A 57,671-nucleotide genomic window follows, 5' to 3' on the forward strand; every position below is an offset into this window, starting at 1 on the left:
TTTCTAAAATTCTACTTGTATTTTAGAAAGTAAAATGGGAAAATAAAATAGTCTATCAAAAGACTCTTTAAAAGGAGGTGAAGCGACGTGGAAAACTTCGATAAAGTAAAAGACATCATCGTTGATCGTTTAGGCGTAGATGCTGACAAGGTAACTGAAGACGCATCATTCAAAGATGATTTAGGCGCTGACTCACTTGATATCGCTGAATTAGTAATGGAATTAGAAGACGAATTTGGTACTGAAATTCCTGATGAAGAAGCAGAAAAAATCAACACTGTTGGTGATGCTGTTAAATACATCAATAGCCTTGAAAAATAAAATGATTAATATCTGAGTCGTCTTCTCGTCGGCTCAGATTTTTTCTTTAGTTTTAGTCTGTTTTCACGTAAAATTAAATTAAGCTTTTAAACTTTATAGTTAGGAGGTTAGGTTGTGGCTAACCAGAAAAAGAAAGAAATGGTACATGATTTTCAACAAAAATTTACTGATAAAATGAAGTCGTTAGGATTACATTTTAAAAATATTGATTTATATCAACAAGCTTTCTCTCATTCAAGTTTTATTAATGACTTTAATATGAATCGTTTAGAACATAACGAACGTTTAGAATTTTTAGGTGATGCGGTATTAGAATTGACGGTTTCACGCTATCTTTTTGACAGACATCCTCATTTACCAGAAGGTAATTTGACAAAGATGCGCGCAACAATTGTTTGTGAACCTTCACTTGTGATATTTGCGAATAAAATTAAATTAAACGAACTGATTTTATTAGGTAAAGGTGAAGAGAAGACAGGAGGCAGAACAAGACCTTCCCTTATTTCAGATGCTTTTGAAGCTTTTGTAGGTGCACTATATTTAGATCAAGGTTTAGACACAGTATGGACATTTGCTGAAAAAGTTATCTTTCCGTATGTAGAAGATGACGAGCTCGTTGGTGTCGTAGACTTTAAAACACAATTTCAAGAATATGTGCATAGCCAAAATAAAGGAGATGTGACATACCAATTAATTAAAGAAGAGGGTCCCGCACATCATAGACTATTTACATCGGAAGTGATTTTAGAAAATAAAGCAGTTGCAGAGGGTAAAGGAAAGACAAAGAAGGAATCCGAACAAAAGGCAGCAGAACAAGCGTATAAACTAATGAAAAATAAAAAATCATTATAATTATAAAAATATGATAATCTATGATTGATCATCATATAAAGCTTCAATCTATATTGATAATTTTGAATAATTGTTAATATAGCCCCAAGCTTATCAACTCAACACGACTGTGATAAGGAGAATACAATGGTTTATTTAAAATCAATTGATGCCATAGGATTTAAATCTTTTGCCGACCATACCAATGTTCAATTTGATAAAGGTGTGACAGCTATTGTTGGTCCTAATGGAAGTGGTAAAAGTAATATTACTGATGCAATTAAATGGGTACTAGGTGAACAATCTGCCAAATCACTACGTGGTGCTAAAATGGAAGATATCATTTTTTCAGGTGCTGAACATAGAAAAGCTCAAAATTTTGCTGAAGTAAAACTTAAATTAGATAATCATTCACAAAAATTACAAATTGATTCTGAGGAATTAGTTGTCACACGCCGTCTCTATCGAAGTGGTGAGAGTGAATATTATTTAAATAATGATCGTGCACGGTTAAAGGATATTATAGATTTATTTCTCGATTCAGGACTTGGAAAGGAAGCATTTAGTATTATTTCTCAAGGACGAGTAGATGAAATATTGAATGCAAAACCAATCAATCGTCGACAAATTATTGAAGAATCTGCTGGAGTACTTAAATATAAAAAGCGTAAAGCTGAATCGATTCAAAAACTTGACCATACTGAAGATAATCTTAATCGGGTCGAAGATATCTTATATGATTTAGAGGGACGAGTGGAACCGTTAAAAGAAGAGGCGGCCATTGCTAAAGAATATAAGCAATTATCTAAAGAAATGGAGCAAAGTGATGTCATCGTTACAGTATCTGACATTGATCATTATACCGAAGATAATCAACGATTAGATGAGCGTTTAAATCACCTAAAGAGTCAACAGGCTGAGAAAGAAGGTCAACAAGCTCAAATCAATCAGTTACTACAACGATATAAAGGTAAACGCCAACAAAACGATTATGACATTGAAAAGTTAAATTATGAATTAGTTAAAGCAACTGAGAATTATGAGCAATTATCAGGTAAGCTAAATGTATTAGAAGAACGAAAGAAAAACCAATCAGAAACAAATGCAAGATATGAGGAAGAATTAGATAATTTAGAATCACAAATTGATTCTATTAAAAATGAAAAAGCTCAAAATGAAAAATTATTAGCCGATTTGAAAAATAAGCAAAAGCAATTAAACAAGGAAGTTCAAGAATTAGAGTCACTTCTTTATGTATCTGATGAACAACACGACGAAAAACTGGAAGAAATTAAAAATAGTTATTATACATTGATGTCAGAACAATCAGATGTTAATAATGATATAAGATTTTTAGAACATACAATCAATGAAAATGAAGCAAAAAAATCACGATTAGATTCGCGTTTAGTAGAGGCTTTCAATCAACTTAAGGACATTCAACAAAATATTACTCAAACAAACAAGGCATATCAAAGTTCTAAGAAATCTATGCAAAAAGTAGAACAAAATATTCAACAATTAGAACGACAGTTGACAGATTCTAAAAGACTTCTTTCTGAATATGAAAATAAACTATATCAAGCCTATCGTTATAATGAAAAGTTAAAATCAAGAATTGATAGTTTAGCTACTCAAGAGGAAGATTACACGTATTTCTTTAATGGTGTAAAGCACATTTTGAAAGCAAAAGATAAAGAACTAAGAGGGATTCATGGTGCGGTTGCAGAAGTAATTAACGTTCCTTCAGAAATGACGCAAGCAATTGAAACAGCCTTAGGTGCATCGTTACAGCACGTTATTGTTGATAATGAAAAAGACGGTCGTCAAGCAATCCAGTACTTGAAGCAAAGAGGTCTAGGTCGTGCTACTTTTTTACCATTAAACGTGATTCAACCAAGACATGTAGCTGCTGAGATTAAAGATGTAGCTCGTAGTTCACAAGGATTTATTAATATTGCATCTGATGCTATAAATGTATCTGCTAAATATCAAAACATCATTGAAAATTTATTAGGTAATACCATCATTGTAGAAAATTTAAAACATGCAAATGAACTTGCACGTGCCATTCGATATCGGACAAGAATAGTAACTTTAGAAGGTGATGTTGTAAATCCGGGTGGTTCCATGACAGGAGGAGGAGCACGTAAAACAAAAAGTATATTGTCACAAAAAGATGAATTATCAACAATGCGAAATCAACTTGAAGATTATCAACGACAAACAGCAGAATTTGAACGTCAGTTTAAAGAACAAAAAACACAAGCTGAACAATTAAGTGAACAATATTTTAGTGCAAGTCAGCAGTACAACAATTTAAAAGAACAAGTACATCATCACGAATTAGAACTAGATAGACTAAAAACACAAGAAGCACATCTTAAAAATGAACATGAAGAGTTCGAATTTGAAAAAAATGATGGATATCAAAGTGATAAAAGTAAAGAAACTTTAAAAGAAAAGCAAAATCATTTAACTGAGATACAACAACAATTGAAGCAACTAGAAAATGATATTGAAAGATATACACAATTATCAAAAGAGGGAAAAGCTTCGACACATCAAACACAACAGCAACTACATCAAAAACAATCTGATTTAGCTGTTGTTAAAGAGAGAATTAAATCGCAAAAGCAAGTACACGAACGTTTAGATAAACAACTTAGCGATTCAGAACGTCAAAAACTTGAAGTAAATGAAAAAATCAAATTGTTTAATTCAGATGAAATGATGGGTGAAGATGCTTTTGAAAAGTTGAAAGAGCAAATTCAGCAACAAGAAAATGTAAGACAAAATTTAAATCAACAACTTAGTGAGATTAAACAGCAACGTAAAGATTTTAATGAGAAAATCGAAATGAATGAAGGTCAGCTTCAAAAATGTCATCAAGATATACTTTCTATAGAAAATCATTATCAAGATATTAAAGCAAAACAATCAAAGCTAGATGTATTAATTAATCATGCAATAGATCATTTAAATGACACGTATCAACTCACAGTAGAACGTGCAAGAATGGAATATGATTCTGATGAAACTATTGACAATTTGCGTAAAAAAGTAAAATTAACGAAGATGTCGATCGATGAATTAGGTCCTGTAAATTTAAATGCAATAGAACAATTTGAAGAGTTGAATGAGCGATACACATTTTTAAATGAGCAACGAACAGATTTAAGAGAAGCAAAAGAAACCTTAGAACAAATCATTCATGAAATGGATAAAGAAGTAGAAGGACGTTTTAAAACAACATTTCATGCAGTTCAAGATCATTTTACGACAGTGTTTAAGCAATTATTTGGTGGTGGACAAGCAGAACTTCGTTTAACTGAAGATGACTATTTGTCTGCTGGCGTTGATATCATCGTGCAACCGCCAGGAAAGAAATTACAACATCTTTCATTATTAAGCGGTGGTGAACGTGCTTTAAGTGCTATAGCGCTATTGTTCGCCATTCTCAAAGTTCGATCAGCACCTTTTGTTATACTAGATGAAGTAGAAGCGGCATTAGATGAAGCTAATGTGATACGATATGCTCAATATTTAAATGAATTATCTACGGAAACACAATTCATTGTAATTACACACCGGAAGGGAACGATGGAGTTTTCTGATCGTTTATATGGTGTAACAATGCAAGAGTCTGGTGTTTCTAAGTTAGTTAGCGTCAACCTAAATACAATAGATGAGGTTATGAAGGAGGAACAAGCATGAGTTTTTTTAAACGTCTGAAAGATAAATTTTCTAGTAAAAATGAAGATGATATTCAAAAAGACCTGGATGAATCTGTAGATTCAAATGTTAACAGTGATTCAGATTCAATGGATCCGAATGATTCTGATGAACAAGTTAAACCCAAAAAGAAACCTAAAAAATTAAGTGAAGCTGATTTTGACGAAGATGGCTTGATATCGATTGAAGATTTTGAAGAAATAGAAGCTCAAAAAATTGGAGCAAAATTCAAGGCCGGTTTGGAAAAATCACGTCAAAACTTCCAAGAACAGTTAAATAATTTAATTGCTCGATATAGAAAAGTTGACGAAGATTTCTTCGAAGCTCTGGAAGAAATGCTTATTACTGCGGACGTTGGTTTTAATACTGTTATGAAATTAACTGATGAGCTACGTACAGAAGCACAAAGACGTAATATACAAGAAACAGAAGACTTAAGAGAGGTTATAGTTGAGAAGATTGTAGAAATCTATCATCAAGAGGACGATCATTCTGAAGCAATGAATATTGAAGATGGACGTTTAAATGTCATACTGATGGTTGGTGTGAATGGTGTCGGCAAAACAACAACAATTGGTAAATTAGCTTATCGTTATCAACAAGAAGGTAAAAAAGTAATGTTAGCTGCTGGTGATACTTTTAGAGCTGGAGCAATTCAACAATTAAACGTCTGGGGAGAACGTGTTGGCGTTGAAGTTGTGAGTCAAAACGAAGGTTCTGACCCTGCAGCAGTAGTATATGATGCGATTAATGCAGCAAAAAATAAAGACGTAGATATTTTAATTTGTGACACTGCAGGACGCTTGCAAAATAAATCTAATTTAATGCAAGAGTTAGATAAAATGAAACGTGTGATTAATCGAGCAATACCTGATGCCCCCCATGAAGCTTTATTATGCTTAGATGCAACAACTGGTCAAAATGCACTTTCACAAGCACGTTCATTTAAGGAAGTTACAAATGTCTCAGGTATAGTTTTAACTAAATTAGACGGTACTGCTAAAGGGGGTATTGTATTAGCAATTCGAAATGAGTTACACATTCCAGTTAAATATGTTGGTTTAGGTGAAAAAATGGATGACTTACAACCGTTTAATCCTGAAAGCTATGTATATGGATTATTTGCTGATATGATAGAACAAAATGAAGATATTCCTGAAGAAATCTCTAGAAATTCATCCGTTGAATCTGAAGAAGGTAACTAAAATGGGACAAAATGATTTAGTTAAAACATTGCGTATGAATTATCTATTTGATTTTTATCAAAGTTTGCTTACAAATAAACAGAAAAATTATCTCGAATTATTTTATTTACAAGATTATTCTTTAAGTGAAATTGCTGATACATTTGAAGTGAGTAGACAAGCAGTTTATGATAATATAAGAAGAACTGGCGATTTAGTAGAAGATTATGAATCAAAATTACGACTATACCAAAGATTCGAGAAACGTCGTGAATTATATAACTTAATGAAACAATCACTTAATCAACCTGAGTTGCTTAAACAATATATCACTCAATTAGAAGAATTAGAGTAGTGATCATTATAATAAAGGAGGGCAAACGTTATGGCATTTGAAGGATTATCCGATCGCTTACAAGCCACGATGCAAAAAATGCGTGGTAAAGGGAAAGTAACAGAAGCAGACATTAAAACGATGATGCGTGAAGTGAGATTAGCGTTATTGGAAGCCGATGTTAACTTCAAAGTTGTTAAGGAATTTGTTAAGACTGTTTCAGAACGTGCGCTAGGTTCTGATGTCATGCAATCTTTAACACCTGGCCAACAGGTTATTAAAATCGTACAAGAAGAACTTACTAGCTTAATGGGTGGAGAAAATACATCCATTAAGATGGCAAACAAACCACCAACTGTTGTTATGATGGTAGGCTTACAAGGTGCAGGTAAAACGACGACAGCAGGTAAGTTGGCATTATTAATGCGTAAAAAATATAACAAGAAACCTTTACTTGTGGCAGGAGATATTTATCGTCCAGCTGCTATTGATCAATTACAAACAGTAGGTAAACAAATTGATATCCCTGTGTATAGTGAAGGTGATCAAGTATCACCACAACAAATTGTTGAAAATGCTTTAAAACATGCTAAAGAAGAACATCTAGATTTCGTTATCATTGATACAGCTGGTCGTTTGCATATTGATGAAACACTTATGAATGAGCTTCAAGAAGTTAAAGAAATTTCTAAACCAGATGAAATTATGCTTGTTGTTGATGCAATGACAGGTCAAGATGCTGTGAATGTGGCACAATCATTTGATGAACAATTAGATGTTTCAGGTGTAACATTGACTAAATTAGATGGTGATACACGTGGTGGTGCAGCACTTTCAATCCGTTCCGTTACCCAAAAACCTATTAAATTTGTAGGTATGAGTGAGAAATTGGATGGTTTAGAATTATTCCACCCTGAACGAATGGCTTCGCGTATTTTAGGTATGGGTGATGTTTTAAGTCTCATTGAAAAAGCGCAACAAGATGTAGATCAAGAAAAGGCTAAAGATCTAGAGAAGAAGATGCGAGAGTCATCATTTACATTAGATGATTTCTTAGAACAGTTAGATCAAGTTAAGAATTTAGGTCCTTTAGATGATATAATGAAAATGATTCCTGGTATGAATAAAATGAAAGGTTTAGATAAGCTTAATATGAGTGATAAACAAATTGATCATATTAAAGCGATTATACAATCTATGACACCTAAAGAGCGTTCAAACCCTGAAACATTAAATGTATCGCGTAAAAAACGTATTGCAAAAGGATCCGGCCGATCTTTACAAGAAGTTAATCGACTAATGAAACAATTTAATGATATGAAGAAAATGATGAAACAATTTACTGGTGGCGGTAAAGGTAAAAAAGCTAAACGAAACCAAATGCAAAATATGTTAAAGGGTATGAACTTACCGTTTTAATTTATGAAATCAAGCATCGAAACTTGAGAGTGTCTTCGATGCTTGATTTTTTTGAACCTTAATAAGGATTGTTAACAAAATTAACAGAAACGCTTGATCTAAAGCACATGCATAACCAAAAGTACGATTTACTTCGTAAAAGAGCAGTGGAACGCTTGAGCTAAAGCTCATGCATAACCAAAAGTACGATTTACTTCGTAAATCTACTTTTGGTAAAGAAAAAAGTCTTTACAAAAATTTGTGTAACTGTTATTATTTATTCTTGTAGAAAATAAAATAATAAACACATAAAGGAGAGTAATTTAAATGGCAGTTAAAATTCGTTTAACTCGTTTAGGTTCTAAAAGAAACCCATTCTATCGTATCGTAGTTGCAGATGCACGTTCACCGCGTGATGGTCGTATCATTGAGCAATTAGGTACTTACAATCCAGCACACGTTAATGCACCAGAAGTTAAAATCGACGAAGAATTAGCTTTAAAATGGTTACACGACGGTGCTAAACCAACTGATACAGTTCACAATATCTTATCTAGAGAAGGTATTTTGAAAAAATTTGATGAACAAAAGAATGCTAAATAATTAGCTCATGTTTTTGTGGGACGCCAATATGGCGTCCTTTTTTAATCATATTTATTTGTTACATACATACGTGTTAATATATATTTGATTCAGTTTAATAAACTTTATTTAGAAGGAGGGTCATATATGGAAGTAGAGGTTGGACAAATAGTCAATACCCATGGTATTAAAGGGGAAGTAAAGGTGAAATCCAACTCTGATTTTACTGAAACACGATTTCAACCTGGTGAACAATTACTTGTAAAACATAATAATACTGAAATTGTTTATACGGTCGATTCTTATCGTATACATAAAGGGTTTCACATGTTAAGGTTTGAAGGAATCAACAACATAAATGATATTGAACATTTGAAAGGTGATTATATTTATCAAGAACGTGATCACCAAGATATAGAATTAGGAGAGCATGAATATTATTATTCGGATATAATTGGTTGTACAGTTTTTAAAGATGATGATACGCCAATTGGCCGGGTGATTAATATTTTTGAAACAGGTGCTAATGACGTTTGGATTGTGAAAGGTGAAAAAGAGTATCTCATTCCTTATATTGAAGATGTTGTGAAGGATATTGATATAGAAAATAAAACGATTAAAATTACACCGATGGAAGGATTGTTAGATTAATGAAGATAGATTATTTAACGCTATTTCCTGAAATGTTTGAAGGTGTTTTAAACCACTCAATACTAAAACGTGCGCAAGATAAGGGAATCATCAATGTTAATACTATCAATTTCCGAGATTATTCTATTAATAAGCATAATCAAGTTGATGATTACCCATTTGGTGGTGGCCAAGGTATGGTATTAAAGCCTGAACCTGTTTTTAATGCTATGGAAGACATAAATCGTAATGAACATACTCGAGTGATACTTATGTGTCCACAAGGCCGTCCCTTTACTCAAGAGATTGCACAAGAATTAAGTGAAGCAAAACATATTGTCTTTATTTGCGGACACTATGAAGGATATGATGAGCGCATACGTAAGCATCTTGTAACTGACGAAATATCAATGGGTGATTATGTCCTAACTGGTGGAGAGTTACCAGCAATGACGATGACGGATGCAATAGTGAGGCTTATTCCAGGCGTCTTAGGTAATCAAGCATCACATCAAGATGATTCATTTTCAGATGGATTGTTAGAATTTCCTCAATATACACGTCCTCGTGAATATAAAAATATGAGCGTACCTGAAGTATTATTATCTGGCAATCATGCGCACATTGATCAGTGGAGACATGAGCAAAAGCTCATTCGTACTTATGAAAAGCGACCAGATTTATTAGAACAATATCCATTAACTGAAAAAGATAGAGAAATTTTAGAAACCTATAAAAAGAAATTGAAAAATGATTAACGTTATGCTATTATAATTCAAGTGTGAAAAACCACTAATAATCACTATGATCCGCTGCTATACTTTTGTCTAGGCAAGAACATAGGTTGAAGGAGAGAATTTATAATGAGTAATCATAAGTTAATCGAAGCAGTAACTAAATCACAATTACGTACTGATTTACCTACTTTCCGTTCAGGAGACACTTTACGTGTACACGTAAGAATCGTTGAAGGTTCTCGCGAACGTATCCAAGTTTTCGAAGGTGTTGTAATTAAACGCCGTGGTGGAGGAATTTCAGAAACTTTCACAGTTCGTAAAATTTCTTCTGGTGTAGGTGTGGAAAGAACTTTCCCATTACACACGCCTAAAATCGAAAAAATTGAAGTTAAACGTCGTGGTAAAGTACGTCGTGCTAAATTATATTACCTACGTAGTTTACGTGGTAAAGCTGCTAGAATTCAAGAAATTCGCTAATCAGTATATTCGACAATTTATAAAAGGCCAGTCTATAAGCACTATAGTTGGCAATTTCAACATATTGCTTAAGATGTGCCACAATGAAAAAGCTTTCAAACTTCTGTTTTATCAGAGTTTGAAAGCTTTTTTATTTTATTAAAACTATTTAGTTATGAAAATCATTAATAATTAATTTATTTTCTTTTTACGTAATGAGTGAAAAGAATGCTCAAAATGATTCCAATACAACTGACAGTGATTAATAAATAAAAATAAGGAGGGGTATAACTTAATTTTATCTTTGTTTGTCCCTCTTTTACAGGAATAGTAGTCATAATACCGTTTCCTTGTTGAACCTTTAGAGGCTTTCCATTTGCCATTGCATGCATTCCTTTAGCATATACCATTGGCAAGACGAGATAACCGTGTTCCTTTTTCTTTTTAATAATTGTGAAACCATTTCTTTCTTTTTTTACTTTAACTGGCTGGAGCTGTTGAGAAGCTTTTTTTAATGTTTGATAGTTTTCACCATAAATTCCTTTTACTTTAAAACGATAAACTCCTTTTGACATCTTGATGTTAAGTTGATTTGAAGCTTTAACACGCATCGTCACTGGCGAAACAAAACGACGATATTTGTATGATAAACGGTTTCTTTCTTGTGAATATTCATTAACTCCTACTTTATGTTCTTTGTCAGGAGATAGTAATTCAACATCCATTTCAATATACATATCTTTATAATTTTTAACTATATTGCGTGGTAAATTGAGAGTGACGCCACCATTATTCTGTTTAACTTTTAAATGTTTACTATCAATCCAATTCGCATGATTTAAGTTTTGTTTTGCATTAGAAAGTAAATTAGTATTAGGTTTAAAATCAGTATTGGCTTGGGATTTATGATTCATTACGACACCTTTAAGCATAGCTTGCTCTCTATCAAGGGGAGATTTTAGTGTTTTTGGATCATAAATTTTATTAGTAACGTGTGCACTAGGATAATTTATTGTATTAACAGAATGAATCCATTGATCTTTTTTATCAGTTATAAGTTCTTTCTTTTTAAAACCATAAGGCATATTTAAATCATCAGGATGTCGTAATCGATCTTGAACATCCCAAAGAGACATTAAGTTTGCACGATTATTTAAATATCGATAAGTACTATTTTTATCTACAGGCATATTAATTTGTAACGTCTTGTCATAGTATTTCAATATATCTCCATCGAAAATACTAGAATACAATGATGTTCCGTTGTAGTGATATATCATAGGTGAGTTTAATGCATAGTATGAAAAATAATCTAATCTTTTCAATGGATTTGTAGAGCTTTGATGCATATACTTAATTTTTTTATTTAGGACAGGACTTCTATAGCTTGAATCATTAATTGTTTTGATAGTCGTTTGATAAGGTTCGATAGTAATTTTTCTAGAATCATTAGTCATTAAGACTTGTTGAGCTAAAAATAAGACAACGAGTAATACCATCATTGAAGTACGGGTTAACAACGATTTATATTTAATAAATATAAACAACACTATGATTAAAATCAATGCAACAAACATCCACTTTACTGATCTTTCAGACAGTGTGATAAATACGAAACCGTATATGAATACTGGTATAGCAACAAAGGTATATTCTTTAATTGATATTTCACTTAAATGTTGTATAAACAATGCAATTAATACACTTGTTGATAATGCTAAGAAGTAAACCCAACGTCTTTGGGGCAATGAAAAGCCGTTAAATGCACTATCAAACCATTGAAAAAAAGAACCGATGAGTAAGATCCAAGTTGCAATTGCGAACAATTTATAATAATAGTGTTGATATAATTTAAAACAAAATAATGCAATGATAGCAATAAAAGAAATTGTAATGTAAAAGCCATTAGCAAAAATATTATAATTGGTTTCAAATAAATTTGTGAAAAAAGTAATTTTGAAATTAGGATTTTGCGCTCGGTCATTATCTAAAAAAGAAGATACACCAGTATATAGTCCGTAAATACTTACTAATACACTTAACAAAGTGGCACATACGAGTATGTAAAATTTCTGCCAACGATTCACGATATCTGTCTCATGAGGAATAGCGACTCGATAAATAAAATAGAAACCAATGACAATTGCTTCATAGTAACTAAAATAAAAGTTTGAGAATAACGTATAAGCAATCGCGAAAATAAACCATCCTATTTTACGTTCTTTAAAGAATCTTTCTATAGCCCAAATTGACATAGGTAACATAATTAAAAGATTTCCGTAAAATGACCAAGTAAAATTATAATATGTAACAACAGTAGACATACCATATAATATAGTTGCTATAAACATTGGTGCAGGTTTAAGTCGCAAATAATTAAATAAATAAAATGAAAAAATAAATGTGATTACAGTGCGCACATATGCCATGATTAATTGGTTTATTGGCCAAAAGCTGATGTCATGAGGATTCACATTGATAGTTTGTTCCAATATCCATATCATGGAGAAGTTAATCCACATCAATGGAGAGAGTGAATAATAATATGCCAGTGATTTTACATAGTCGCCTCCCAACCCAAATGAAGCATCATAAAACCCTTTTAATGATGTAAAGTGTTCATAAAGATACATTTGAAAAGGCATCATTTGTCTGAAGCCATCTCCACTACCACTAAATACAATACCTTTAGTTATAAATTGATAGAGAAAAGGGCCATATAGAATAAATGACAATATGCAACTAAGTAAAACGATTAGTGTAAAACGTTTCATAGGTTTATTCCATATATTTTTAATCATGGCGAGTCCTCATCTTTCTTTTCCTTATATCCTTTAATCTAATGAATACAATACTCAACACTATACTAAATATTGAGATAGAAAACATCGTTTTTAGAAAAGGTGGTCGATATTGAATCACAATTGTTTTATCATTTTTGTTAACTGGGACACCTGTCATCATATAATTTACCTTTTTGATATTGACTTGTCGGTCATCCACGTATGCACGCATACCTTTACGATACGGAATATTAATAACTGCAAGTCCCTTAGAATGATGATCTAAGTTAACTTTTACCCCGTTTTTTATATCTTTATAACACATATTAAAGTTAGCATGATGGTGTGCTTGTTTTAGCGTATCATAATTTTCACCGTTTAATTCTAACAGTTCCAAATTGAACTTACCATTTGGTGATAATTGAATCGTAATGTCACCATTTTTGTCTGGTAAACATCGATAAAGCACCTTGCTTATTCCCGTGCGATATATAGAATCGTTGTATAGACGATGATTATGATATTGATTGATGCTCACTGTGTAATTACTGTCAGGTTCACCTCGTTCAATATTCATAGTGAGATAAAAATCTTTGTATTTGTCTCTTATATTTTTAGGTAAATGTAATTTGATTATTCCGCTCTCTTTATTAACGATTAGTTCATTGTTTGAATATCGTGTTATATTTTGTGTTGACACACGTGTTTGGTCTAATAAATTTTTAACTTTTGAGTGGTATGATTCACCTTTGGATGTCACAATAGCACCATTAATCATTGCATGCTCCCTATCTATAGGCTTTTTTAAACTTTTATGATTATAAATGTTTTGTGTTACTTTTACACTTGGTAGTAGAAGTTGATTTTTATAAATAATATATTGTCCGCGTGACTTAACTTTTTTAAAATAAGATGGAATAAAATTTTGATAGTCTTTCATCATTAAATATTTTACTGAAAACAGACTCTCGATATTTTGGCGAGCATTCGTAGACTGGTATCGACTGACAGATTCTTCAGCTAAATTAATTTTTAACGCATCGTAATAGAAATCGAGAATATTGTGATGAAATATACTAGAGTAAATACTAAGTCCTTTAAAATTTTGATACATAGGGGTATTATCTTGTTCATCGACACGCCAATTTATTCGTTGATCGTCATTCTTAGTTTGTTTCATTTCTTTTACTAAAGATCTTTGCATAGCCGAGCTATATAAACTTGAATTAATGTATCGCTTGTTCGCACGATTAATATGATCTTGAAAGAAAATTTGATTTTTTATGAATACGAAAGTAATCATAAGGCTGAGAGCAGCGATCGAAATACTATAAATGTGAGTAAGATAATAACGTACTTTTTTCTCTTTTATTAATAAAATTAATAGCCCAATCACTGACACAACTGGAACTAAAGAGATCCAAGGTAAAAAAGTATGGTAACTAATTGAACTTATGTAGATGACACTTTGAGCTATCAGATTAGTATATATATAGGTCTTTGGACGAATTGTTTTAAAATACTTTACAAATAACCCAATTAAAATTGAACTATTAAAGGCTAAGATAAAATGCCATCGTTTTTGAGGTGCTGAAAACCCATTAAATAGTTGGTCAACAAATGGGAGAAATGCAAAAATAATTGTTGCCAATAATAACAATGCAAATAATTTATAATAAAAATGTTTATATAATTTGATTGTCAAAAGAGCTTGAATAGATAAAAATAACACAACAATCAAGTAATTATCGAAAAATATATTAGTGTCTTTACTTAAATGTTCAATCCATTTTACTTGTCCTGTAAATGATTGTCGACGATTATTAAGAAAACTTTGAACACCATGAAAGAACACAAACATACTATTTCCTAAAGCGAGTAGCGCACTACATATAATTGTAAGAGAAGCTTGCCAACGAGTTAAACTATCTTTAGGATGTCTGTAAATAATTCTAATCAAGGTATAACCTATACCAATAATGAGGAAATAATATGCAAAATAAAAGTTATTAATTAGAATTAGACTTACAGTTAGTATAAATAAACCTACTTTAAAATCCCTTAATAAACGTTCAATCCCTAATAATAAGAGTGGTAACCAAATGAAAGTATCACTAAAGAATGGCCAGTAAATTGTAAATCTAAAGTACAAAGGTGACATAACAAAAATAAATGAAATCAATAAACTGATTATTTTATTTTTAGAAATATAATAACTAAATAAATAAGTGCAAAACAGAGCAATAGTTGCCTTAATAATTGAAACAATTAGCGCATTGTACATCCAAAGAAGAATTTGATTAGTGTTCAATGAAAAGAATATTTCACATAATTTGATGATAGGGACATTTAAAATAAATATTAAATTTGTTGAAAAATAATAACTTAAGTCAGTGAAAAAATCTCCACCAAGACCCAAATGTGTTGAATAAAATAAGTTTCCTTGAGTCCATTGATGATAAAGATACATTTGAATAGGAATCATCTGTTCCATACCATCATTTGGGCCAGTTGAAAGAATACCATCATGATGGAAACGAAAAATAATATAACTATGACCAATTAATGATAATGTAATTAATAATATAATGAAACATGCTTTTCTTCTCATTTATTTCTCCTAAAACGCATCATATTGAGCTGAAAATTTTTTAGTTTAGTCAAATTGTAGGTTATTGTGGCAATGAATGAAAGTATTAGTGGCATTATTTAAATCTATTTACATTAAATTTAATGTAATTTAATAAAGTTAATTGATTTTAATAGTTTTGAATAAGTTTACAAATGGTCATCGTAGATTTGTTATGAATTGAAGAATGGTTTTTATCCCAAATGATGCACATGTTAAACTTAAAGTGGTTGGGTTAGCTATTATAAAGTATAATTATGAAGTTATAGATAAAAGTTTAAGAAAATAATAAGAATAGGATGATGACTCATGGCGATACAATGGTATCCAGGTCATATGGCTAAAGCCAAAAGACAAGTTAGTGAACAACTGAAAAAGGTAGATGTAGTTTTTGAACTCGTCGATGCACGTATTCCATACAGTTCGAGAAACCCTATGATTGATGATGTCATTAAACAAAAACCTCGAGTAGTAATTTTAAATAAAAAAGATATGACGAATTTAAAAGAATTAGAAAAGTGGGAAACTTATTTTAAAGATGAAGGTTTTTATCCGGTGGCTGTAGATGCAAAACATGGCAAGAATCTTAAAAATGTTGAAGTTGAAGCTATAAAAGCAACTCAAGAAAAATTTGATCGTGAAAAAGCTAAAGGTTTAAAACCTAGAGCGATAAGAGCTATGATTCTAGGCATTCCTAATGTTGGAAAATCAACACTAATAAATAAGTTAGCAAAACGTAGTATCGCCGAAACTGGAAATAAACCAGGAGTAACAAAACAGCAACAATGGATTAAAGTTGGGAAGTCTCTTCAATTACTTGATACACCAGGTATTTTATGGCCTAAATTCGAAGATGAAGAGGTCGGTAAAAAATTAAGTTTAACTGGTGCAATTAAGGATAGTATTGTGCATTTAGATGAGGTAGCTATTTATGGTTTGAATTTTATGATTAAGCATGATGTTTCCGCTTTAAAGAAACATTATAATATTGATACACATGAAGACGCTGAGATACTCGATTGGTTTGATGCGATTGGAAGAAGAAGAGGATTGTTACAAAAAGGAAATGAAGTAGATTATGAATCTGTCATTGAGTTGATTATCAATGATATGAGAAATGCCAAAATTGGAACTTATTGTTTTGATATTTTAAAAGAAATGAAGAGTGAATGATAGTATGTCTCTAACAATTAAAGAAATTAAAGAAAAACTATCTCAAATTGAAACGTTGGAAGAGTTACATAAACATGAAGCAAATAATGATTCACGTAAAGGTGTTATAAATGCGATTAAGTCTAGGGAAAAAAATATTCTTAAGCAACAAGCATTAGAAGAGCACTATTTATCCATGAATCAATACGAAAACAATATTATGTCATCTAATAGGGATGCATTAATTTGTGGAATTGATGAGGTAGGGCGTGGGCCCTTGGCTGGACCAGTTGTGGCTTGTGCAGTCATCTTAGAGAAGAATCATCATTATATTGGTTTAGATGACTCTAAAAAAGTATCTCCCAAAAATAGAGCACGACTTAATCAAAATTTAAAAGAAAATGTCTATCAATATGCATATGGCATAGCGTCCTCAGTTGAAATAGATGAATTGAACATTTATCGGGCAACTCAATTAGCAATGCTACGTGCTATAAATCACTTAGATGTTACACCTACGCATTTATTAATAGACGCAATGACACTAGATATTGATATCCCACAAACTTCAATTATTAAAGGTGATGCTAAAAGTGTATCTATCGCAGCAGCAAGTATCATGGCTAAAGAATATCGTGATCAATATATGAGACAACTATCTAAACAGTTTCCAGACTATGGTTTTGATAAAAATGCTGGCTATGGAACTAAGCAACATTTAGAGGCTATTGATCGAGTGGGCTTTATCAATGAACATCGTCAATCATTTGAACCGATTAAATCAATGATGAAATAATTTGAATTTTGCTTAAATTGCAATAAATACTGTCAATCAGTTTACAATAGCGCTTACATTTTTTATAATTAAAGGGCAACTTAACCTAAGAAACAGGAGGATGGAAGATGAATATCCACGAGTATCAAGGGAAAGAAATATTTCGTTCAATGGGCGTTGCAGTTCCAGAGGGACGAGTAGCATTTACTGCTGAAGAAGCAGTGGAAAAAGCGAAAGAATTAAATTCAGACGTATATGTGGTTAAAGCGCAAATTCACGCTGGGGGTAGAGGTAAAGCAGGCGGCGTGAAAATTGCTAAATCATTATCTGAAGTCGAAACATACGCAAATGAACTGCTAGGTAAACAATTGGTCACACATCAAACTGGGCCAGAGGGCAAAGAGGTTAAACGTTTATATATTGAAGAAGGATGCGATATCCAAAAAGAATATTATGTTGGTTTTGTTATTGATCGTGCTACTGATAAAGTGACTTTGATGGCATCAGAAGAAGGTGGAACTGAAATTGAAGAGGTTGCAGCTCAAACACCTGAAAAGATTTTCAAAGAAACAATTGATCCAGTAGTAGGATTATCACCTTACCAAGCGCGACGTATCGCTTTTAATATTAACATTCCAAAAGAATCAGTTGGAAAAGCAACTAAATTTTTACTCGCACTATATAATGTCTTTATCGAAAAAGATTGTTCTATTGTTGAAATCAACCCACTTGTTACAACTGGAGACGGTCAAGTATTGGCTTTAGATGCTAAATTAAATTTTGATGATAATGCATTATTTAGACATAAAGATATTTTAGAATTACGAGATTTAGAAGAAGAAGATCCTAAGGAAATAGAAGCTTCTAAATATGATTTATCATACATCGCTTTAGATGGAGATATTGGTTGTATGGTTAATGGCGCAGGTTTAGCCATGGCAACAATGGATACAATTAATCATTTTGGTGGAAATCCAGCTAACTTCTTAGATGTAGGTGGCGGTGCTACAAAAGAAAAGGTAACTGAAGCATTTAAAATTATTTTAGGTGATGACAATGTTAAAGGTATCTTTGTAAATATTTTTGGTGGAATTATGAAATGTGATGTTATTGCCGAAGGTATTGTAGCAGCGGTTAAAGAAGTTGAACTAACATTACCATTAGTTGTTCGTTTAGAAGGAACTAATGTAGAACGTGGTAAAGCAATATTAAACGAATCAGGTTTAGCTATTGAGCCAGCGGCAACTATGGCTGAAGGTGCTCAAAAAATTGTTAAACTTGTTAAAGAAGCATAAGGAAAGGATGGGAGCACTAAGATGAGTGTATTTATTGATAAAAATACGAAAGTAATGGTACAAGGTATCACAGGGTCTACTGCCCTTTTCCATACAAAACAAATGCTTGATTATGGGACACAAATTGTCGCAGGGGTAACGCCTGGTAAAGGTGGACAAGTTGTAGAAGGTGTTCCAGTATATAACACTGTTGAAGAAGCTAAAAATGAAACAGGAGCTAATGTATCTGTTGTATACGTACCAGCACCATTCGCTGCTGATTCAATTATTGAAGCAGCTGATGCCGATTTAGACATGGTTATTTGTATTACTGAACATATACCTGTTGTTGATATGGTTAAAGTAAAAAGATATTTACAAGGTCGTAAAACACGTTTAGTCGGACCAAACTGTCCTGGTGTGATAACTGCCGATGAGTGTAAAATTGGTATTATGCCGGGATATATCCATAAAAAAGGTCATGTCGGTGTCGTGTCTCGTTCTGGTACATTAACGTATGAGGCAGTGCATCAATTAACTGAAGAAGGTATCGGTCAAACAACTGCTGTAGGTATCGGCGGTGATCCAGTAAATGGGACTAACTTTATTGATGTTTTAAAGGCATTCAATGAAGATTCTGAAACTAAAGCCGTAGTAATGATTGGAGAAATTGGTGGTACTGCAGAAGAAGAAGCGGCACAATGGATTAAAGAAAATATGAACAAACCTGTAGTAGGTTTTATCGGCGGTCAGACAGCGCCTCCAGGTAAACGTATGGGTCATGCTGGAGCTATTATTTCAGGAGGTAAGGGTACAGCATCTGAAAAGATTAAAACATTAAACGATTGTGGTGTTGAAACTGCAGATACACCTTCTGAAATAGGAACAACCCTTATTGATGCAGCTAAAAAAGCAGGCATTTATGAAGAGTTATTAACTATTAAAAAATAATATATATTAGTATTGATTTCAACGAACCTTGAACATTAAACCTTGTTCAGGTTCGTTGTTTTTTTGTATAAAGAACACCATACGTTATGCGTATGATTCACAAAAGTTTTACCTTTATCTAAAAAAAGCATCTCTACATGCTAGAATATACATCGGTCAGCCAACCAAAATATTCAACACGAAGAGGTGCTTTTTAATGTCATCCGACACAAACAGTTTAGCACATACATAATGAAATTGTAAGTAGCACATTGTTTTTGAGCCCAGATATAGTAGGCTAGTGATATATGGAAAAGAAATAAGGGATAGGAAATCCCTTGTGTCAATGATGTGAGTGGAAAATTGTAAAATAATTGAAGCAAAGATATATACATATGTTGGTAAGTATTCCATCCCATATAGGTGTATCATCATTTGTTGAATACTTAAATAGAAGAATAGTTTAATTTTTGATAGATATTTCAATTGAAAATATAAATATGGGAACAGAAAATTCTAGTGCAGAGAATTTGGTGAGGAACCAGGTAGGTTGATTTAAATAAAAATCAAAATAACGGATTAAGTATCAGTATGGTTTTATTTTAAAAATTAGTTATCTTTTTTGATACATTGATACATATAATAGTAGAAACATGAAATTCGACAATTTTACATTATACTATGACACGTTAAACCCTTATCATTAAATTACTCCTTACAAATACATGATATTTAAAAATTAAATGTCTTTAAACAGTAAACTAAAAAATTTGGATTTGAAGGTATAATATAAACAAAGGAGTAATGATAATTGATACAACATACGATGTTAAAACTATATTGGGCAAATTTCACTACAGCACAACTTCATCATCTTACACGTAAATATCCCGGCTTTCTATCAGAAAACGTATTTCATCAACATGACATGATAAAAAGGTGGCTTACAGAGCGTAATTCTGAAAGACTATGGAACAAATATGAACGTTTCAAAAAATTAAAGCTGATGGACATTATTAAAGAAATGAAAAAAGCAAATGTTAGTTTTACGACATACTTCGATGATAACTACCCTTCTCTTTGCAAAGAAATGTATGATTATCCTTATGTGATATTCTACAAAGGAAATCCACAGTTCTTTAATCATTCTCACTCTCTAGCTGTAATTGGCTCACGTAATGCCACACAATATACAAGTCAATCTTTAAACTATCTTTTTCCTTCATTTAGACAATTAAATATGGCGATTGTTTCTGGATTAGCGCGTGGCGCAGATAGTGTAGCACATCAAACCGCACTTAAATACTTTTTACCAACTATTGGCGTACTTGGATTTGGACATTGTTATCATTATCCTAAAGCAACCTTAAATTTAAGAACTAAAGTTGAAAGAAATGGCTTAGTGATAAGTGAATATCCACCATTTTCTCCCATAAATAAGTATAAATTTCCTGAAAGAAACAGACTTATAAGTGGTCTGTCTAGAGGGGTTCTTATAACTGAGGCTGAAGAAAGAAGTGGTAGTCAAATTACTATTGATTGTGCTTTAGAGCAAAATAGAAATGTTTATGTTCTACCTGGTTCAATGTTCAACAAAATGACTAAAGGTAATTTACGAAGGATAAATGAAGGTGCTCAAGTTGTTATAGATGAAAGTAGTATCTTAATTGATTATCTATTTTAGTAAATGATAGATTTACTTTCTGAATTAATTATTTATATCCTTTAATTTAGTTAAAGTTTAATGAATCAAAAATAATAACAATTCTTACAAAATTGGAAATTAAAAATTAAAACGTTGACAAATACAAAAATAACCGTTTATCATTTATCTTTAGTAATTAAATTTGCAAGGGGGAATAAACTTTGGCAGATAATTTAGTCATTGTTGAATCGCCTGCAAAAGCTAAAACCATTGAAAAATATTTAGGCAAAAGATATAAAGTTATTGCTTCAATGGGACATGTTCGTGACTTACCAAGAAGTCAAATGGGTGTCGACACTGAAGATAACTATGAACCAAAATATATTACAATTCGTGGCAAAGGTCCTGTAGTTAAAGATTTAAAAAAACATGCGAAAAAAGCCAAAAAGATATTTTTAGCTAGTGACCCTGACCGTGAAGGTGAAGCGATTGCTTGGCATTTATCAAAAATTTTAGAATTAGAAGATAGCAAAGAAAATAGAGTAGTATTTAATGAAATTACAAAAGATGCTGTTAAAGATAGTTTTAAGCATCCTCGTGGTATTGAAATGGATTTAGTTGACGCGCAACAAGCACGTCGTATTTTAGATAGACTCGTTGGTTATAATATTTCTCCAGTATTATGGAAGAAAGTTAAAAAAGGGCTGTCTGCTGGGAGAGTTCAGTCAGTTGCTTTACGTTTAGTCATTGACCGTGAAAATGAAATTCGTAATTTTAAACCTGAAGAGTATTGGTCTATTGAAGGTGAATTTAGATACAAGAAATCTAAGTTTACAGCTAAATTTCTACACTATAAAAATAAACCTTATAAGCTAAATAACAAAGACGATGTTCAAAAGATTACTGAAGCATTAAATGGTGATCAATTTGAAATCACCAATGTGAATCGTAAAGAAAAAACGCGTTATCCTGCTCATCCATTTACTACATCAACCTTACAACAAGAAGCTGCACGTAAATTAAATTTTAAAGCACGTAAGACAATGATGCTAGCGCAACAATTATATGAAGGTATTGACTTAAAGCGTCAAGGTACAGTAGGTTTAATCACGTATATGCGTACTGATTCTACTCGTATCTCAACTTCTGCAAAATCAGAAGCGCAGCAATATATTACTGATAAATATGGTGAACAGTACGTGTCTCAGCGTAAATCATCGGGTAAACAAGGTGATCAAGATGCTCACGAAGCTATTAGACCTACTAGTACAATGCGAACGCCTGATGATATGAAAGCTTTTCTTACTAGAGATCAACACCGTCTATACAAATTAATTTGGGAGAGATTTGTAGCAAGTCAGATGGCTCCAGCTATTTTGGATACGGTAGCTTTAGATGTAACTCAAAACGACATTAAATTTAGAGCTAATGGTCAAACTATTAAATTTAAAGGTTTTATGACACTATATGTAGAGGCAAAAGATGATAAAGAGAATGATAAAGAAAATAAGCTTCCTCAACTTGATAAAGGAGATAAGGTGACTGCGACAAAGATTGAACCGGCACAACACTTTACACAACCTCCTCCTCGTTATACCGAGGCACGTTTAGTTAAAACACTCGAGGAACTTAAAATTGGAAGACCTTCAACATATGCTCCTACTATTGATACGATTCAAAAGCGGAACTACGTCAAGTTAGAAAGTAAACGCTTCATTCCAACTGAATTAGGAGAAATTGTTTATGAGCAAGTTAAAGAATACTTCCCAGAAATTATTGATGTAGAATTCACTGTAAACATGGAAACATTACTTGATAAAATTGCTGAAGGTGACATGAATTGGCGTAAAGTAATAGGAGATTTCTACAACAGTTTTAAACAAGATGTTGAGCGCGCCGAATCTGAAATGGAAAAGATTGAGATTAAAGACGAGCCAGCAGGTGAAGATTGTGAAGTCTGTGGTTCTCCAATGGTAATTAAAATGGGAAGATATGGTAAGTTTATGGCATGTTCAAACTTTCCAGACTGTCGTAACACAAAAGCAATTGTCAAAACGATTGGTGTCACGTGTCCAAAATGTAATGAAGGAGATGTCGTAGAACGTAAATCAAAGAAAAATAGAATTTTCTATGGTTGTTCTAGATATCCGGAATGTGATTTTATTTCTTGGGATAAGCCTGTTGGAAGAGATTGTCCTAAGTGTCATCATTACCTTGTGAATAAGAAAAAAGGTAAAAGTAGTCAAGTTGTGTGCTCCAACTGTGATTATGAAGAAGAAGTTCAAAAATAGATGAGTAATTTTAGGAGGGGCAAAATGACTCAAAAAGTAAATGTTGTAGGAGCTGGTTTAGCTGGCTCTGAAGCTGCATATCAATTAGCTCAACGTGGAATTAAAGTGAATTTAATTGAGATGCGTCCAGTTAAACAGACTCCAGCGCACCATACAGATAAATTTGCTGAATTGGTTTGTTCAAATTCATTGAGAGGTAATGCACTTACAAATGCTGTCGGTGTACTTAAAGAGGAAATGAGACATTTAGACTCGTTAATTATCACATCAGCAGATAAAGCACGTGTGCCAGCTGGTGGTGCTTTAGCAGTGGACAGACATGATTTTGCTGGCTATATTACAGATACCTTAAGAAACCACCCAAACATCACTGTATTAAATGAAGAAGTTAATCATATACCAGAAGGTTATACGATTATAGCAACTGGTCCTTTAACTACTGAGCATTTAGCACAAGAAATTGTTGATATTACTGGTAAAGATCAATTGTATTTTTACGATGCTGCCGCACCAATAATAGAAAAAGATTCAATTAATATGGATAAAGTATATTTAAAATCACGTTATGATAAAGGTGAAGCAGCGTATCTTAATTGCCCTATGACTGAAGAAGAATTTAATCGTTTTTATGATGCAGTATTAGAAGCTGAAGTTGCACCAGTCAATGAATTTGAAAAAGAAAAATATTTTGAAGGTTGTATGCCTTTTGAAGTCATGGCTGAAAGAGGACGAAAAACTTTGTTATTTGGTCCGATGAAACCTGTTGGACTTGAAGATCCTAAGACTGGGAAACGCCCTTATGCAGTTGTTCAATTAAGACAAGATGATGCAGCTGGAACATTATATAATATTGTTGGCTTTCAAACACATTTAAAATGGGGTGCGCAAAAAGAAGTCATTCGTTTAATACCAGGATTAGAAAATGTTGATATTGTAAGATATGGTGTGATGCACCGAAATACCTTTATTAATTCACCTGATGTTTTAAACGAAAAATATGAATTAAAAGGACATGATAATTTATATTTTGCTGGACAAATGACTGGCGTTGAAGGTTATGTTGAAAGTGCTGCTAGTGGATTAGTTGCAGGTATTAATCTTGCGCATAAAATTTTAGGTAAAGGGGAAGTTATTTTCCCTAGGGAGACAATGATAGGTAGTATGGCTTACTACATATCGCATGCAAAAAATGAGAAGAACTTTCAACCTATGAATGCCAATTTTGGTCTTTTACCATCTCTTGAAAAACGTATTAAAGATAAAAAAGAAAGATATGAAACACAAGCCAAAAGAGCGTTAGAGTATTTAGATAATTACAAACAAACGCTGTAATTTACAAATAGGTTAACTAGGTAGTTGATAACTACCTGGTTTTTTTGTGATGAATATTGTTTAAAACTAACGTAAATTAAGTAAAACAAGTGAGTTAGAGAAAATTATGACTAATTTATATAAAGTATGGAATTAATTCTCTAAAGATTTTGAATTGATTATCAAATTACTGTATGCGTTTTTACACATATGCTACAATGCAATATGATGGAGGGGATTGATTTTGGATAAAATCCAAGAAACATTTTTATACATGTTAAAGGTTGAAAGAAACTTTTCAGAGTATACGTTAAAATCTTATCATGATGACTTAGTTCAATTTAACAACTTTTTAGAAAGAGAACATTTACAACTTGAGACTTTTGAATATAAAGATGCTAGAAACTATTTGGCTTTTTTATATTCTAATCAACTAAAAAGAACTACGGTATCAAGAAAGATATCAACGTTACGTACCTTCTATGAATTTTGGATGACTCAAGATAATTCAATTATTAATCCCTTTGTTCAACTAGTGCATCCTAAAAAAGAGAAGTATTTACCTCAATTCTTTTATGAAGAAGAAATGGAAGCACTTTTTCAAACTGTAGAGCATGATAATAAAAAGGGCATACGGGACAAAGTTATTATTGAATTGTTATATGCAACAGGAATACGTGTGTCTGAATTAATAAATATTAAATTAAAAGATATAGATATGAACTTACCTGGTGTAAAAGTCTTAGGTAAAGGAAATAAGGAAAGGTTTATACCTTTTGGAGAGTTCTGTAGACAGAGTATAGAAAGATACTTAGAAGAATTTCAACCTAAACAATTAGCTAATCATGATTATTTAATTGTAAATATGAAAGGTGATCCTATCACCGAAAGAGGAGTAAGGTATGTACTTAATGATGTCGTTAAAAGAACCGCTGGGGTCAATGACATACATCCTCATAAATTAAGACATACTTTTGCTACACATTTATTAAATCAAGGTGCTGATTTAAGGACTGTACAGTCTTTACTTGGTCACGTCAATTTATCGACCACTGGACGTTATACACATGTTTCGAATCAACAATTGAGAAAGGTGTATTTAAACGCACATCCTCGAGCAAAAAAAGGAGAGTAATTTATGGATAATTCTTTACACGCTACAACAATTTACGCTGTACGCCATAATGGTGAAGCAGCTATGGCTGGTGATGGTCAAGTCACATTAGGCCAACAAGTTATTATGAAACAAACTGCGAGAAAAGTGAGACGTTTATACGAAGGAAAAGTATTGGCTGGTTTTGCTGGTAGTGTTGCTGATGCCTTCACACTTTTCGAAAAATTTGAAACAAAACTTCAGCAATTTAGTGGTAATTTAGAGCGCGCAGCTGTTGAACTAGCACAAGAATGGCGTGGAGATAAACAATTACGACAACTAGAGGCGATGCTTATCGTAATGGATAAAGATGCCATACTTATTGTTAGTGGTACAGGTGAAGTTATTGCACCTGATGATGATTTAATTGCCATTGGGTCAGGTGGTAACTACGCACTTAGCGCAGGTCGAGCTTTAAAAAGACATGCAACACAACTTTCTGCTAGTGAAATGGCATACGAAAGTTTAAAAGTTGCAGCTGATATTTGTGTGTTTACAAATGACAATATAATTGTAGAAACGCTTTAAAAACAGCATTGCTCAAATTAAGGAAATGAATCTCATAAAACAAAGTAGCAATATGGAGGAATGTTAAATATGGATACAAATGGAATTAAATTAACCCCAAAAGACATCGTATCTAAATTGAATGAGTATATTGTAGGACAAAATGATGCAAAACGTAAGGTGGCTATTGCATTAAGAAATCGTTATCGTAGAAGTCTTTTAAAAGAAGAAGAGAAACAAGAGATTGCGCCTAAAAATATTTTAATGATTGGTCCAACGGGAGTTGGTAAAACTGAAATAGCTCGACGCATAGCAAAAATTGTTGGAGCACCGTTTATTAAAGTCGAGGCAACTAAATTTACAGAAGTCGGTTACGTTGGTAGAGATGTTGAAAGCATGGTTAGAGATTTAGTTGATGTTGCTGTACGTTTAGTAAAAGACGAGAAAAAGTCATTAGTTAAAGATGAGGCAACTAAGAAAGCAAACGACAAATTAGTTAAATTACTTGTTCCGAGTTTAAAAAAGAAGGCAGCACAAGGTAACAATCCTTTGGAAAATTTATTCGGTGGAGCAATTCCAAACTTCGGTCAAAATCAAGATGAAGAGGAAGAACCGCCAACTGAGGAAATTAAAACGAAACGTTCTGAAATAAAAAAACAACTTGAACAGGGCAAACTTGAAAATGAAAAAGTAAGAATAAAAGTAGAACAAGATCCTGCATCAATGGGAATGTTAGGGACTAATCAAAATCAACAGATTCAAGATATGATGAATCAATTGATGCCCAAGAAAAAAGTCGAAAGAGAAGTTTCGGTTGAGACAGCTAGAAAAATCTTAGCTGATGATTTTGCTGACGAATTAATCGACCAAGAAACTGCGAATCAACAAGCCTTAGAGCTTGCAGAACAAATGGGTATCATATTTATTGATGAAATAGACAAGGTTGCTACTAACAATCAAAATAGCGGTCAAGATGTGTCAAGACAAGGCGTACAACGAGATATTCTTCCTATACTTGAAGGTAGCATGATTCAGACAAAATATGGTACTGTAAATACTGAACATATGCTATTTATAGGTGCTGGTGCATTCCACGTATCAAAACCTAGTGATTTAATTCCTGAATTACAAGGTCGATTTCCAATTAGAGTGGAATTAGAAAGCCTTTCAGTAGAAGATTTCGTGAGAATTCTGACAGAACCAAAATTATCGCTTGTCAAACAATATGAAGCATTGCTTCAAACTGAAGAAGTTACAGTTAACTTCTCAGAAGATGCCATTCAAAGATTAGCTGAAATTGCATATCAAGTTAATCAAGATACTGATAATATTGGTGCTCGTAGATTACACACTATTCTAGAAAAAATGCTTGAAGATTTATCATTTGAAGCACCAAGCATGCCGAATGCTGTTGTGGATATTACCCCACAATATGTAGATGACAAATTAAAATCAATCTCAACAAATAAAGATTTAAGTGCATTTATTTTATAAATATATATAGAAGGAGAAAAAATATGAGCTTATTATCTAAAACAAGAGAATTAAACACTTTATTACAAAAACATAAAGGCATTGCAGTAGATTTTAAAGATGTTGCTCAAACAATTAGTAATGTTACAGTTACTAATGTATTTATTGTGTCGAGAAGAGGTAAAATCTTAGGATCTTGTTTGAATGAATTATTAAAAAGTGAACGTATTAAAGATATGTTAGAAGATCGACATATACCGCGCGAATATACTGAAGAGTTGATGAATGTTAAACAAACAGAATCAAATATCGATATTGATAATGAATTAACTGTATTTCCACCAGAGAATAGAGAGGTATTTTTAAATAGTAGAACAACTATTTTTCCAATTTTAGGTGGTGGCGAAAGACTTGGTACGCTAGTCTTAGGTCGAGTTCAAGACGACTTCAATGAAAATGACTTAGTATTAGGAGAATATGCAGCCACTGTAATAGGAATGGAAATATTACGAGAAAAACATAATGAAGTCGAAAAAGAAGCTAGAGATAAAGCTGCTATAACAATGGCAATCAACTCACTTTCATACTCAGAAAAAGAAGCAATCGAACATATATTTGAAGAACTTGGTGGTACAGAAGGTTTACTTATAGCTTCAAAAGTAGCTGACAGAGTGGGCATTACACGATCAGTCATAGTGAATGCTTTACGCAAACTTGAAAGTGCGGGTGTCATAGAATCACGTTCTCTTGGAATGAAAGGGACATTTATTAAAGTGAAAAAAGATAAATTCCTTGATGAGCTTGAAAAAAATAAGTAAAAGTTGAATATGAAATGTTTTTTTGAAATATTAGTAAATTAAGATTAATCTGTGAATAATGAATGGACTGATTTTTACTTTTTCAGAAACCTATTATTTTATATGTTAATTATCGACTATAAAATGTTTAGAGAAATTAAGAATGTTATTAAATAATCTCCATCTTTATTGTTATTCAAACAGAAATTCAATAATACAAATCATGTTATTGCTTTTATGTATTAAATATGATATATTAATTGACGGCTATAAAGCCAATACGCACATAATCAATTTAAATATAAAGGGTGCAAATTAAATATTTGTCTTTATATCAGTTGATTATGGAGGTAAATAACCACTAGGAGGAATTTAAAATGGCAGTAATTTCTATGAAACAATTACTTGAAGCCGGTGTTCACTTCGGTCACCAAACACGCCGTTGGAACCCAAAAATGAAAAAATATATCTTCACTGAAAGAAATGGTATTTATATCATTGATTTACAAAAAACAGTGAAAAAAGTTGAAGAAGCATACAACTTTGTTAAACAAATCTCTGAAGAAGGCGGAAAAGTCTTATTCGTAGGTACAAAAAAACAAGCGCAAGAATCAGTTAAAGCTGAGGCAGAGCGTGCTGGTCAATTCTACGTTAACCAAAGATGGTTAGGTGGGATTTTAACTAACTACAAAACAATCTCAAAACGAATTAAACGTATTTCTGAAATTGAAAAAATGGAAGAAGACGGATTATTTGAAGTATTACCTAAAAAAGAAGTTGTTGAACTTAAAAAAGAATACGACCGTTTAATTAAGTTCTTAGGTGGTATTCGCGATATGAAATCAATGCCTCAAGCATTATTCGTTGTTGATCCTCGTAAAGAGCGCAACGCTATTGCTGAAGCTCGCAAACTAAATATTCCTATCGTAGGTATTGTTGACACTAACTGTGATCCTGATGAAATTGATTACGTTATCCCAGCAAACGATGATGCTATTCGTGCCGTTAAATTATTAACTGGTAAAATGGCAGACGCTATCTTAGAAGGTCAACAAGGTGTATCTAATGAAGAAGTAGCTGCAGAACAAAACATCAATTTAGATGACAAAGAAGAATCTGAACAAGCAGAAACAACTGAAGAAAACACTTCTGTTGAATCAAACTAAGAGATAGTTTAAATGGGTGATAAGATACTAATGCTTATCACCTTTTTTTAAAAATAAAATTAAATCATAATACTGTAATGGAAATATAACCTAAAATAATGCTAAAATCTAGGTATATCAATAATTACTATTTATATTGGAGGAATAATGAATGGCAATTTCAGCAAAACTTGTTAAAGAATTACGTGAAAAAACTGGCGCAGGAATGATGGATTGTAAAAAAGCGCTAACTGAAACTGATGGTGACATCGATAAAGCGATTGACTACTTACGTGAAAAAGGTATTGCAAAAGCAGCTAAAAAAGCTGACCGTATCGCAGCAGAAGGTCTTGTACACGTTGAAGTAAAAGGTAATGAAGCTGCAATCGTTGAAATTAATTCAGAAACAGACTTCGTAGCACGTAACGAAGGTTTCCAAGAATTAGTTAAAGAAATTGCTAACCATATTTTAGATAGCAAGGTAGAAACAGTAGACGCTTTGATGGAATCTAAATTATCTAGCGGTAAAACTGTTGATGAAAGAATGAAAGAAGCTATCTCAACAATTGGTGAAAAATTAAGCATCCGTCGTTTCTCTATCAGAACAAAAACTGATAATGATGCATTTGGTGCATATTTACACATGGGTGGACGTATTGGTGTGTTAACCGTAGTTGAAGGTACTACTGATGAAGAAGCTGCTAAAGACGTAGCAATGCACATTGCGGCAATCAACCCTAAATATGTTTCTTCTGAACAAGTAAGCGAAGAAGAAATCAATCATGAAAGAGAAGTATTAAAACAACAAGCATTAAACGAAGGTAAACCAGAAAAAATCGTTGAAAAAATGGTTGAAGGTCGTTTACGTAAATATTTACAAGAAATTTGTGCTGTAGATCAAAACTTCGTTAAAAATCCAGACGAAACTGTTGAAGCTTTCTTAAAAGCTAAAGGTGGTAAACTTACTGATTTCGTTCGTTATGAAGTTGGAGAAGGTATGGAAAAACGTGAAGAAAACTTTGCTGAAGAAGTTAAAGGACAAATGAAATAATCTGTCATAAAGTTTAACAAGGAAGAAGACACCTCACACGTTTCCTTTTTATAAGCCTATTGTTAAGATAGCTAAAAGGAGACATTCGTGTCTTCTTTACTTATATATTTACATATTTTTACGATAGAGAGGATAAGAAAATGGCACAAACTTCTAAATATAAACGTGTAGTATTAAAATTGAGTGGTGAAGCTTTAGCAGGTGATAAAGGATTCGGCATAAATCCTATCATTATCAAAAGCGTTGCACAGCAAGTTGCTGAAGTTGCCAAAATGGATTGTGAAATTGCTGTCATTGTCGGCGGTGGAAATATTTGGAGAGGCAAAACTGGTAGCGACCTGGGCATGGATCGTGGTACGGCTGATTACATGGGGATGCTTGCTACTGTAATGAATGCTTTAGCATTACAAGACAGTTTAGAACAATTAGATTGTGATACACGTGTTTTAACTTCTATTGAAATGAAACAAGTTGCTGAACCATATATTCGTCGACGTGCAATTAGACATTTGGAGAAAAAACGTGTTGTTATATTTGCCGCTGGAATTGGTAATCCTTACTTCTCAACTGACACAACTGCTGCTTTACGTGCGGCTGAAGTAGAAGCAGATGTAATTTTAATGGGTAAAAATAATGTAGATGGTGTTTATTCAGCTGATCCAAAAGTTGATGCAAATGCAATTAAATATGAACATTTGACACATATTCAAATGCTTCAAGAAGGTTTACAAGTGATGGATTCAACAGCTTCATCGTTCTGCATGGATAATAACATTCCATTAAATGTTTTCTCTATTATGGAAGAAGGTAATATTAAGCGTGCTGTAATGGGTGAAAAAATCGGAACATTAATTACAAAATAATTTTGAGGTGTAAAAAATGAGTGACATAATCAAAGATACAAAGTCTAGAATGCAAAAATCAATTGATAACTTATCTCGTGAACTTGCTAACATTAGTGCTGGTAGAGCAAACTCCAATTTACTTAATGGTGTTACAGTTGACTACTATGGTGCACCTACACCAGTGCAACAATTAGCAAGTATCAATGTGCCTGAAGCACGTCTATTAGTTATTTCACCATATGATAAGACATCAGTTGCTGATATTGAAAAAGCAATTATCGCGGCTAATCTTGGGGTTAATCCAACGAGTGATGGTGAGGTTATTCGTATCTCTGTACCAGCTTTAACTGAAGAAAGACGAAAAGAATTAGTTAAAGAAGTTAAAAAAATTGGTGAAGATGCTAAAGTCTCAATTAGAAATATTCGTCGTGATATTAATGATCAGCTTAAAAAAGACGAAAAAAATGGTGACATTACTGAAGACGACTTAAGAAGTCAAACTGATGATGTACAAAAAGCTACAGATAATTCGATTAAAGATATAGATCAATTGGTTGCCGACAAAGAAAAAGATATTATGTCAGTATAGGTATTTTATTTTCGCAAACACATTCATATTAGTATATTATCTAAAATGAAACATCTGTCAGACATTGAATATCTTCATAGTCTAAACTGTACCAACTAAGACTTTGGTACAGTTTTTTTATTTGCTTATTCAATGGAATAAATGAGTATGATAAAATGATAGATGATTGTTTAATTAACTAATATTATAAACAGAGACGATCAGGCTCGGAGGAAAGACCATGTTTAAAAAGCTGAAAAATAAAAACAAAACTGAGACAAACCATAATAATGATTTAGACATACATAATATACCTGAACATGTGGCTATTATCATGGATGGAAATGGACGTTGGGCAAAAAAACGTAAAATGCCTAGAATTAAAGGACATTATGAAGGTATGCAAACAATCAAAAAAATTACTCGCGAAGCGAGTGATTTAGGTATTAAGTACTTAACACTATACGCATTTTCAACAGAGAATTGGTCTAGACCTGAAAGTGAAGTTAATTATATTATGAATCTTCCTGTGAATTTCCTTAAAACATTTCTACCAGAATTAATTGAAAAGAATGTTAAAATTGAAACAATAGGGTTTTATGAAGGTTTACCACAATCGACAATTAATGCTATTGATTTTGCTAAAGCTAAAACTCAGAACAATACTGGGTTAACTCTTGTGTTTGCTATAAATTATGGTGGACGAGCTGAGATTATTCAGAGTATGAAAACAATATATAACGAATTACAATTAAACGGACAAGGATCTGATGTGATTGATGAGGCGTTAATAAAACGTCATTTAATGACGCATAGTTATCCAGATCCAGACTTATTAATACGCACTTCAGGAGAACAAAGGATAAGCAATTTCTTAATATGGCAAGCTTCATATAGTGAATTTATTTTTAATGAAAAGCTATGGCCAGATTTTGATGAAAAAGAGTTAAGAGAGTGTTTGAAAATATATCAATCACGCCAAAGACGTTTTGGAGGATTAAGTGAGGAGTAAAAAATGAAAGTAAGAACATTAACCGCGATTATAGCTTTATTAATATTCTTGCCTATCTTGCTCAAGGGTGGCTTAATATTAATGCTTTTCGCATTTTTACTAGCTTTGATAGCCTTAAAAGAATTACTTAATATGAATATGATTAAATTTTTATCTATACCTGGTCTGATTAGTGCTTTAGCCCTAATTATTATCATGTTACCTCAAGATGCAGGTGAATGGGTTCAAGTTATCCAACTTAAAGGTTTAATTGCTATGAGTTTCATAGTTTTAAGTTATACAGTGCTATCTAAAAACAGATTTAGTTTTATGGATGCTGCATTTTGTTTGATGTCTGTAGCTTATGTAGGAATTGGTTTCATGTATTTTTATGAGACACGTTCTGAGGGCTTGAGATATATTTTATTTGCATTTTTAATCGTTTGGCTAACAGATACGGGTGCTTATATTTTTGGTCGCCTTATGGGTAAACATAAGTTATGGCCAGTTATTAGCCCTAATAAAACAATTGAAGGTTTCTTTGGTGGTATTTTATGTAGCATTTTAGTACCATTAGTGATGCAAATGTTTGTAGATTTACATATGAATATTTGGCTTTTATTATTAGTCACAATTGTGTTAAGTATGTTTGGTCAATTAGGTGATTTAGTAGAATCTGGGTTTAAACGTCATTTTGGTGTTAAAGATTCGGGACGTATACTACCAGGGCATGGCGGTATATTAGATAGATTTGATAGCTTCATGTTTGTATTACCGCTATTAAATATTTTACTGATACAAACTTAAATTTATGAATTGTAAAATGGAATAGATGTTATAATGAAGGAGTTATTGAGATGTTGATGAGTGGTGAATATCTCTTAACTCCTTTTCAGCACTTATTGATAAATTGTTAAGATACAATAACACAAAATAATATGATATTAAGTATTAACATATTATAATATTTAATATTATCTTCGATTTAATTACTTAGATGATTTTTTAATTAAACATAAATTCATTAGAGGTGTAGAACATGAGCATTTTAATTACGATTATTTCATTTATCATCGTATTTGGTGTCCTCGTAACTGTTCACGAATATGGACACATGTTTTTTGCTAAGCGAGCAGGAATTATGTGTCCTGAATTTGCGATTGGTATGGGCCCTAAAATTTTTAGTTTTCGTAAAGATGAAACATTATATACAATTCGTCTATTACCGGTGGGTGGTTATGTAAGAATGGCTGGTGATGGTCTTGAAGAACCACCAGTTCAACCAGGTATGAACGTAAAAATAAAGTTAAATAACCAAGATGAAATCACACATATAATTCTAGATGATCAACATAAATTTCAACAAATTGAAGCTATAGAAGTTAAGAAATGTGATTTTAAAGATGACCTATATATTGAAGGTATTACTTCTTATGATGACGAAAGGCATCACTTCACTATAGCGAAAAAGGCATTTTTTGTCGAAAATGGAAGCCTTGTCCAAATTGCTCCAAGAGATAGACAGTTTGCACATAAGAAACCATTGCCTAAGTTTTTAACATTGTTTGCAGGTCCATTATTTAATTTTATTTTAGCTTTAGTACTATTTATTGGATTAGCATACTACCAAGGTACGCCAACCAATGTCATAGGAGAAGTTGTGAAGAAGTCTCCGGCTGATGAAGCTGGATTGCACAAAGGTGATAAAATAGTTCAGGTAGGTAATCATAAAATTAAAAATTTTGATGATATCAAACATGTTCTTGACCAAAATAGAACGGCTGAAACAACTGTAAAAATTAAAAGGGATGGCCAAACCAAGTCTGTAGATCTCCAACCTAAAAAAGTAGAAAGAAAGATAACTAAAACTAAAACTCAAACAACTTATCAAATTGGTTTTGCTCCTACTACAGAACACAGCGTTTTTAAACCAATAAGCTACGGTATTTATAACTTTTTCGACAAAGGTAAGCTTATTTTTACAGCTGTTGTTGGTATGTTAGCCAGTATATTTACAGGAGAATTTTCATTTGATATGTTAAATGGCCCTGTTGGTATTTATCACAGTGTTGATTCTGTTGTTAAATCTGGAATTATTAATTTAGTAGGATACACCGCTTTATTAAGTGTTAACTTAGGAATAATGAATTTGTTACCTATTCCAGCGCTTGATGGTGGTCGCATATTATTTGTACTATATGAGGCTATTTTTAGAAAACCAGTGAATAAAAAAGCGGAAACAGGAATTATTGCTGTAGGCGCACTTTTTGTGGTTATTATTATGATTTTAGTCACTTGGAATGATATACAACGGTATTTCTTATAAATAGGGAGGAAAAAGAGAATGAAACAATCTAAAGTATTTATACCAACGATGAGAGAAGTCCCTGCAGAGGCGGAAGCATTAAGCCATCGTTTATTATTAAAAGCAGGGTTAATTAAACAGAGTACAAGTGGTATATATAGTTACTTACCACTAGCTACACGTGTCCTAAATAATATATCTAAAATCATACGTGAAGAAATGGAAAGTATAGATGCTGTAGAAATTCTTATGCCAGCTTTACAACAAGCAGAATTATGGGAAGAATCAGGTCGTTGGAGTGCATATGGTCCAGAACTAATGCGTTTAAAAGACAGAAACGGACGTGAATTTGCATTAGGACCGACTCATGAGGAAGTAGTCACTTCTTTAGTTAGAGATGAATTAAAATCATATAAACAGTTACCCCTTACTTTATTTCAAATTCAATCCAAATATAGAGATGAGAAAAGGCCACGCTTTGGATTATTAAGAGGACGCGAATTTCTTATGAAAGATGCATATTCTTTCCATTCAGATGAAGCTTCATTAGATGCAACTTATCAAGATATGTATCAAGCATATAGTCGCATATTCAAACGTGTAGGCATCAATGCAAGACCGGTTGTGGCAGATTCAGGTGCAATAGGGGGAAGTCATACACACGAGTTTATGGCATTGAGTGAAATTGGGGAAGATACAATAGTTTATAGTAATGAGAGTGACTACGCAGCTAATATTGAAAAGGCCGAAGTTGTTTATCATCCTTCTCATAAGCATTCTGAACTTGCAGAATTGACTAAAGTTGAGACGCCAAATGTTAAAACAGCTCAAGAAGTTGCAGGCTATTTAGAGAGACCATTAGATGAAATTGTAAAAACGATGATTTTTAAAATAGATGGCGAATTTATTATGTTACTAGTTCGTGGACATCATGAATTAAATGAAGTGAAATTAAAAGCATATTTCGGCACGGAACATGTTGAAATGGCTACACAGGATGAAATTGTTAATCTTGTAGGTGCCAATCCGGGGTCTATTGGTCCTATTTTTGAAAAAGATATTAAAATTTATGCCGATAATTACTTACAAGATTTAAATAACTTTGTTGTAGGAGCTAATGAAGATCATTATCACTATATAAATGTCAATATTGGTAGAGACTTTGACGTAACAGAATACGGTGACTTTAGATTCATTACACAAGGTGAGATGTTAAGTGATGGCTCGGGAGTAGCACAATTTGCTGAAGGCATTGAAGTAGGACAAGTTTTCAAATTAGGAACAAAATATTCTGAATCAATGAATGCAACTTTTCTAGATAATCAGGGAAAAGCACAACCACTCATTATGGGGTGTTATGGTATTGGAGTATCAAGAACATTAAGTGCAATTGTTGAACAAAACAATGACGAGAATGGAATTATTTGGCCAAAATCAGTAACGCCTTTCGATATCCATCTAATCACTATCAATCCTAAAAAGGAAGATCAACGTACTTTAGGTGATCAACTTTATCAAAAATTAATGGATTCATACGATGTTTTATATGATGACCGAAAAGAACGTGCTGGTGTTAAATTTAATGATTCAGACCTAATAGGGTTACCGGTACGAGTTGTTGTTGGTAAAAGAGCTGAAGAAGGTATTGTTGAGGTAAAACAACGCTTTAACGGTTTAAGCGAAGAAGTGCAAATTGATGAATTAGAGACTTACTTACAAGATTTATTTAAGAATATTAAGTAAGTTGTAATATAATTGTTGATAGTTAAATTGATATTAATAAAGAGCAGGAAAGATGATGAAACATAATCTTAAATCTAACCTGCTCTTCTTTATTGTATTACTTACTATTTGTTTTTCATGAAAATACGTCCAATCAGTAGTATAATATGAAACGAATTTATTAAGTAACTTTATGAACAGTTGTAATATATCCAATGATGTTTAATAGTTTTAAATTTAGTATTAATTAAGGTGGTTATTATTTTGGCAATGACAAATCGAGAAAAGTTTAAAGTGCTTGCCGATCAAATAAAAATATCAAATCAACTAGAACAAGATATTCTTGAACAAGGTGAACTCACGCGTATAGATGTTTCAAATAAAAACAGAACATGGACTTTCCAAATATCACTCCCACATTTTTTATCTCATGAAGATTATCTTCTTTTTACACATGCAATTGAAGAAGAATTTAAAGAAATAGCTACAGTAGCAATTGATTTTTCAATTAAAGATACCAACAATCAAGATGAGTTTGCTTTAAAATATTTCGGACATTGTATTGATCAAACACGATTGTCGCCAAAAGTGAAAGGTCAATTGAAACAAAAAAAACTCATTATGAGTGGAAATGTTTTAAAAGTCTTAGTTTCAAATGACATTGAGAGAAATCATTTTGATAAGGCATGTAATGGTAGTTTGATTAAAGCATTTAGACAGTGTGGCTTTGAAATTGATAAAGTCGTTTTTGAAACAGATACAACAAATCACGATGATGACCTTGCATCTTTAGAAGCACATATTCAACAAGAAGATGAACAAAGTGCAAGAGAAGCAACTGAAAAATTAGAAAAAATGAAAGCAGAAAAAGCGAAACAACAAGATAATAATGAAAGTACAGTGGAAAAATGTCAGATTGGAAAACCAATTCAGATTGAAAATATAAAACCAATTGAATCAATTATTGAAGAAGAATTCAAAGTAGCTATTGAGGGTGTTATATTTGATATTAACCTAAAAGAACTTAAGAGTGGACGTCATATAGTTGAGCTTAAAGTTACTGATTACACAGATTCACTTGTATTAAAAATGTTTACAAGAAAAAATAAAGATGACTTGGAGCACTTTAAGGCACTTAGTGTTGGTAAATGGGTTAGAGCTCAAGGTCGTATTGAAGAAGATACTTTTGTTAGAGATCTTGTCATGATGATGTCAGATATTGAAGAAATTAAAAAGACACCTAAACAAGATAAAGCAGAAAATAAGCGTGTAGAGTTTCATTTACATACGTCTATGAGTCAAATGGATGGTATTCCTAATATTAGTGCATATGTTGAACAAGCAGCTAAATGGGGACACCAAGCCTTAGCAGTAACAGATCACAATGTAGTACAAGCTTTTCCCGATGCACACAATGCTGCCGAAAAGTACGGTATTAAGATGATTTATGGTATGGAAGGTATGCTAGTAGATGATGGTGTACCTATAGCTTATAAACCAACAGACCGTAATTTAAAAGATGCAACATATGTGGTGTTTGACGTGGAGACAACAGGTCTTTCTAATCAATATGACAAAATTATTGAATTAGCTGCAGTAAAAGTGCATAATGGTGAAATTATAGATAAGTTTGAACGTTTTAGTAATCCACATGAAAGATTATCTGAAACCATTATCAATCTTACACATATCACTGATGATATGTTAACTGATGCTCCCGAAATTGAAGAAGTGTTAACAGAATTTAAAGAATGGGTTGGAGATGCGATATTTGTAGCTCATAATGCTTCATTTGATATGGGATTTATTGACACAGGGTATGAAAGGTTAGGCTTTGGACCTTCTACAAACGGTGTCATTGATACACTTGAGCTATCACGTACAATTAATACCGAATATGGGAAACATGGTTTAAATTTCCTTGCCAAAAAATATGGTGTCGAATTAACGCAACACCATAGAGCGATTTATGATACAGAAGCAACAGCTTATATTTTTATAAAAATGGTTCAACAAATGAAAGAACTAGGTGTGAACAACCATCTAGAAATTAATAAAAAATTAACTAATGAAGATGCATATAAAAGAGCTCGTCCATCCCACGTTACACTCATTGTTCAAAATCAAGAAGGTCTTAAAAATTTATTTAAAATAGTCAGTGCTTCATTAGTTAAGTATTATTACCGTACGCCAAGAATTCCACGTTCTCTTTTAAATGAGTATCGAGAAGGACTCTTAATTGGCACAGCGTGTGATGAGGGTGAATTATTCACAGCAGTAATGCAGAAGGATCAGTCGGAAGTAGAAAAAATAGCAAAGTTCTATGATTTTATAGAAGTTCAACCGCCGGCACTTTATCAAGATTTAATGGATAGAGAATTAATACGAGATAATGAAACGTTAACACAAATTTACAAGCGATTAATAGAGGCTGGTAAAAGCGCTAATATCCCAGTGATTGCTACTGGTAACGCACATTATCTATATGAGCATGATGCTATAGCCAGAAAAATTTTAATTGCATCCCAACCAGGGAATCCATTAAATCGTTCAACATTACCAGAAGCTCACTTTAGAACCACTGATGAAATGTTAGATGATTTTCACTTCTTAGGTGAAGAAAAAGCATATGAAATCGTTGTAACAAATACAAATGAGCTCGCTAATAAAATTGAAAAAGTGGTACCTATAAAAGATAAACTATTTACGCCAAGAATGGATGGGGCTAATGAAGAAATTCGTGAGTTGAGTTATTCTAATGCGAAAAAACTATATGGTGAAGATCTACCACAAATTGTTATAGACCGCCTTGAAAAAGAATTAGATAGTATTATTGGTAATGGCTTTTCTGTTATTTATCTCATATCTCAACGTTTGGTGAAAAAATCGCTAGATGATGGTTATTTAGTTGGATCGCGTGGTTCGGTAGGTTCTAGTTTCGTAGCAACAATGACCGAAATTACAGAAGTTAATCCGCTTCCACCACATTACATTTGTTCACATTGTAAGACAAGTGAGTTCTTTGATGATGGTTCGGTTGGATCTGGATTCGATTTACCAGATAAAAAATGTCCCACTTGTGGTAATGAATTAATTAAAGAAGGGCAAGATATCCCCTTTGAGACATTCCTTGGATTTAAAGGAGATAAAGTTCCAGATATTGACTTGAACTTTAGTGGTGAATACCAACCTAACGCGCATAATTACACAAAAGTATTGTTTGGTGAAGATAAAGTATTTCGTGCTGGAACAATAGGTACTGTTGCTGAAAAAACAGCTTTTGGTTTCGTTAAAGGTTACTTAAATGATCAAGGTATTCACAAACGTGGTGCTGAAATTGATCGGTTGGTTAAAGGTTGTACAGGGGTTAAACGTACGACTGGTCAACATCCTGGGGGAATTATTGTTGTACCGGATTACATGGATATTTATGATTTTACTCCAATTCAATTTCCAGCAGACGACCAAAGTGCAGCGTGGATGACAACCCATTTCGACTTCCATTCAATACACGATAATGTCTTAAAATTAGATATATTAGGACATGATGATCCAACGATGATTCGTATGTTACAAGACTTATCAGGAATTGACCCGAAAACTATACCAGTAGATGATAAAGAAACAATGCAAATATTTAGTGGCCCTGAGAGTTTAGGTGTTACAGAAGAAGAAATATTATGTAAGACAGGTACATTTGGTGTGCCAGAATTTGGTACTGGATTTGTACGTCAAATGCTTGAAGATACTAAGCCAACGACATTCTCAGAATTAGTTCAAATTTCAGGTTTATCTCACGGAACGGACGTTTGGTTAGGTAATGCTCAAGAGTTAATTCGTCAAGGGATATGTGATTTATCTAGTGTGATAGGCTGTCGTGATGATATCATGGTATATCTAATGTATGCTGGACTTGAACCGTCAATGGCTTTTAAAACGATGGAATTTGTACGTAAAGGTCGCGGTTTAACAGATGAAATGGTTGAAGCGATGAAGGAGAATAACGTACCAGATTGGTATTTAGATTCTTGTCGTAAAATTAAATATATGTTCCCTAAAGCTCATGCTGCAGCTTATGTACTAATGGCTGTAAGAATTGCATACTTTAAAGTACATCATCCACTATATTATTATGCAGCATATTTTACTATAAGAGCTTCCGATTTTGATCTTATAACGATGATTAAAGATAAAACGAGTATTCGTAATACAGTTAAAGATATGTATTCACGATATATGGATTTAGGAAAAAAAGAGAAAGATGTATTAACTGTATTAGAAATAATGAATGAAATGGCGCATCGAGGTTTTCGATTGCAACCGATTAGTTTAGAAAAAAGTCAGGCTTTTGACTTCATTATTGAAGGGGATACATTGATTCCTCCATTCATTTCAGTGCCAGGACTTGGAGAAAACGTTGCGCAAAGAATTGTTGAAGCGAGAGAAGAGGGACCATTTTTATCAAAAGAAGATTTAAATAAAAAAGCCGGCTTATCTCAAAAGGTTATTGACTATTTAGACGAATTAGGCTCATTGCCAGATTTACCTGACAAGGCACAATTGTCGATATTTGATATGTAAGCATTTCTTATTAATAAATTGATATCATATACGTTCAATCATCTTTATTAGTAAACCTATATCAGTTTGTTTACTTATTAGACTTGTGATATACTAAATATGCGTAAAAAATGATTAACTCAGGCAGAAGAGTGGGCATAAACCCGCTCTTTTCTATTTGCCAAAAAAGGAGGCCTGTATGAGTAAAATTACTGAACAAGTTGAACCATTGATTCAACCAGTTTTAAATGATTTGGACTTTGAATTAGTAGACATTGAGTATGTTAAAGAAGGTAAAGACCATTTTTTAAGGATTTCTATTGATAAAGAAGGTGGCGTAGATCTTAATGATTGCACTTTAGCTTCAGAAAAAATTAGTGAAGTTATGGATGAAAATGATCCAATACCTGAAATGTATTATCTTGATGTTGCATCGCCAGGGGCAGAAAGACCAATAAAAAAAGAAAAAGATTTTTATAATGCTATCAATCAGCCCATTTTTGTATCTCTTTATGCACCAATTGAAGGAGATAAAGAATGGTTAGGTATTTTAAAATCTGTAAATGATGAATCAATTAATATGGAAGTTAAAGAAAAGGCAAAAACAAAAGAAATTGAAATTCCAAGGAATAAAATCGCAAAAGCACGTCACGCTGTAATGATTTAACGTGATGAGGAGGAAAAAAACGTGTCAAGTAATGAATTATTATTAGCTACTGAATATTTAGAAAAGGAAAAGAAAATTCCTAGAGAAGTTTTAATTGATGCAATTGAAGCAGCTTTAATTACTGCGTACAAGAAAAACTATGATAGTGCTAGAAATGTAAGAGTTGAATTAAATATGGACGAAGGTTCATTTAGAGTGATTGCACGTAAAGAAGTCGTTGAAGAAGTGTTTGATGATAGAGATGAAGTTGATTTAAGTACTGCTTTAGTCAAAAATCCTGCCTATGAAGTAGGAGATATTTATGAACAAGATGTTACACCGAAGGACTTCGGACGTGTAGGAGCTCAAGCAGCTAAGCAAGCTGTGATGCAACGACTTAGAGACGCAGAAAGAGAAATTCTATATGATGAATTTATCGATAAAGAAGAAGATATTCTAACAGGTGTGATTGACCGTGTAGACCATCGCTATGTATATGTGAATTTAGGAAGAATTGAAGCTGTGCTGTCAGAAGCTGAAAGAAGTCCTAATGAGAAATATATTCCTAATGAACGTATCAAGGTATATGTAAATAAAGTTGAACAGACTACAAAAGGTCCACAAATTTATGTATCAAGAAGTCATCCTGGATTATTAAAACGTTTATTCGAACAAGAAGTTCCAGAAATTTATGATGGTACTGTTATTGTTAAATCAGTAGCGCGTGAAGCTGGAGATCGTTCTAAAATTAGCGTGTATTCTGATAATCCTGATATAGATGCTGTTGGAGCATGTGTAGGTTCTAAAGGAGCACGAGTAGAAGCGGTTGTTGAAGAACTTGGTGGCGAAAAAATAGATATCGTCCAATGGGATGAAGATCCGAAAGTATTTGTTCGTAATGCTTTAAGTCCATCACAAGTTTTAGAAGTAATTGTTGATGAAGAGAATCAATCAACTGTAGTGGTAGTTCCTGATTACCAATTATCCTTAGCTATAGGTAAACGAGGACAAAACGCACGTTTAGCTGCTAAATTAACAAGTTGGAAGATAGATATTAAATCAGAATCTGATGCCCGAGAAGCTGGAATTTATCCTGTTATTGAAACAGAAGAAGTTGCAGATGAAATTGTTAATTCAGGTGACGAAGATGTTGAGTTTGATAATGTTAACTTAGAAGAGACAAACTTAACTAGTACAGAATTAACTGCTGAAACTGATGAAGAAAAAACAGCTAAAACAGAAGAAGATAATGACACAGAATCATAGGTTGGAGTGATAAATTAATGAGAAAGAAAAAAATTCCAATGAGAAAATGTATTATATCTAATGAAATGCGTCCCAAAAAAGATATGATTCGAGTGGTTATTAACAAAGAAGGCGAAATCTTTGCAGATGCGACAGGAAAAAAACAAGGGCGCGGTGCATATGTGTCTAAAGATGTAGCTTTAGTTGAAAAGGCTCAACAAAGAGAAGTTTTAGAAAAATATTTTAACGCTACTAAAGATACACTTGATCCTGTTTATAAAGAAATAATAAGACTGATTTATAGAGAAGAGATTCCAAAATAATGACTAAAATGAAAATTTTTAATTTACTTGGTTTAGCTATGAGAGCTGGTAAAATCAAAAGCGGTGAATCGGTCATATTAAACGAGCTTAAAAAGAAGCAAATAAAACTTGTCATATTAGCTAGCGATGCATCTAGTAATACTCTAAAACAGATGAATAATAAATGTAATAGTTATCAAGTGCCATTAAAAGTGTTTGGTACTAGAAATGAATTAGGGTTAGCAATAGGTAAAAGCGATAGAGTTAATATTGGTATAACAGATAATGGTTTTGCAAAAAAATTGTTATCAATGATAGATGAATATGGTAAGGAGTGATTATATGAGTAAAAAAAGAATTTACGAATATGCGAAAGAATTAAATCTAAAGAGTAAAGAGATTATAGATGAGTTAAAAAGTATGAATGTTGAAGTGTCAAATCATATGCAAGCTTTAGAAGAAGAACAAATTAAAGCATTAGATAAAAAATTTAAAACCTCTCAAGTGAAAGACACTAATAAACAAAATACTCAAAATAATCACCAAAAATCTAATAATAAACAAAATTCTAACAATAATGAAAAACAGCAAAATAAGAATAATAGTAAACCAACGAAGAAAAAAGAACAAAACAACAAAGGAAAACAGCAAAATAAAAACAATAAAACTAATAAGAATCAAAAAAATAATAAAAATAAAAAGAATAATAAAAATAATAAACCTCAAAATGAGGTAGCAGAAACAAAAGAAATGCCCTCTAAAATCACTTATCAAGAAGGCATAACTGTTGGTGAGTTAGCTGAAAAACTAAATGTAGAATCAGCTGGTATTATTAAAAAATTGTTCTTATTAGGTATTATGGCTAATATCAACCAATCATTGGATGAAGAAACATTAGAATTAATTGCAGATGACTATGGCGTTGAAATAGAGAAAGAAGTAGTCGTTGATGAAGAAGATTTATCAATTTATTTTGATGATGAGACGGATGATTCCGATGCAATTGAACGTCCAGCAGTTGTTACAATCATGGGTCACGTGGACCATGGTAAAACGACTTTATTAGATTCTATTCGTAATACTAAAGTTACCGAAGGAGAAGCTGGCGGAATCACTCAACATATTGGTGCTTATCAAATTGAAAATTCAGGTAAAAAAATTACGTTCTTAGATACTCCTGGACATGCTGCATTTACGACTATGCGTGCACGTGGTGCTCAAGTTACTGATATTACAATTTTAGTCGTGGCTGCTGATGATGGTGTGATGCCTCAAACAATTGAAGCTATAAATCACGCTAAAGAAGCAGAAGTACCAACGATTGTTGCAGTAAACAAAATTGATAAACCAACTGCTAACCCTGATCGTGTTATGCAAGAACTCACTGAGTATGGATTAATTCCAGAAGACTGGGGCGGTGACACAATCTTTGTACCACTATCTGCATTGAGTGGAGACGGTATTGATGATTTATTAGAAATGATTGGCTTAGTAGCGGAAGTACAAGAACTTAAAGCTAATCCTAACAAACAAGCTGTAGGTACTGTGATTGAGGCTGAATTAGATAAATCACGCGGTCCAGCTGCATCTTTACTTGTTCAAAATGGTACTTTAAACGTTGGAGATGCAATTGTTGTAGGTAATACTTATGGACGTATACGTGCAATGGTTAATGATTTAGGAAAAAGAATCAAATCTGCCGGCCCTTCAACGCCTGTAGAAATTACTGGTATTAACGATGTTCCACTTGCAGGTGATCGTTTTGTTGTATTTGGTGATGAAAAACAAGCACGTCGAATTGGTGAAGCACGTCATGAGGCAAGTGTCATACAGCAACGTCAAGAAAGTAAAAATGTTTCATTAGACAATTTATTTGAGCAAATGAAACAAGGTGAAATGAAAGATTTAAATGTCATCATTAAAGGTGATGTACAAGGTTCAGTTGAAGCATTGGCTGCATCTCTAATGAAAATAGATGTTGAAGGTGTGAATGTACGAATTATTCATACAGCTGTTGGTGCTATCAATGAATCAGATGTTACTTTAGCTAATGCATCAAATGGTATTATTATTGGTTTTAATGTACGCCCAGATGCTGGTGCGAAACGCGCGGCTGAAGCTGAAAATGTAGATATGCGATTACACAGAGTTATTTATAACGTTATTGAAGAGATAGAATCAGCTATGAAAGGTTTACTTGACCCAGAATTTGAAGAGCAAGTCATCGGACAAGCTGAAGTGCGTCAAACATTTAAAGTTTCTAAAGTTGGTACAATTGCTGGTAGTTATGTGACTGAAGGTAAAATCACTCGTAACGCGGGTGTACGCGTAATTAGAGATGGTATCGTGTTATTTGAAGGTGAACTTGACACATTAAAACGTTTCAAAGATGATGCTAAAGAGGTAGCTCAAGGCTATGAATGTGGTATTACAATTGAAAAATATAATGATCTCAAAGAAGGAGACATTATTGAAGCGTTTGAAATGGTAGAAATTCAAAGATAATTTTGAAACTTATGGAGAGGCTATATGCTAAGTTAACTACTTTAAGATATTTCATAAATCTAATATCTTAAAGTAGAGTATGACATACTTTGCTTAACCAACAATCAAAGTGAAGATATAAATTTTGATTTGGAAAAGCATAATGTTGTGCTATCAATACTTTAGTTATGGTCTCTCATTTAATATTATTTTATTGATTCATTGTTGATAATTTAATAAAATGAACATCAAAAGTTAATCATTAACTCTGATATTTCACAGTTATTTGTGAGTAAAGTAAAAATGAAGAGAGGTGAGATGATGAATAATATAAGAGCAGAACGTGTAGGAGAACAAATGAAACAAGAAATCATGGACATTGTTAATAATAAAGTTAAAGATCCTAGAGTTGGTTTTTTAACAATTACTGATGTTGAATTAACAAATGACCTTTCACAAGCAAAAGTATATTTAACAGTGTTAGGGAATGATAAAGAAGTTGATAATACATTTAAAGCTTTGCATAAAGCAACTGGATTTATAAAATCTGAACTTGGTTCTCGAATGCGCCTAAGAATTATACCTGAGTTAACATTCGAATATGATGAATCTATCGAATACGGTAATAAAATAGAACGCATGATTCAAGATTTACACAAAAATGATAAATAATATATTTTATAGTAGGCACAGTCATTCATAAAGCATATTTTTGATATTGCCTACTATTTTTATGTAAAACGCTAATTAAAGAATTAAAATATCGTGTTATAATAATAAACGTTATTAAAAGTTAAAGGTGTGACAATATGTATAATGGCATACTACCGGTATTTAAGGAACGAGGTTTAACAAGTCATGACGTCGTTTTTAAATTACGTAAAATTTTAAAAATGAAAAAAATTGGTCATACAGGAACATTAGATCCTGAAGTAAATGGTGTGTTACCAATTTGTTTAGGTGATGCGACAAAAGTCAGTAATTATATCATGGAAATGGGAAAAACTTATCACGCTACGGTAACGTTAGGAATGAGTACGACTACTGAAGACCAAACCGGAGATATTTTAGAAACTAGAGCTATTGATAAGAATGATATCAATGAAGATACGATTGACCAAGTGTTGCAGCAATTTGAGGGGCATATTCAGCAAATTCCGCCTATGTATTCTTCAGTTAAAGTAAATGGAAGAAAATTATATGAATATGCGAGAAATAATGAAACTGTCGAACGCCCTAAACGGCAAGTATTTATTAAAGATATACATAGAATATCTGAAGTTACTTTTCAGGAGCAGACATGTCATTTTGAAGTTGAAGTAACATGTGGTAAAGGAACTTATATTAGAACTTTAGCTACAGATATTGGACTTAAACTTGGTTTTCCAGCTCATATGTCACGTCTAACTAGAATAGCTTCAGGCGGTTTTCAATTAGAAAGTAGTTTAACTATTGATCAAATTAAAGAATTACATGAGCATGATTCATTACATAACGAATTGTTTCCTATAGAATATGGCTTGAAAGGTTTGAAATCATTCCAAGTGAAAGATTCAAATTTTAAAAAGAAAATCTGTAATGGTCAAAAATTTCATAAAAAAGTGTTAAGTCAAGATGTTAAAGAACCTTTTATATTTGTCGATAATAGTACTCAAAAAGTTTTAGCAATATATATAGTTCATCCAGACAAACCTTATGAAATAAAACCTAAAAAAGTTTTTAATTAAAGGAGAAATAATATTATGAAAGTGATAGAAGTTACTCATCCCATACAAAGTAATCAATTCATAACTGAAAATGTTGCTATGGCTTTTGGTTTCTTCGATGGTATGCATAGAGGTCACGATAAGGTGTTTCAAGTGCTTGATGAAAAGGCAAAAGAGCATCAACTTAAAAAGGCTGTTATGACGTTTGATCCACACCCCTCAGTCGTATTAAACCCTGAGCGTAAACGTACAACCTACCTAACACCACTTTCAGATAAGTTAGAAATGATAGCAGAACACGGTATAGACTATTGTATCGTTATCAATTTTTCATCAAGATTTGCTAGTGTGACATCTGACGATTTCATAAGAAATTATATTATTAATAATCATGTTAAAGAAGTGATTGCAGGGTTTGATTTTACCTTTGGTAAATTTGGAAAAGGAAATATGACGGTACTTCAGGAATCTAAAGCTTTTAATACGACTATTGTAGGAAAACAAGAGATGGATTCTGAAAAAATTTCTACAACTGCAATACGCCAAGCGCTTACAGATGGTCATTTACAGAAAGCAAATGACGAATTGGGGTATATATATAGGATTAAAGGAACTGTAGTACAAGGTGAAAAACGTGGAAGAACAATTGGTTTTCCAACAGCTAATGTGCAACCCAGTGACGATTATGTACTACCAAAAAAAGGTGTTTACGCGGTGAGTATGGAAATTGGTCCTGAGAGTAAATTACATCGTGGTGTAGCTAACGTTGGTGTTAAACCTACATTCCACGATCCAGCTAGGGCTGAGTTAGTTATTGAAGTGAATATATTTGATTTTAATGAAAATATTTACGGTGAACGTGTGACTGTTTATTGGCATCACTTTTTAAGACCAGAAGTTAAATTTGATGGTATCGATCCATTAGTTAAACAAATGAATGAAGATAAAGCGAAGGCTAAACATTTATTATCTATTGATTTCGATGATGATATATCATATAATATATAAAGTTGACAGAGATACAAGATTATTCTTATTCTCTAGATATACCTTTTTCTTAGTAGGTCGATTCTCCGACGCCTCACTCAGATTAAGGAGTTAAATATAATTAAGGAGGAAATTGATAATGGCAATTTCACAACAACGTAAAGATGAATTAATTAAGGAATATCGTGTGCACGAAACTGATACTGGTTCACCAGAAGTTCAAATCGCTGTATTAACTGCAGAAATTTCTGCATTAAATGAGCATTTACGTGAACACAAGAAAGACCACCATTCACGTCGTGGTTTATTGAAAATGGTAGGTCGTCGTCGTCACTTATTAAACTACTTACGTAGTAAAGATATTCAACGTTACCGTGAATTAATTAAATCATTAGGTATTCGTCGTTAATCTTAATATAGAACTAGGAAAGCACCATGGATGGTACTTTCCTTTTTTTATTATGATACATAATAAAAAATATAAAATCAGTTAAATAAATGATATGATATAAATATTAGAATTAAGAGAGGAGATTCATAATGTCTCAAGAGAAGAAAGTTTTTAAAACTGAATGGGCTGGGCGTTCTTTAACTATTGAGACAGGACAATTAGCAAAGCAAGCTAATGGTGCTGTTTTAGTGCGTTATGGAGATACAGTTGTCCTATCAACTGCAACTGCTTCTAAAGAACCTAGAGATGGCGATTTTTTCCCATTAACTGTAAATTACGAAGAAAAAATGTATGCTGCTGGTAAAATTCCAGGAGGATTCAAAAAAAGAGAAGGTCGCCCTGGTGATGAAGCAACGTTAACAGCTCGTCTCATTGATAGACCTATTCGTCCACTGTTTCCCAAAGGATATAGACATGACGTACAAATCATGAATATTGTCTTAAGTGCTGATCCAGATTGCTCACCAGAAATGGCTGCAATGATTGGTTCTTCGATGGCGTTAAGTGTTTCAGATATTCCATTCCAAGGTCCCATAGCAGGTGTCAATATAGGTTATATCGATGGCAAATATGTCATTAATCCTTCCGTCGCCGATAAAGAAATTTCTAGATTAGATTTAGAAGTTGCTGGGCATAAAGATGCGGTAAACATGGTTGAAGCAGGTGCAAGTGAAATTACTGAGAGTGAGATGCTTGAGGCTATTTTCTTCGGACACGAGGAAATCAAACGACTTGTTACATTCCAACAAGAAATCATAGATCACATTCAACCAATCAAACAAGAATTTGTACCGGTGGAAAGAGACGAAGATTTAGTTGAAAAAGTAAAACGTCTAACTGAAGATAAAGGACTTAAGGAGACGGTTTTAACTTTCGATAAGCAACAACGAGATGAAAACTTAGATGCTCTGAAAGAAGAAGTTGTTGGTCATTTTCTAGATGAAGAAGATCCAGAAAATGAAACGCTTGTTAAAGAAGTTTATGCAATTCTAAATGACTTAATTAAAGAAGAAGTAAGACGTCTAATTGCTGATGAAAAAATACGACCTGATGGACGTAAAGTAGATGAAATAAGACCTCTTGAATCAGAAGTTGGTTTGTTGCCAAGAGCACATGGGTCAGGTTTATTTACTCGTGGTCAGACACAAGCACTTTCAGTTTTAACTTTAGGCGCACTTGGAGATTATCAATTAATTGATGGTTTAGGACCTGAGGTAGAGAAACGATTTATGCATCATTATAACTTTCCTAATTTCTCTGTAGGAGAAACTGGCCCTGTACGTGCACCTGGTAGACGTGAGATTGGCCATGGTGCGCTTGGTGAAAGAGCATTACGATACATTATACCTGATACTCAAGATTTCCCTTACACAATTCGTATTGTAAGTGAAGTACTAGAGTCTAACGGTTCATCATCTCAAGCATCGATTTGTGGTTCAACATTAGCATTAATGGATGCTGGTGTACCAATTAAAGCGCCAGTCGCAGGGATTGCAATGGGACTAGTAACGCGTGACGATAGCTATACAATTTTAACTGATATTCAAGGTATGGAAGATGCATTAGGTGATATGGACTTCAAAGTAGCAGGTACTAAAGACGGTATTACTGCGATTCAAATGGATATTAAAATTGATGGTTTAACTCGAGAAGTTATCGAAGAAGCACTAGAACAAGCGCGTCAAGGACGATTAGCTATTATGGATCATATGCTTCACACGATTGAGCAACCACGCGAAGAATTAAGTGCTTATGCACCAAAAGTGGTACCTATGAGTATTAAACCAGATAAAATTCGAGACGTGATTGGACCAGGTGGTAAGAAAATCAATGAAATCATTGACGAAACTGGAGTTAAATTAGATATTGAACAAGATGGTACAATCTTTATAGGGGCTGTAGATCAAGCGATGATTAATCGTGCAAAAGAAATTATCGAAGATATTACACGCGAAGCGGAAGTTGGACAAGTATATCATGCTAAAGTAAAACGTATTGAAAAGTATGGTGCTTTCGTTGAATTGTTCCCTGGTAAAGACGCATTATTACACATTTCTCAAATTTCACAAGAAAGAATTAATAAAGTAGAAGATGTTCTTAAAATTGGAGATACAATTGAAGTAAAAATTACTGAAATCGATAAACAAGGTCGAGTTAATGCGTCACATAAAGTATTAGAACAATCTAAAAATTAAAATGTATTAATATATGAACCTAATGTATGTGTTCTGTAAAAAACTGCCGACAAAGCTAAATGCTTTGCGAGCAGTTTTTTTATTATTAATATGACTATTCAGTGGGATAAATGTATTTTGTTAGTAATGTTATAGGGTGACTTAAAAACTTACATTCAATTAATATCATTTAATAAGTAAAAGTAATATTTAGTATGTAAATGCGACAATTGTTTTATTAAATATGATAAAAACATTAATTTTAAAAAATATACTCTCAATAATCAAATGGTATAACAGTGCAATAATAGTGTACATCAAGGTCGTTTTAACTTATAATAAATAGTGAGTTTGTATATGGACGGGTCACTATTTATAGGAGGTAACATTTTGAGTTTAATAAAGAAAAAAAATAAAGATATTCGTATTATTCCACTCGGTGGAGTTGGCGAAATCGCTAAAAATATGTACATCGTTGAAGTAGACGATGAAATGTTTATGTTGGATGCAGGATTAATGTTCCCAGAAGATGAAATGCTTGGGGTAGATATCGTTATTCCTGACATTCAATATGTCATTGAAAACAAAGAAAGATTAAAAGGGATATTTCTTACACACGGTCATGAACATGCTATAGGCGCAGTAAGCTATGTGTTAGAACAAATCGACGCACCAGTTTATGGTTCTAAATTGACAATTGCACTTGTTAAAGAAGCAATGAAGGCCCGAAATATTAAAAAGAAAGTACGTTACTATACTGTAAACCATGATTCAATTATGAGATTTAAAAATGTTAACGTTAGTTTCTTTAATACAACACATAGCATTCCCGATAGCTTAGGCGTATGTATTCATACTTCTTATGGTTCTATAGTTTATACTGGAGAGTTTAAGTTTGATCAAAGTTTGCATGGACATTATGCTCCAGATTTGAAACGCATGGCTGAAATTGGTGATGAAGGTGTGTTCGCATTAATCAGTGATTCAACAGAAGCTGAAAAGCCAGGATATAACACGCCTGAAAATATTATTGAACATCACATGTATGATGCTTTTGCCAAGGTTAAAGGTAGACTTATTGTATCATGCTATGCTTCAAACTTCGTTCGTATTCAACAAGTGCTTAACATTGCAAGTCAACTTAATCGTAAAGTGTCATTTTTAGGTCGTTCACTTGAAAGTTCGTTTAACATAGCACGTAAATTGGGATACTTTGATATACCAAAAGATTTATTAATACCTATTAATGAAGTGGAAAATTACCCTAAAAATGAAGTGATTATTATTGCTACAGGTATGCAAGGTGAACCAGTAGAAGCATTAAGTCAAATGGCTCGCAAGAAGCATAAAATTATGAACATAGAAGAAGGGGATTCAATATTCCTAGCAATTACTGCTTCAGCTAATATGGAAGTTATTATTGCAGATACATTAAATGAGTTAGTGCGTGCTGGAGCACATATAATTCCAAACAACAAGAAAATTCATGCGTCAAGTCATGGTTGTATGGAAGAATTGAAAATGATGTTAAATATCATGAAACCTGAATATTTTGTACCTGTTCAAGGTGAATTTAAAATGCAGATTGCACATGCCAAATTAGCAGCAGAAACAGGTGTAGCACCTGAGAAAATTTTCTTAGTTGAAAAAGGCGACGTGATTAGTTATAACGGTAAAGATATGATTTTAAATGAAAAAGTTCAATCAGGTAATATACTTATTGATGGGATTGGCGTTGGTGACGTAGGTAATATCGTATTAAGAGATCGACATCTATTAGCCGAAGACGGTATTTTTATTGCGGTTGTGACATTAGACCCTAAAAATCGACGTATTGCTGCAGGACCTGAAATTCAATCAAGAGGCTTCGTCTATGTTAGAGAAAGTGAAGAACTTTTGAAAGAGGCTGAAGAAAAAGTACGTAAAATTGTAGAGGAAGGTCTTCAAGAAAAACGAATAGAATGGTCAGAAATCAAGCAAAATATGAGAGATCAAATCAGTAAGTTACTATTTGAGAGTACAAAACGCCGTCCAATGATTATTCCAGTCATATCGGAAATCTAATCTTAATAGAATAATATTTAAAGAGGTTGGGACAATTTAGCAAAGCAAAATCATGTTTAATGACTTTGTTCAACAATTAGTTTTTCTTTTAAATATTTATCAGTTTCTAATATCTTAGAGTTTGGTAAATATGAGAGTGAATCTAAATAATCTAAGTTGTTCTTGCCTCTTTCATCTTATTAAAAATACATATAAATTATATATTCAAATGGGATGAATACTCTAAATATAGTAATGATGAGAGATTAAAAAAGAAGGTGTAGGTATTGCCACAAGCAAAAAAAAGAACATCGACGAAGAGAAAGGGTAATAAAAAAACGAATAAAAAAAAGCAAAATGAAACGCCTTTAAGATATATATTCTCAATAATTGTAGTAATTCTTATTATACTAGGCGCTTTTCAATTAGGAATCATTGGTAGAATGATTGATAGCTTTTTTAATTATCTTTTTGGAATGAGTCGATACTTAACTTATATTTTAGTACTTATTGCAACAATCTTTATAACATACTCTAAGCAAATACCTAGAACTCGACGTAGTATCGGTGCAATAGTTTTACAATTAGCTTTGTTATTTATAACGCAATTGTATTTTCATTTTTCACATAATATTACTTCACAAAGAGAGCCTGTACTGTCCTTTGTTTATAAAGCTTATGAACAAACACATTTTCCAAATTTTGGGGGCGGCTTAATAGGTTTTTATTTACTTAAACTATTTATACCTCTCATATCTATTGTAGGTGTAATAATAATAACTATCCTGTTACTAGCTTCGAGTTTCATTTTATTACTTAATTTAAGACATAGAGATGTTACAAAAAGTTTATTCGACAACCTCAAGTCATCAAGTAATCATGCATCTGAGTCAATAAAACAAAAAAGAGAACAAAATAAGATTAAAAAAGAAGAAAAAGCTCAATTAAAAGAGGAAAAAATTGAACGGAAAAAACAAAAAAAATCACGTCAAAATAATAATGTCATTAAAGATGTTAGTGATTTTCCAGAGATTTCCCAGTCAAACGATATTCCAATATATGGTCATAATGAGCAAGAAGATAAAAGACAAAATACTACTAACCAACGTCAAAAACGTGTTTTGGATAATGAACAATTTCAACAATCATTACCAAGTACCAAAAATCAATCAATAAATAATAATCAGCCATCTACAACTGCTGAAAACAATCAACAACAAAGTAAGGCTGAAGGCTCAATATCTGAAGCTGGTGAAGAAGCCAATATTGAGTATACGGTGCCACCTTTATCTTTATTAAAACAGCCTACCAAACAAAAAACTACTTCAAAAGCTGAAGTCCAACGTAAAGGTCAGGTTTTAGAATCCACACTAAAAAACTTTGGTGTTAATGCTAAAGTAACACAAATTAAAATCGGTCCTGCAGTGACACAATATGAAATTCAACCAGCACAAGGTGTTAAAGTAAGTAAAATAGTCAATCTCCATAATGACATTGCATTAGCTTTGGCTGCGAAAGATGTACGAATAGAAGCACCTATTCCAGGTCGCTCTGCGGTAGGAATTGAGGTTCCTAATGATAAAATCTCACTTGTCACTCTAAAAGAAGTTTTAGAAGATAAGTTCCCATCTAAGTATAAATTAGAAGTCGGCATTGGTAGAGATATTTCTGGTGATCCAATATCAATTCAATTAAATGAAATGCCTCACTTACTCGTTGCTGGTTCAACAGGAAGCGGTAAATCAGTTTGTATTAACGGTATTATAACGAGTATATTGCTCAATACAAAACCGCACGAAGTTAAACTTATGTTAATCGATCCTAAAATGGTAGAGTTAAATGTTTACAATGGTATTCCTCATTTACTTATACCGGTTGTAACAAATCCACATAAAGCGTCTCAAGCTTTAGAAAAAATTGTTTCAGAAATGGAACGTCGTTATGATTTGTTTCAACATTCATCGACACGAAATATTGAAGGATATAACCAATATATACGCAAACAGAATGAGGAACTTGATGAAAAACAATCTGAGTTACCATATATCGTCGTAATAGTGGATGAATTGGCTGATTTAATGATGGTTGCAGGTAAAGAAGTAGAAAATGCTATCCAACGTATTACTCAAATGGCTAGAGCTGCGGGTATACACTTAATTGTAGCTACTCAAAGACCTTCAGTTGATGTTATTACTGGTATTATTAAAAATAACATTCCATCAAGAATTGCGTTCGCTGTAAGTTCTCAAACTGACTCTAGAACAATAATTGGTGCTGGTGGAGCTGAAAAGCTACTTGGTAAAGGTGATATGCTATATGTTGGTAACGGAGAATCTACTACTACCCGAATTCAAGGTGCTTTTTTAAGCGATCAAGAAGTGCAAGATGTTGTTAATTATGTTGTAGAGCAACAGAAAGCAAATTATGTTAAAGAAATGGAACCGGATGCACCTGTAGATAAATCAGAAATGAAGAGTGAGGACGCTTTATATGATGAAGCTTATTTATTTGTAATAGAAAAGCAAAAAGCTAGTACTTCTTTATTACAACGACAATTTAGAATCGGTTATAATCGAGCTTCAAGGCTCATGGATGATTTGGAACGTAACCAAGTTATTGGTCCACAAAAAGGAAGTAAACCTAGACAAATTTTAGTTGATTTAGAAAATGACGAGGTGTAAAAATGTCGGAAATGAGTGCAATCTATAGAGTAAAACAATACATTTTAAATTTAATCAAAGATGGTGAACTTACTAATGGAAGTAAATTACCTAGTAATTTGTCAATTGCGAGAGCATTAAATGTTAAAACAGATGATGTTTACGATGGTATAGATGAGTTGATTACTGAACAAGTAGTAACGGATAATTTTGAAGAGGGGACTAGCGTAAAAATCAAGCCCCCTTTCTATTACCCGTTAAATAAAATTATTAGTATAGGGACTATGATTAAAGAAGCAGGTTATGAAGCAGGAACAGAATATCTGAATCTTGACGAGCAACCTGCAACTATTTTAGATGCTGAACATTTAGGTATAGAAACAAAAGAACCTATAACAATTATTGAGAGACTAAGGACTGCTAATCATAAGCCGGTCGTATATTGTTTAGACAAAATAGCAAAAACTTATCTAACTTGCACAGATTATCAACAGAGTAGTGGTTCAATGTTAGAAGCTATTAAAGCATCTACAAATCATGCAATCATGCATGCAGAAATGGATTTAGAAGCAATTAGTTACGAACCTCATATCTCAGAAGTGCTTAATGCTTCACCTCACGAAGGGCTTATGTTACTTAAAGTAGTACATTATGACGAAAAGCATCAACCAATTTTGTATTCTTTAAATTATATTAAGAGTAGTTTAGTTAAATTCACTATTACTAAAAGTGAATAAATTGTCATATTAGACCAGGAGGTTAGATTTTGGAGAGATTCAATCAAGATAACACAAAAGTTCGAGTCAATGTTTTGCCTACCGATAAATTTAAAACAACGACAATTACCTTTAAATTTAT

General features: G+C 32.7%; 46 protein-coding genes and 2 pseudogenes (1 of these 48 running past the window's edge). 46 read left to right on the plus strand and 2 right to left on the minus strand.

From position 1 onward, the window contains the following. Positions 1-87 precede the first annotated feature (87 nt). From ACVBFA_RS05560 to rplS, 10 genes are all read left to right on the plus strand, one after another. A complete protein-coding gene (locus ACVBFA_RS05560; RefSeq protein WP_001830184.1) occupies positions 88-321 on the plus strand; it encodes an acyl carrier protein in 234 nt (77 codons plus the stop codon). A 114-nt stretch (positions 322-435) separates the two neighbouring features. Beyond that, a complete protein-coding gene (gene rnc, locus ACVBFA_RS05565) occupies positions 436-1,173 on the plus strand; it encodes a ribonuclease III (RefSeq protein ID WP_002446271.1) in 738 nt (245 codons plus the stop codon). A 126-nt stretch (positions 1,174-1,299) separates the two neighbouring features. After that, complete coding sequence (gene smc, locus ACVBFA_RS05570) at positions 1,300-4,869, plus strand: chromosome segregation protein SMC (RefSeq protein ID WP_070592390.1); 3,570 nt, start codon at positions 1,300-1,302, stop codon at positions 4,867-4,869. Beyond that, entirely contained in the window at positions 4,866-6,092 is a 1,227-nt protein-coding gene (gene ftsY, locus ACVBFA_RS05575; RefSeq protein ID WP_002496451.1) for a signal recognition particle-docking protein FtsY, read from the plus strand. The genes smc and ftsY overlap by 4 nt, the downstream gene beginning before the upstream one ends. A gap of 1 nt (position 6,093) precedes the next feature. Continuing rightward, complete coding sequence (locus ACVBFA_RS05580; RefSeq protein WP_002457379.1) at positions 6,094-6,426, plus strand: putative DNA-binding protein; 333 nt, start codon at positions 6,094-6,096, stop codon at positions 6,424-6,426. A 30-nt stretch (positions 6,427-6,456) separates the two neighbouring features. Continuing rightward, on the plus strand, positions 6,457-7,824 hold the full coding sequence (gene ffh / locus ACVBFA_RS05585; RefSeq protein WP_002446275.1) for a signal recognition particle protein: 1,368 nt from the start codon (positions 6,457-6,459) through the stop codon (positions 7,822-7,824). Between the two features lie 306 nt (positions 7,825-8,130). Beyond that, complete coding sequence (rpsP, locus tag ACVBFA_RS05590; protein WP_002439483.1) at positions 8,131-8,406, plus strand: 30S ribosomal protein S16; 276 nt, start codon at positions 8,131-8,133, stop codon at positions 8,404-8,406. A 126-nt stretch (positions 8,407-8,532) separates the two neighbouring features. Then, complete coding sequence (gene rimM / locus ACVBFA_RS05595; protein WP_002446276.1) at positions 8,533-9,036, plus strand: ribosome maturation factor RimM; 504 nt, start codon at positions 8,533-8,535, stop codon at positions 9,034-9,036. Next, positions 9,036-9,773 carry a tRNA (guanosine(37)-N1)-methyltransferase TrmD gene (gene trmD, locus ACVBFA_RS05600; protein ID WP_002446277.1) on the plus strand — a complete coding sequence of 246 codons (738 nt, stop codon included), beginning with the start codon at positions 9,036-9,038 and terminating at the stop codon, positions 9,771-9,773. Before rimM ends, trmD begins: the two co-directional genes overlap by 1 nt. A 105-nt stretch (positions 9,774-9,878) precedes the next feature. After that, positions 9,879-10,229: a 50S ribosomal protein L19 gene (rplS, locus tag ACVBFA_RS05605; RefSeq protein WP_002436293.1), complete on the plus strand. Its 351-nt coding sequence runs from the start codon at positions 9,879-9,881 to the stop codon at positions 10,227-10,229. Positions 10,230-10,405: 176 nt separating this feature from the next. On the opposite strand, the gene ACVBFA_RS05610 is transcribed toward rplS, so the two are convergent. Both ACVBFA_RS05610 and ACVBFA_RS05615 read right to left on the minus strand, forming a co-directional pair. Next, a complete protein-coding gene (locus ACVBFA_RS05610) occupies positions 10,406-13,009 on the minus strand; it encodes a YfhO family protein (RefSeq protein ID WP_126122456.1) in 2,604 nt (867 codons plus the stop codon). Continuing rightward, positions 13,002-15,602: a YfhO family protein gene (locus tag ACVBFA_RS05615; RefSeq protein WP_447158794.1), complete on the minus strand. Its 2,601-nt coding sequence runs from the start codon at positions 15,600-15,602 to the stop codon at positions 13,002-13,004. The genes ACVBFA_RS05610 and ACVBFA_RS05615 overlap by 8 nt, the downstream gene beginning before the upstream one ends. A 327-nt stretch (positions 15,603-15,929) precedes the next feature. Between ACVBFA_RS05615 and ylqF the strand changes: the two genes are divergently transcribed. The 36 genes and pseudogenes from ylqF to yfmF form a co-directional block, all read left to right on the plus strand. After that, the gene (gene ylqF / locus ACVBFA_RS05620) at positions 15,930-16,793 is read left to right on the plus strand and encodes a ribosome biogenesis GTPase YlqF (protein WP_002491374.1); all 864 of its coding nucleotides are present in this window, start codon (positions 15,930-15,932) and stop codon (positions 16,791-16,793) included. 4 nt (positions 16,794-16,797) lie between these two features. Continuing rightward, positions 16,798-17,568, plus strand: coding sequence for a ribonuclease HII (locus ACVBFA_RS05625; protein WP_002489955.1), 771 nt, complete (start codon positions 16,798-16,800; stop codon positions 17,566-17,568). Between the two features lie 107 nt (positions 17,569-17,675). Further along, positions 17,676-18,842 carry an ADP-forming succinate--CoA ligase subunit beta gene (gene sucC / locus ACVBFA_RS05630; protein WP_002439496.1) on the plus strand — a complete coding sequence of 389 codons (1,167 nt, stop codon included), beginning with the start codon at positions 17,676-17,678 and terminating at the stop codon, positions 18,840-18,842. A gap of 21 nt (positions 18,843-18,863) precedes the next feature. Then, complete coding sequence (gene sucD / locus ACVBFA_RS05635) at positions 18,864-19,772, plus strand: succinate--CoA ligase subunit alpha (protein ID WP_002446283.1); 909 nt, start codon at positions 18,864-18,866, stop codon at positions 19,770-19,772. Positions 19,773-19,968: 196 nt separating this feature from the next. Beyond that, positions 19,969-20,080, plus strand: a pseudogene (locus ACVBFA_RS05640) (IS200/IS605 family transposase); the annotation flags it as partial. 57 nt (positions 20,081-20,137) lie between these two features. Continuing rightward, a pseudogene (locus ACVBFA_RS05645) lies at positions 20,138-20,238 on the plus strand (IS200/IS605 family transposase); the annotation flags it as partial. A gap of 324 nt (positions 20,239-20,562) precedes the next feature. Next, the gene (gene dprA / locus ACVBFA_RS05650; RefSeq protein WP_126122454.1) at positions 20,563-21,435 is read left to right on the plus strand and encodes a DNA-processing protein DprA; all 873 of its coding nucleotides are present in this window, start codon (positions 20,563-20,565) and stop codon (positions 21,433-21,435) included. A gap of 182 nt (positions 21,436-21,617) precedes the next feature. After that, entirely contained in the window at positions 21,618-23,687 is a 2,070-nt protein-coding gene (gene topA / locus ACVBFA_RS05655; RefSeq protein WP_002446285.1) for a type I DNA topoisomerase, read from the plus strand. A 24-nt stretch (positions 23,688-23,711) separates the two neighbouring features. Continuing rightward, on the plus strand, positions 23,712-25,019 hold the full coding sequence (gene trmFO, locus ACVBFA_RS05660) for an FADH(2)-oxidizing methylenetetrahydrofolate--tRNA-(uracil(54)-C(5))-methyltransferase TrmFO (protein WP_002473845.1): 1,308 nt from the start codon (positions 23,712-23,714) through the stop codon (positions 25,017-25,019). Positions 25,020-25,272: 253 nt separating this feature from the next. Continuing rightward, a complete protein-coding gene (xerC, locus tag ACVBFA_RS05665) occupies positions 25,273-26,133 on the plus strand; it encodes a tyrosine recombinase XerC (protein ID WP_002439503.1) in 861 nt (286 codons plus the stop codon). Positions 26,134-26,136: 3 nt separating this feature from the next. After that, complete coding sequence (gene hslV / locus ACVBFA_RS05670; protein WP_002446288.1) at positions 26,137-26,679, plus strand: ATP-dependent protease subunit HslV; 543 nt, start codon at positions 26,137-26,139, stop codon at positions 26,677-26,679. Positions 26,680-26,748: 69 nt separating this feature from the next. Then, complete coding sequence (gene hslU / locus ACVBFA_RS05675) at positions 26,749-28,152, plus strand: ATP-dependent protease ATPase subunit HslU (RefSeq protein ID WP_126122453.1); 1,404 nt, start codon at positions 26,749-26,751, stop codon at positions 28,150-28,152. Positions 28,153-28,175: 23 nt separating this feature from the next. After that, the gene (gene codY, locus ACVBFA_RS05680; RefSeq protein ID WP_002446289.1) at positions 28,176-28,949 is read left to right on the plus strand and encodes a GTP-sensing pleiotropic transcriptional regulator CodY; all 774 of its coding nucleotides are present in this window, start codon (positions 28,176-28,178) and stop codon (positions 28,947-28,949) included. A 356-nt stretch (positions 28,950-29,305) separates the two neighbouring features. After that, on the plus strand, positions 29,306-30,094 hold the full coding sequence (rpsB, locus tag ACVBFA_RS05685; RefSeq protein WP_001832557.1) for a 30S ribosomal protein S2: 789 nt from the start codon (positions 29,306-29,308) through the stop codon (positions 30,092-30,094). A gap of 151 nt (positions 30,095-30,245) precedes the next feature. After that, the gene (gene tsf, locus ACVBFA_RS05690) at positions 30,246-31,124 is read left to right on the plus strand and encodes a translation elongation factor Ts (RefSeq protein WP_002446291.1); all 879 of its coding nucleotides are present in this window, start codon (positions 30,246-30,248) and stop codon (positions 31,122-31,124) included. A gap of 140 nt (positions 31,125-31,264) precedes the next feature. After that, positions 31,265-31,987 carry a UMP kinase gene (pyrH, locus tag ACVBFA_RS05695; protein ID WP_002439511.1) on the plus strand — a complete coding sequence of 241 codons (723 nt, stop codon included), beginning with the start codon at positions 31,265-31,267 and terminating at the stop codon, positions 31,985-31,987. A gap of 16 nt (positions 31,988-32,003) precedes the next feature. Next, positions 32,004-32,558, plus strand: coding sequence for a ribosome recycling factor (frr, locus tag ACVBFA_RS05700; RefSeq protein ID WP_002446292.1), 555 nt, complete (start codon positions 32,004-32,006; stop codon positions 32,556-32,558). Positions 32,559-32,778: 220 nt separating this feature from the next. Then, positions 32,779-33,549, plus strand: a complete 771-nt coding sequence (locus ACVBFA_RS05705) for an isoprenyl transferase (protein ID WP_002487391.1) — start codon at positions 32,779-32,781, stop codon at positions 33,547-33,549. Positions 33,550-33,552: 3 nt separating this feature from the next. Continuing rightward, entirely contained in the window at positions 33,553-34,335 is a 783-nt protein-coding gene (locus tag ACVBFA_RS05710) for a phosphatidate cytidylyltransferase (protein WP_001829499.1), read from the plus strand. A 232-nt stretch (positions 34,336-34,567) separates the two neighbouring features. After that, positions 34,568-35,854 carry an RIP metalloprotease RseP gene (gene rseP / locus ACVBFA_RS05715; RefSeq protein WP_002457364.1) on the plus strand — a complete coding sequence of 429 codons (1,287 nt, stop codon included), beginning with the start codon at positions 34,568-34,570 and terminating at the stop codon, positions 35,852-35,854. An 18-nt stretch (positions 35,855-35,872) separates the two neighbouring features. Beyond that, the gene (locus ACVBFA_RS05720) at positions 35,873-37,576 is read left to right on the plus strand and encodes a proline--tRNA ligase (protein WP_126122452.1); all 1,704 of its coding nucleotides are present in this window, start codon (positions 35,873-35,875) and stop codon (positions 37,574-37,576) included. A gap of 249 nt (positions 37,577-37,825) precedes the next feature. After that, positions 37,826-42,136, plus strand: a complete 4,311-nt coding sequence (locus tag ACVBFA_RS05725; RefSeq protein WP_126122465.1) for a PolC-type DNA polymerase III — start codon at positions 37,826-37,828, stop codon at positions 42,134-42,136. 178 nt (positions 42,137-42,314) lie between these two features. Next, a complete protein-coding gene (gene rimP / locus ACVBFA_RS05730; RefSeq protein ID WP_002489918.1) occupies positions 42,315-42,782 on the plus strand; it encodes a ribosome maturation factor RimP in 468 nt (155 codons plus the stop codon). A gap of 21 nt (positions 42,783-42,803) precedes the next feature. Then, positions 42,804-44,027, plus strand: coding sequence for a transcription termination factor NusA (gene nusA, locus ACVBFA_RS05735; RefSeq protein ID WP_002476040.1), 1,224 nt, complete (start codon positions 42,804-42,806; stop codon positions 44,025-44,027). 17 nt (positions 44,028-44,044) lie between these two features. After that, entirely contained in the window at positions 44,045-44,329 is a 285-nt protein-coding gene (gene rnpM, locus ACVBFA_RS05740) for an RNase P modulator RnpM (RefSeq protein WP_001829465.1), read from the plus strand. Further along, positions 44,329-44,646, plus strand: a complete 318-nt coding sequence (locus ACVBFA_RS05745; protein ID WP_002476037.1) for a YlxQ family RNA-binding protein — start codon at positions 44,329-44,331, stop codon at positions 44,644-44,646. Before rnpM ends, ACVBFA_RS05745 begins: the two co-directional genes overlap by 1 nt. Positions 44,647-44,650: 4 nt before the next feature. Next, the gene (gene infB / locus ACVBFA_RS05750; RefSeq protein WP_002499691.1) at positions 44,651-46,813 is read left to right on the plus strand and encodes a translation initiation factor IF-2; all 2,163 of its coding nucleotides are present in this window, start codon (positions 44,651-44,653) and stop codon (positions 46,811-46,813) included. 300 nt (positions 46,814-47,113) lie between these two features. Continuing rightward, positions 47,114-47,464 carry a 30S ribosome-binding factor RbfA gene (gene rbfA, locus ACVBFA_RS05755; RefSeq protein ID WP_002457359.1) on the plus strand — a complete coding sequence of 117 codons (351 nt, stop codon included), beginning with the start codon at positions 47,114-47,116 and terminating at the stop codon, positions 47,462-47,464. A 137-nt stretch (positions 47,465-47,601) separates the two neighbouring features. Further along, positions 47,602-48,519, plus strand: a complete 918-nt coding sequence (truB, locus tag ACVBFA_RS05760) for a tRNA pseudouridine(55) synthase TruB (protein ID WP_126122451.1) — start codon at positions 47,602-47,604, stop codon at positions 48,517-48,519. A gap of 15 nt (positions 48,520-48,534) precedes the next feature. After that, positions 48,535-49,506 (plus strand): bifunctional riboflavin kinase/FAD synthetase, encoded by a 972-nt coding sequence (locus ACVBFA_RS05765; RefSeq protein WP_002476021.1) that lies wholly within the window; start codon positions 48,535-48,537, stop codon positions 49,504-49,506. A 118-nt stretch (positions 49,507-49,624) separates the two neighbouring features. After that, positions 49,625-49,894: a 30S ribosomal protein S15 gene (gene rpsO / locus ACVBFA_RS05770; protein ID WP_002476036.1), complete on the plus strand. Its 270-nt coding sequence runs from the start codon at positions 49,625-49,627 to the stop codon at positions 49,892-49,894. A 131-nt stretch (positions 49,895-50,025) separates the two neighbouring features. Beyond that, positions 50,026-52,131 carry a polyribonucleotide nucleotidyltransferase gene (pnp, locus tag ACVBFA_RS05775; RefSeq protein WP_126122450.1) on the plus strand — a complete coding sequence of 702 codons (2,106 nt, stop codon included), beginning with the start codon at positions 50,026-50,028 and terminating at the stop codon, positions 52,129-52,131. 369 nt (positions 52,132-52,500) lie between these two features. After that, positions 52,501-54,174, plus strand: coding sequence for a ribonuclease J2 (rnjB, locus tag ACVBFA_RS05780; RefSeq protein ID WP_126122449.1), 1,674 nt, complete (start codon positions 52,501-52,503; stop codon positions 54,172-54,174). A 266-nt stretch (positions 54,175-54,440) separates the two neighbouring features. Beyond that, positions 54,441-56,834, plus strand: coding sequence for a DNA translocase FtsK (locus ACVBFA_RS05785; RefSeq protein WP_002446306.1), 2,394 nt, complete (start codon positions 54,441-54,443; stop codon positions 56,832-56,834). Between the two features lie 2 nt (positions 56,835-56,836). Then, on the plus strand, positions 56,837-57,550 hold the full coding sequence (locus ACVBFA_RS05790) for a GntR family transcriptional regulator (RefSeq protein WP_070593191.1): 714 nt from the start codon (positions 56,837-56,839) through the stop codon (positions 57,548-57,550). 29 nt (positions 57,551-57,579) lie between these two features. Continuing rightward, on the plus strand, positions 57,580-57,671 hold the 5' portion of the coding sequence (gene yfmF / locus ACVBFA_RS05795; protein ID WP_447158795.1) for an EF-P 5-aminopentanol modification-associated protein YfmF. It continues 1,180 nt past the right edge of the window; only the first 92 of its 1,272 coding nucleotides appear in the window; its start codon is at positions 57,580-57,582; its stop codon lies off the right edge, out of view.

The organism is Staphylococcus sp. MSU001, from assembly GCF_052976705.1.

What these genes read in the sequence shown, in the direction of transcription:
- ACVBFA_RS05745 (WP_002476037.1), top strand. Translation starts at nt 44,329, where the DNA reads ATGACTAAAATGAAAATTTTTAATTTACTTGGTTTAGCTATGAGAGCT.
- smc (WP_070592390.1), top strand. Translation starts at nt 1,300, where the DNA reads ATGGTTTATTTAAAATCAATTGATGCCATAGGATTTAAATCTTTTGCC.
- rnpM (WP_001829465.1), top strand. Translation starts at nt 44,045, where the DNA reads ATGAGAAAGAAAAAAATTCCAATGAGAAAATGTATTATATCTAATGAA.
- rpsO (WP_002476036.1), top strand. Translation starts at nt 49,625, where the DNA reads ATGGCAATTTCACAACAACGTAAAGATGAATTAATTAAGGAATATCGT.
- rplS (WP_002436293.1), top strand. Translation starts at nt 9,879, where the DNA reads ATGAGTAATCATAAGTTAATCGAAGCAGTAACTAAATCACAATTACGT.
- ACVBFA_RS05710 (WP_001829499.1), top strand. Translation starts at nt 33,553, where the DNA reads ATGAAAGTAAGAACATTAACCGCGATTATAGCTTTATTAATATTCTTG.
- ACVBFA_RS05580 (WP_002457379.1), top strand. Translation starts at nt 6,094, where the DNA reads ATGGGACAAAATGATTTAGTTAAAACATTGCGTATGAATTATCTATTT.
- xerC (WP_002439503.1), top strand. Translation starts at nt 25,273, where the DNA reads ATGTTAAAGGTTGAAAGAAACTTTTCAGAGTATACGTTAAAATCTTAT.
- rseP (WP_002457364.1), top strand. Translation starts at nt 34,568, where the DNA reads ATGAGCATTTTAATTACGATTATTTCATTTATCATCGTATTTGGTGTC.
- tsf (WP_002446291.1), top strand. Translation starts at nt 30,246, where the DNA reads ATGGCAATTTCAGCAAAACTTGTTAAAGAATTACGTGAAAAAACTGGC.
- ACVBFA_RS05615 (WP_447158794.1), bottom strand. Translation starts at nt 15,602, where the DNA reads ATGAGAAGAAAAGCATGTTTCATTATATTATTAATTACATTATCATTA.
- hslV (WP_002446288.1), top strand. Translation starts at nt 26,137, where the DNA reads ATGGATAATTCTTTACACGCTACAACAATTTACGCTGTACGCCATAAT.
- frr (WP_002446292.1), top strand. Translation starts at nt 32,004, where the DNA reads ATGAGTGACATAATCAAAGATACAAAGTCTAGAATGCAAAAATCAATT.
- ACVBFA_RS05765 (WP_002476021.1), top strand. Translation starts at nt 48,535, where the DNA reads ATGAAAGTGATAGAAGTTACTCATCCCATACAAAGTAATCAATTCATA.
- ACVBFA_RS05610 (WP_126122456.1), bottom strand. Translation starts at nt 13,009, where the DNA reads ATGATTAAAAATATATGGAATAAACCTATGAAACGTTTTACACTAATC.
- rpsB (WP_001832557.1), top strand. Translation starts at nt 29,306, where the DNA reads ATGGCAGTAATTTCTATGAAACAATTACTTGAAGCCGGTGTTCACTTC.
- ftsY (WP_002496451.1), top strand. Translation starts at nt 4,866, where the DNA reads ATGAGTTTTTTTAAACGTCTGAAAGATAAATTTTCTAGTAAAAATGAA.
- ffh (WP_002446275.1), top strand. Translation starts at nt 6,457, where the DNA reads ATGGCATTTGAAGGATTATCCGATCGCTTACAAGCCACGATGCAAAAA.
- trmFO (WP_002473845.1), top strand. Translation starts at nt 23,712, where the DNA reads ATGACTCAAAAAGTAAATGTTGTAGGAGCTGGTTTAGCTGGCTCTGAA.
- trmD (WP_002446277.1), top strand. Translation starts at nt 9,036, where the DNA reads ATGAAGATAGATTATTTAACGCTATTTCCTGAAATGTTTGAAGGTGTT.
- codY (WP_002446289.1), top strand. Translation starts at nt 28,176, where the DNA reads ATGAGCTTATTATCTAAAACAAGAGAATTAAACACTTTATTACAAAAA.
- pyrH (WP_002439511.1), top strand. Translation starts at nt 31,265, where the DNA reads ATGGCACAAACTTCTAAATATAAACGTGTAGTATTAAAATTGAGTGGT.
- ylqF (WP_002491374.1), top strand. Translation starts at nt 15,930, where the DNA reads ATGGCGATACAATGGTATCCAGGTCATATGGCTAAAGCCAAAAGACAA.
- rbfA (WP_002457359.1), top strand. Translation starts at nt 47,114, where the DNA reads ATGAATAATATAAGAGCAGAACGTGTAGGAGAACAAATGAAACAAGAA.
- ACVBFA_RS05725 (WP_126122465.1), top strand. Translation starts at nt 37,826, where the DNA reads ATGACAAATCGAGAAAAGTTTAAAGTGCTTGCCGATCAAATAAAAATA.
- ACVBFA_RS05720 (WP_126122452.1), top strand. Translation starts at nt 35,873, where the DNA reads ATGAAACAATCTAAAGTATTTATACCAACGATGAGAGAAGTCCCTGCA.
- ACVBFA_RS05790 (WP_070593191.1), top strand. Translation starts at nt 56,837, where the DNA reads ATGTCGGAAATGAGTGCAATCTATAGAGTAAAACAATACATTTTAAAT.
- rimM (WP_002446276.1), top strand. Translation starts at nt 8,533, where the DNA reads ATGGAAGTAGAGGTTGGACAAATAGTCAATACCCATGGTATTAAAGGG.
- infB (WP_002499691.1), top strand. Translation starts at nt 44,651, where the DNA reads ATGAGTAAAAAAAGAATTTACGAATATGCGAAAGAATTAAATCTAAAG.
- truB (WP_126122451.1), top strand. Translation starts at nt 47,602, where the DNA reads ATGTATAATGGCATACTACCGGTATTTAAGGAACGAGGTTTAACAAGT.
- pnp (WP_126122450.1), top strand. Translation starts at nt 50,026, where the DNA reads ATGTCTCAAGAGAAGAAAGTTTTTAAAACTGAATGGGCTGGGCGTTCT.
- rpsP (WP_002439483.1), top strand. Translation starts at nt 8,131, where the DNA reads ATGGCAGTTAAAATTCGTTTAACTCGTTTAGGTTCTAAAAGAAACCCA.
- ACVBFA_RS05705 (WP_002487391.1), top strand. Translation starts at nt 32,779, where the DNA reads ATGTTTAAAAAGCTGAAAAATAAAAACAAAACTGAGACAAACCATAAT.
- hslU (WP_126122453.1), top strand. Translation starts at nt 26,749, where the DNA reads ATGGATACAAATGGAATTAAATTAACCCCAAAAGACATCGTATCTAAA.
- rimP (WP_002489918.1), top strand. Translation starts at nt 42,315, where the DNA reads ATGAGTAAAATTACTGAACAAGTTGAACCATTGATTCAACCAGTTTTA.
- ACVBFA_RS05625 (WP_002489955.1), top strand. Translation starts at nt 16,798, where the DNA reads ATGTCTCTAACAATTAAAGAAATTAAAGAAAAACTATCTCAAATTGAA.
- sucD (WP_002446283.1), top strand. Translation starts at nt 18,864, where the DNA reads ATGAGTGTATTTATTGATAAAAATACGAAAGTAATGGTACAAGGTATC.
- sucC (WP_002439496.1), top strand. Translation starts at nt 17,676, where the DNA reads ATGAATATCCACGAGTATCAAGGGAAAGAAATATTTCGTTCAATGGGC.